Source organism: Duffyella gerundensis, assembly GCF_001517405.1.
In the GTDB taxonomy this organism is placed as follows: domain Bacteria; phylum Pseudomonadota; class Gammaproteobacteria; order Enterobacterales; family Enterobacteriaceae; genus Duffyella; species Duffyella gerundensis.
Genome location: NZ_LN907827.1, coordinates 1,894,581 through 1,950,232 on the forward strand (window position 1 = coordinate 1,894,581; position 55,652 = coordinate 1,950,232).

Annotated in this window: 58 protein-coding genes (2 of these 58 cut by a window edge); 21 read left to right on the forward strand and 37 right to left on the reverse strand. The window is 58.5% G+C overall.

The features are described from left to right. Window positions 1–92 carry the final stretch of a non-canonical purine NTP pyrophosphatase gene (locus tag EM595_RS08785; protein ID WP_067430506.1) on the forward strand. The gene continues 466 nt to the left of window position 1, outside the view, so only the last 92 of its 558 coding nucleotides appear in the window; its start codon lies beyond the left edge, outside the window; its stop codon occupies window positions 90–92. Then, on the forward strand, window positions 92–889 hold the full coding sequence (locus EM595_RS08790) for an SIR2 family protein (RefSeq protein ID WP_067430508.1): 798 nt from the start codon (window positions 92–94) through the stop codon (window positions 887–889). Before EM595_RS08785 ends, EM595_RS08790 begins: the two co-directional genes overlap by 1 nt. A 33-nt stretch (window positions 890–922) precedes the next feature. Here the strand turns inward: EM595_RS08790 and EM595_RS08795 are convergent, their stop codons facing one another. Genes EM595_RS08795 through EM595_RS21455 form a run of 3 tightly spaced genes read right to left on the reverse strand, consistent with a single transcriptional unit; the run spans window position 923 to window position 3,149 of the window. Continuing rightward, a complete protein-coding gene (locus EM595_RS08795; protein WP_067430511.1) occupies window positions 923–1,753 on the reverse strand; it encodes a class I SAM-dependent methyltransferase in 831 nt (276 codons plus the stop codon). A gap of 5 nt (window positions 1,754–1,758) precedes the next feature. Next, window positions 1,759–2,967, reverse strand: a complete 1,209-nt coding sequence (locus EM595_RS08800; protein ID WP_067430514.1) for a YcaO-like family protein — start codon at window positions 2,965–2,967, stop codon at window positions 1,759–1,761. 53 nt (window positions 2,968–3,020) lie between these two features. Continuing rightward, on the reverse strand, window positions 3,021–3,149 hold the full coding sequence (locus EM595_RS21455; protein ID WP_262385458.1) for a hypothetical protein: 129 nt from the start codon (window positions 3,147–3,149) through the stop codon (window positions 3,021–3,023). 339 nt (window positions 3,150–3,488) lie between these two features. Between EM595_RS21455 and parS the strand changes: the two genes are divergently transcribed. Then, entirely contained in the window at window positions 3,489–3,932 is a 444-nt protein-coding gene (gene parS / locus EM595_RS08805) for an Xre family toxin-antitoxin system antitoxin (protein WP_067430517.1), read from the forward strand. Next, on the forward strand, window positions 3,929–4,399 hold the full coding sequence (locus EM595_RS08810) for an RES family NAD+ phosphorylase (RefSeq protein WP_067430520.1): 471 nt from the start codon (window positions 3,929–3,931) through the stop codon (window positions 4,397–4,399). Before parS ends, EM595_RS08810 begins: the two co-directional genes overlap by 4 nt. A gap of 52 nt (window positions 4,400–4,451) precedes the next feature. Here EM595_RS08810 and gabP read toward each other — a convergent pair whose 3' ends face one another. Further along, entirely contained in the window at window positions 4,452–5,858 is a 1,407-nt protein-coding gene (gene gabP / locus EM595_RS08815; protein WP_067430523.1) for a GABA permease, read from the reverse strand. A gap of 78 nt (window positions 5,859–5,936) precedes the next feature. Continuing rightward, on the reverse strand, window positions 5,937–7,223 hold the full coding sequence (gene gabT, locus EM595_RS08820; RefSeq protein WP_067430526.1) for a 4-aminobutyrate--2-oxoglutarate transaminase: 1,287 nt from the start codon (window positions 7,221–7,223) through the stop codon (window positions 5,937–5,939). A gap of 108 nt (window positions 7,224–7,331) precedes the next feature. Here gabT and pdxR point away from each other — a divergent pair, with 108 nt between their 5' ends. The 6 genes from pdxR to EM595_RS08855 all read left to right on the forward strand — a co-directional run bounded on the left by pdxR (window position 7,332) and on the right by EM595_RS08855 (window position 15,605). Next, the gene (pdxR, locus tag EM595_RS08825; protein WP_187487664.1) at window positions 7,332–8,822 is read left to right on the forward strand and encodes a MocR-like pyridoxine biosynthesis transcription factor PdxR; all 1,491 of its coding nucleotides are present in this window, start codon (window positions 7,332–7,334) and stop codon (window positions 8,820–8,822) included. Window positions 8,823–9,971: 1,149 nt separating this feature from the next. After that, window positions 9,972–11,012, forward strand: coding sequence for a Gfo/Idh/MocA family protein (locus EM595_RS08835; RefSeq protein WP_067430531.1), 1,041 nt, complete (start codon window positions 9,972–9,974; stop codon window positions 11,010–11,012). 121 nt (window positions 11,013–11,133) lie between these two features. Beyond that, the gene (locus EM595_RS08840) at window positions 11,134–12,156 is read left to right on the forward strand and encodes a LacI family DNA-binding transcriptional regulator (protein ID WP_067430534.1); all 1,023 of its coding nucleotides are present in this window, start codon (window positions 11,134–11,136) and stop codon (window positions 12,154–12,156) included. 197 nt (window positions 12,157–12,353) lie between these two features. Beyond that, window positions 12,354–13,238: a sugar phosphate isomerase/epimerase family protein gene (locus tag EM595_RS08845; protein ID WP_067430536.1), complete on the forward strand. Its 885-nt coding sequence runs from the start codon at window positions 12,354–12,356 to the stop codon at window positions 13,236–13,238. Window positions 13,239–13,448: 210 nt separating this feature from the next. Further along, window positions 13,449–13,841: a DUF2946 domain-containing protein gene (locus EM595_RS08850; protein WP_231938701.1), complete on the forward strand. Its 393-nt coding sequence runs from the start codon at window positions 13,449–13,451 to the stop codon at window positions 13,839–13,841. A gap of 63 nt (window positions 13,842–13,904) precedes the next feature. Then, on the forward strand, window positions 13,905–15,605 hold the full coding sequence (locus EM595_RS08855; RefSeq protein ID WP_157883859.1) for a DUF2534 family protein: 1,701 nt from the start codon (window positions 13,905–13,907) through the stop codon (window positions 15,603–15,605). A gap of 54 nt (window positions 15,606–15,659) precedes the next feature. On the opposite strand, the gene EM595_RS08860 is transcribed toward EM595_RS08855, so the two are convergent. Continuing rightward, on the reverse strand, window positions 15,660–16,553 hold the full coding sequence (locus EM595_RS08860; RefSeq protein ID WP_067430548.1) for a LysR family transcriptional regulator: 894 nt from the start codon (window positions 16,551–16,553) through the stop codon (window positions 15,660–15,662). Between the two features lie 155 nt (window positions 16,554–16,708). Here EM595_RS08860 and EM595_RS08865 point away from each other — a divergent pair, with 155 nt between their 5' ends. Next, window positions 16,709–17,806, forward strand: coding sequence for an oxidoreductase (locus EM595_RS08865; RefSeq protein WP_067430551.1), 1,098 nt, complete (start codon window positions 16,709–16,711; stop codon window positions 17,804–17,806). Window positions 17,807–17,826: 20 nt separating this feature from the next. Here EM595_RS08865 and EM595_RS08870 read toward each other — a convergent pair whose 3' ends face one another. Genes EM595_RS08870 through EM595_RS08885 form a run of 4 tightly spaced genes read right to left on the reverse strand, consistent with a single transcriptional unit; the run spans window position 17,827 to window position 22,568 of the window. Beyond that, window positions 17,827–19,575: an ABC transporter permease subunit gene (locus EM595_RS08870; protein ID WP_067430554.1), complete on the reverse strand. Its 1,749-nt coding sequence runs from the start codon at window positions 19,573–19,575 to the stop codon at window positions 17,827–17,829. Further along, window positions 19,572–21,068 (reverse strand): ABC transporter substrate-binding protein, encoded by a 1,497-nt coding sequence (locus tag EM595_RS08875; RefSeq protein WP_082691655.1) that lies wholly within the window; start codon window positions 21,066–21,068, stop codon window positions 19,572–19,574. The genes EM595_RS08870 and EM595_RS08875 overlap by 4 nt, the downstream gene beginning before the upstream one ends. 10 nt (window positions 21,069–21,078) lie before the next feature. Beyond that, window positions 21,079–21,864 carry an ABC transporter ATP-binding protein gene (locus EM595_RS08880; RefSeq protein WP_067430557.1) on the reverse strand — a complete coding sequence of 262 codons (786 nt, stop codon included), beginning with the start codon at window positions 21,862–21,864 and terminating at the stop codon, window positions 21,079–21,081. Further along, window positions 21,861–22,568: an ATP-binding cassette domain-containing protein gene (locus tag EM595_RS08885; RefSeq protein ID WP_231938702.1), complete on the reverse strand. Its 708-nt coding sequence runs from the start codon at window positions 22,566–22,568 to the stop codon at window positions 21,861–21,863. The genes EM595_RS08880 and EM595_RS08885 overlap by 4 nt, the downstream gene beginning before the upstream one ends. A 281-nt stretch (window positions 22,569–22,849) precedes the next feature. Here EM595_RS08885 and EM595_RS08890 point away from each other — a divergent pair, with 281 nt between their 5' ends. From EM595_RS08890 to EM595_RS08910, 5 genes are all read left to right on the forward strand, one after another. Then, window positions 22,850–23,590 (forward strand): NADPH-dependent oxidoreductase, encoded by a 741-nt coding sequence (locus EM595_RS08890; RefSeq protein ID WP_067430563.1) that lies wholly within the window; start codon window positions 22,850–22,852, stop codon window positions 23,588–23,590. A 108-nt stretch (window positions 23,591–23,698) separates the two neighbouring features. Next, window positions 23,699–24,868 carry an MFS transporter gene (locus tag EM595_RS08895; RefSeq protein WP_067430565.1) on the forward strand — a complete coding sequence of 390 codons (1,170 nt, stop codon included), beginning with the start codon at window positions 23,699–23,701 and terminating at the stop codon, window positions 24,866–24,868. A 137-nt stretch (window positions 24,869–25,005) separates the two neighbouring features. Beyond that, entirely contained in the window at window positions 25,006–25,731 is a 726-nt protein-coding gene (locus EM595_RS08900) for a metallophosphoesterase (protein WP_067430568.1), read from the forward strand. A 58-nt stretch (window positions 25,732–25,789) separates the two neighbouring features. Then, window positions 25,790–26,536 (forward strand): SDR family oxidoreductase, encoded by a 747-nt coding sequence (locus EM595_RS08905; RefSeq protein ID WP_067430570.1) that lies wholly within the window; start codon window positions 25,790–25,792, stop codon window positions 26,534–26,536. A gap of 333 nt (window positions 26,537–26,869) precedes the next feature. Beyond that, entirely contained in the window at window positions 26,870–27,271 is a 402-nt protein-coding gene (locus tag EM595_RS08910) for a hypothetical protein (protein ID WP_067430575.1), read from the forward strand. Here the strand turns inward: EM595_RS08910 and EM595_RS08915 are convergent. The 10 genes from EM595_RS08915 to EM595_RS08960 form a co-directional block, all read right to left on the reverse strand. Then, complete coding sequence (locus tag EM595_RS08915) at window positions 27,234–27,764, reverse strand: isopentenyl transferase family protein (RefSeq protein ID WP_067430578.1); 531 nt, start codon at window positions 27,762–27,764, stop codon at window positions 27,234–27,236. The genes EM595_RS08910 and EM595_RS08915 overlap by 38 nt on opposite strands. Window positions 27,765–27,833: 69 nt before the next feature. Then, window positions 27,834–28,229, reverse strand: a complete 396-nt coding sequence (locus EM595_RS08920) for a YgiW/YdeI family stress tolerance OB fold protein (RefSeq protein WP_067430581.1) — start codon at window positions 28,227–28,229, stop codon at window positions 27,834–27,836. 157 nt (window positions 28,230–28,386) lie between these two features. Then, the gene (locus EM595_RS08925) at window positions 28,387–30,777 is read right to left on the reverse strand and encodes a membrane-bound PQQ-dependent dehydrogenase, glucose/quinate/shikimate family (protein WP_067430584.1); all 2,391 of its coding nucleotides are present in this window, start codon (window positions 30,775–30,777) and stop codon (window positions 28,387–28,389) included. Between the two features lie 332 nt (window positions 30,778–31,109). Then, complete coding sequence (locus tag EM595_RS08930; RefSeq protein WP_067430587.1) at window positions 31,110–31,892, reverse strand: ABC transporter ATP-binding protein; 783 nt, start codon at window positions 31,890–31,892, stop codon at window positions 31,110–31,112. Further along, window positions 31,892–32,575: an ABC transporter permease gene (locus EM595_RS08935; RefSeq protein ID WP_067430590.1), complete on the reverse strand. Its 684-nt coding sequence runs from the start codon at window positions 32,573–32,575 to the stop codon at window positions 31,892–31,894. The genes EM595_RS08930 and EM595_RS08935 overlap by 1 nt, the downstream gene beginning before the upstream one ends. Continuing rightward, window positions 32,568–33,305: an ABC transporter permease gene (locus EM595_RS08940; RefSeq protein ID WP_067430593.1), complete on the reverse strand. Its 738-nt coding sequence runs from the start codon at window positions 33,303–33,305 to the stop codon at window positions 32,568–32,570. Before EM595_RS08940 ends, EM595_RS08935 begins: the two co-directional genes overlap by 8 nt. Further along, complete coding sequence (locus EM595_RS08945) at window positions 33,305–34,159, reverse strand: transporter substrate-binding domain-containing protein (RefSeq protein ID WP_067430595.1); 855 nt, start codon at window positions 34,157–34,159, stop codon at window positions 33,305–33,307. Before EM595_RS08945 ends, EM595_RS08940 begins: the two co-directional genes overlap by 1 nt. Further along, window positions 34,156–35,352, reverse strand: coding sequence for a M20 metallopeptidase family protein (locus tag EM595_RS08950; protein ID WP_067435320.1), 1,197 nt, complete (start codon window positions 35,350–35,352; stop codon window positions 34,156–34,158). The genes EM595_RS08945 and EM595_RS08950 overlap by 4 nt, the downstream gene beginning before the upstream one ends. Before the next feature lie 498 nt (window positions 35,353–35,850). Then, a complete protein-coding gene (locus EM595_RS08955) occupies window positions 35,851–36,309 on the reverse strand; it encodes a DMT family transporter (protein WP_067430597.1) in 459 nt (152 codons plus the stop codon). After that, window positions 36,309–36,746 carry a DMT family transporter gene (locus EM595_RS08960; RefSeq protein ID WP_067430600.1) on the reverse strand — a complete coding sequence of 146 codons (438 nt, stop codon included), beginning with the start codon at window positions 36,744–36,746 and terminating at the stop codon, window positions 36,309–36,311. Before EM595_RS08960 ends, EM595_RS08955 begins: the two co-directional genes overlap by 1 nt. Before the next feature lie 96 nt (window positions 36,747–36,842). Between EM595_RS08960 and EM595_RS08965 the strand changes: the two genes are divergently transcribed. The 3 genes from EM595_RS08965 (at window position 36,843) to EM595_RS08975 (ending at window position 40,394) form a co-directional block, all read left to right on the forward strand. Beyond that, complete coding sequence (locus EM595_RS08965; protein WP_067430602.1) at window positions 36,843–37,775, forward strand: LysR family transcriptional regulator; 933 nt, start codon at window positions 36,843–36,845, stop codon at window positions 37,773–37,775. A gap of 77 nt (window positions 37,776–37,852) precedes the next feature. Further along, on the forward strand, window positions 37,853–39,181 hold the full coding sequence (locus EM595_RS08970; protein ID WP_067430604.1) for an MFS transporter: 1,329 nt from the start codon (window positions 37,853–37,855) through the stop codon (window positions 39,179–39,181). A 187-nt stretch (window positions 39,182–39,368) separates the two neighbouring features. Next, on the forward strand, window positions 39,369–40,394 hold the full coding sequence (locus tag EM595_RS08975) for an aldo/keto reductase (RefSeq protein WP_067430607.1): 1,026 nt from the start codon (window positions 39,369–39,371) through the stop codon (window positions 40,392–40,394). Window positions 40,395–40,474: 80 nt separating this feature from the next. On the opposite strand, the gene EM595_RS08980 is transcribed toward EM595_RS08975, so the two are convergent. From EM595_RS08980 to EM595_RS09020, 9 genes are all read right to left on the reverse strand, one after another. Then, window positions 40,475–40,771 carry a hypothetical protein gene (locus tag EM595_RS08980; RefSeq protein WP_157883860.1) on the reverse strand — a complete coding sequence of 99 codons (297 nt, stop codon included), beginning with the start codon at window positions 40,769–40,771 and terminating at the stop codon, window positions 40,475–40,477. A gap of 242 nt (window positions 40,772–41,013) precedes the next feature. Next, window positions 41,014–41,265: a regulatory protein YcgZ gene (gene ycgZ / locus EM595_RS08985; RefSeq protein WP_225701678.1), complete on the reverse strand. Its 252-nt coding sequence runs from the start codon at window positions 41,263–41,265 to the stop codon at window positions 41,014–41,016. A 325-nt stretch (window positions 41,266–41,590) separates the two neighbouring features. After that, window positions 41,591–42,505: an ABC transporter substrate-binding protein gene (locus EM595_RS08990; RefSeq protein WP_067430616.1), complete on the reverse strand. Its 915-nt coding sequence runs from the start codon at window positions 42,503–42,505 to the stop codon at window positions 41,591–41,593. Window position 42,506: 1 nt separating this feature from the next. Further along, a complete protein-coding gene (locus EM595_RS08995; RefSeq protein ID WP_067430618.1) occupies window positions 42,507–43,301 on the reverse strand; it encodes an amino acid ABC transporter ATP-binding protein in 795 nt (264 codons plus the stop codon). Next, window positions 43,285–44,211, reverse strand: a complete 927-nt coding sequence (locus tag EM595_RS09000) for an amino acid ABC transporter permease (protein ID WP_067430621.1) — start codon at window positions 44,209–44,211, stop codon at window positions 43,285–43,287. The genes EM595_RS08995 and EM595_RS09000 overlap by 17 nt, the downstream gene beginning before the upstream one ends. 15 nt (window positions 44,212–44,226) lie before the next feature. Beyond that, window positions 44,227–44,739 carry a GNAT family N-acetyltransferase gene (locus EM595_RS09005; RefSeq protein WP_067430624.1) on the reverse strand — a complete coding sequence of 171 codons (513 nt, stop codon included), beginning with the start codon at window positions 44,737–44,739 and terminating at the stop codon, window positions 44,227–44,229. A 10-nt stretch (window positions 44,740–44,749) separates the two neighbouring features. Further along, window positions 44,750–45,682, reverse strand: coding sequence for an ABC transporter substrate-binding protein (locus tag EM595_RS09010; protein WP_067430627.1), 933 nt, complete (start codon window positions 45,680–45,682; stop codon window positions 44,750–44,752). Continuing rightward, entirely contained in the window at window positions 45,679–47,010 is a 1,332-nt protein-coding gene (locus tag EM595_RS09015) for an LLM class flavin-dependent oxidoreductase (protein WP_067430630.1), read from the reverse strand. Before EM595_RS09015 ends, EM595_RS09010 begins: the two co-directional genes overlap by 4 nt. A gap of 21 nt (window positions 47,011–47,031) precedes the next feature. Next, a complete protein-coding gene (locus tag EM595_RS09020) occupies window positions 47,032–48,033 on the reverse strand; it encodes an MsnO8 family LLM class oxidoreductase (RefSeq protein WP_067430632.1) in 1,002 nt (333 codons plus the stop codon). 309 nt (window positions 48,034–48,342) lie between these two features. Between EM595_RS09020 and EM595_RS09025 the strand changes: the two genes are divergently transcribed. Further along, window positions 48,343–49,209: an aldo/keto reductase family oxidoreductase gene (locus tag EM595_RS09025; RefSeq protein ID WP_067430635.1), complete on the forward strand. Its 867-nt coding sequence runs from the start codon at window positions 48,343–48,345 to the stop codon at window positions 49,207–49,209. Here EM595_RS09025 and EM595_RS09030 read toward each other — a convergent pair. Then, window positions 49,206–49,985 (reverse strand): helix-turn-helix transcriptional regulator, encoded by a 780-nt coding sequence (locus EM595_RS09030; protein ID WP_067430638.1) that lies wholly within the window; start codon window positions 49,983–49,985, stop codon window positions 49,206–49,208. The genes EM595_RS09025 and EM595_RS09030 overlap by 4 nt on opposite strands. A 106-nt stretch (window positions 49,986–50,091) precedes the next feature. Between EM595_RS09030 and EM595_RS09035 the strand changes: the two genes are divergently transcribed. Continuing rightward, window positions 50,092–50,850: a class I SAM-dependent methyltransferase gene (locus tag EM595_RS09035; protein WP_067430641.1), complete on the forward strand. Its 759-nt coding sequence runs from the start codon at window positions 50,092–50,094 to the stop codon at window positions 50,848–50,850. A gap of 52 nt (window positions 50,851–50,902) precedes the next feature. On the opposite strand, the gene EM595_RS09040 is transcribed toward EM595_RS09035, so the two are convergent. The 7 genes from EM595_RS09040 to EM595_RS09070 all read right to left on the reverse strand — a co-directional run. Further along, on the reverse strand, window positions 50,903–52,201 hold the full coding sequence (locus EM595_RS09040) for a PQQ-dependent sugar dehydrogenase (RefSeq protein ID WP_067430644.1): 1,299 nt from the start codon (window positions 52,199–52,201) through the stop codon (window positions 50,903–50,905). Between the two features lie 12 nt (window positions 52,202–52,213). After that, window positions 52,214–52,642 (reverse strand): hypothetical protein, encoded by a 429-nt coding sequence (locus tag EM595_RS09045; RefSeq protein ID WP_067430647.1) that lies wholly within the window; start codon window positions 52,640–52,642, stop codon window positions 52,214–52,216. A gap of 167 nt (window positions 52,643–52,809) precedes the next feature. After that, on the reverse strand, window positions 52,810–53,412 hold the full coding sequence (locus tag EM595_RS09050) for a P-loop nucleotide/nucleoside kinase family protein (protein ID WP_067430651.1): 603 nt from the start codon (window positions 53,410–53,412) through the stop codon (window positions 52,810–52,812). After that, entirely contained in the window at window positions 53,409–53,846 is a 438-nt protein-coding gene (locus EM595_RS09055) for a PTS sugar transporter subunit IIA (protein ID WP_067430654.1), read from the reverse strand. Before EM595_RS09055 ends, EM595_RS09050 begins: the two co-directional genes overlap by 4 nt. Before the next feature lie 7 nt (window positions 53,847–53,853). Beyond that, window positions 53,854–54,123, reverse strand: a complete 270-nt coding sequence (locus EM595_RS09060) for a hypothetical protein (protein WP_067430657.1) — start codon at window positions 54,121–54,123, stop codon at window positions 53,854–53,856. Window positions 54,124–54,187: 64 nt separating this feature from the next. After that, window positions 54,188–55,030, reverse strand: coding sequence for a class II fructose-bisphosphate aldolase (locus EM595_RS09065; RefSeq protein WP_067430660.1), 843 nt, complete (start codon window positions 55,028–55,030; stop codon window positions 54,188–54,190). Continuing rightward, window positions 55,017–55,652: the end of a PTS sugar transporter subunit IIC gene (locus tag EM595_RS09070; RefSeq protein WP_067430662.1), read on the reverse strand. 732 nt of this gene lie beyond the right edge of the window; only the last 636 of its 1,368 coding nucleotides appear in the window; its start codon lies beyond the right edge, outside the window — the gene reads right to left on this strand; the stop codon is at window positions 55,017–55,019. The genes EM595_RS09065 and EM595_RS09070 overlap by 14 nt, the downstream gene beginning before the upstream one ends.

Sequence of the window (55,652 nt, forward strand, 5' to 3'; positions counted from 1 at the left end):
CCGAGATGGGCGAACACAAGCACGAAATTTCCATGCGTCGGCTGGCACTCAATAAGCTGGCGACGCATTTAAAACGCACGCGGGGAACCTGATGAAACCTGAACTGAAAAGGGCCTACAATTCCGGCAAGCTGATTCTGTTTGCCGGTGCCGGCCTTTCCCGCAACCTTGGGCTGCCGGAATGGCATGAGTTGATTGCTCATCTGGCGAAAGAGCTGGGCTACGATCCGCAAATCTTTAACTCCTACGGCAATCATCTGTCACTGGCGGAATACTATAAGCAGGTAAAAGGTTCACTGGGCCCGCTGCGCAGCTGGATGGACCGGGAATGGCATCGCCCCGATATCGATGTGCGGTCATCGGAAATTCATACGCTGATTACTCAGGGTGATTTTTCGCGCATCTACACCACCAACTACGATCGCTGGCTGGAAGTGGCGCATGATGCGCACAACGTGCCCTACAGCAAGGTGGCCAACGCGGCGGATCTGGTATCGCTCACCGAAGAGAAGCGCCATATCATCAAACTGCATGGCGATTTCGACGACGATACCTCTATCGTGCTCGATGAAAGCAGCTACTTCGAGCGGCTCTATTTTGACTCGCCGCTGGATATCAAGCTGACCCACGACGTCATGGGCAATTCGGTGCTGTTTATCGGCTACAGCATCAGCGATTTTAACATTCGCCTGCTGTTTTATCGTTTAACCAAGATGTGGGGCCGCACCGGTCTTGCCACCGCGCGGCCAAAATCCTATCTGTTTACCAACCGTAATAATCCGGTTGCCCAGGAAGTGCTGGGGCAATGGGGCATCGAGATGATCGTCTCCGAAGAGGATGACCCGCGTAAGGCGCTGAAGGATTTTCTCACTGAGCTGATCGACCGTTAAGGCCCGCATCCGTTTGTATGTCAGCCGTCGAGGCTACCTTGCCAGCCGATAATATTGAAACACGCCGTCGGGTTGGCTGCTGCGCCCGACGGTAGTTAAAAGCTGCAATCCCTGCCGGTGGCAGAAGTCGGGCACGTCACAGGCGACCGGCGTATGACCAAAAAGAATGATCTGGCCGGTTTCGCTGACGATCTCCACCATCCGACGTAGCACCTGTTGCGCCGCCAGGCTCGACATCACCTCATGATTGATAAAACGGCAAATCACGATGTCGTAAGGCTGCGCATGCGGCAATGTCATCACATCGCCAACCACCGCATCAGGAATAGTGCGCCGTGTCTCGGCCACCATCGCCGCGGAACGGTCAGAGGCGATGCAGCGGCTCTGCGGAAAATGGTGCTGCAGCGAACCGATGAATTCACCGGTGGAGCAGGCGGGATCGTAAATGCGGCAGCCGGGCGTCACGAGGGTTTTGAGCTGCTCCAGGGTGTGCGCACGAAAATGTGCCTCCTGATCGTTCAGCCGCTGTGGCGTCGCCGCCTGGGAATTCCAGTAGCTCTCCGGGCAGATAAACTCTTCTCCGCTGGCGTCTCGTGGCGGCCAGGGAAAGTGAATATCGTCGCCGTGAAAAAGCCCATCGCGCCACGTCGCATCGTCCGGTACGCGAACCACGCAGCGCAACTGTGCCGCCTGCTCTTCGCAGTGGATCAGTTCGCCCTTGAGCATCGCCTTTTCCAGAATGCTGTAACGGCTCTGTGCATGCAGCCGCTGGCGCAGGCCGAGCAGATGCTGATGTTTATTTCTGACCAGGAAAAGATTGTGCTGCTGCGCCGGGGCAACCAGCAGCTCCTTATAGAAAGCCATGGCGTTTACTCCCCGTAGCGTTGGGTAGGAATCACATAATTGCCCAGAGAGACAATAGAGAATCGCTCCATGGCGGGCATCACGGCGCAGGCGATGCTGATGCCTGCAGGATCGTCCTCAATGGCTTTCACCCACACCGGCAGATCCTGTTTGTCGCACAGCGTAATCAACAGGGAGAGCTGACCTTCCAGTGAAAGCCGATCGGGATCGGCGGGCAGCGCACGGCGGGTGACGATCTTGTCGCGAATATCCGCCACCAGACAGCGCAGCAGCTTCGGGTATTTTTCCAGATGACGATAGTGTCGCCGCCACTCGTTCTGCACGAAAGGTACGCCTTTCTCAATGGCATGCTGCTGCACCAGCTCTTTTATGGCGCGTGCGGCGGCATGGCTGGGATAAATGGAGCATCCGGCGCCAAACACATGCACGCCAGAGAGCGGGCGCGCAGGGCAGCTGGCAATACAGACCGTGGGTAAACCAGGCTGACTGATATTAAATACCCTGACCGCGTTCTCAAGGCAGGCTTCCGCATCGCGCAGAGTGGAAAAGAGATCCTCAGGTAACGAGTCCGGTTCAATTTCAATAAGCTGATAAGGCAGCTGGTGGAAGAATACCCTCGCCAGAAAAGTGCCTACGCAATGCCGCTCAATAACTTCGCTGATAGCATGAATAGCGGCTTCGGTATAACCCACGCCCGCAGCAAAACCGGTGCCGCAGGAATAACGGCGTGCCGAGCGATAATCGGCATCATCGCCAGCGGAGCGCCTCTTCACGTAATTATAATCAATTAAAAACGACGGCCATAACAGCGAGCCGCGATGTTCATAACCGTCTGGCGGCGAAAAAGGAATAACGGAAAGGGTGGTTGGCTGCCCGCTGCTTATTATTTTTAATGGCAGAAAGTCGCGCATATAAGGCTGATTCAGCACGGCAGAAAAGGGCGCCAGCGCGCGATGTTTGCGTAAACAAATTAATCCCTGATGATGCTCCCAGGCTTCAAACTTTGCGCCGACCCGCGCTTCCTGCTCATAGCCTTTGCCGCAGCCAACGCAGGGCGCTTCTGTTGTGCCGGTAAAATTCATAGTGGCCACTGTACTGGATAAGGGCGTGCCGAAGCGTTCAATATCCACAGCGATATTATTCCGGCGGAAATAGGCATCTATTTTATCTTCAGCAACTTTCAGAGACACTTTTCTTTCGATAATGGCTTTCATTACTCACCTCCCTGTTAAAAAAGCGGCATAAACTATGCCGCTTTTTTTACTGCTTATGCGTTAATTGCATCGATCTCGTCTTGCGACAATTTCGATTCAATTACGCCTTCCGTGGTTTTTTCTTCAGAAACCACTTCGTTTTCTTCATAATCATTTGTATACATACAGTTCATATAACCCATGATAATTCTCCATCTATCTATTCAATGCCGCCACATCATTGTGCCAGCAACAGCAGAATATAATAAAGCGTAACGCGACGTCGTATTTAATAACAAACCCAGGATCCAGATCACAATAAAATAATAACCACTGCGAGAGTTGATCTATATTTTATATAACCATTCATGTTGCTATATTTATATTTAATGTTGCGCTGGGCTGAATAGAATAAATAGTCATTACCTGTGAGATAGATGCACTTTTTTATTAATTAGCGATGATTCATTACTCCGCTTCGTATGCGGCGCTTGTTAAAGTCAACCATAAGGTTATAATCAAAATACCAAATGGAGGTTTCTATGAAGCAGTTTACCTTACCCGCCTCACATAACACGCCAGAACGCCTTTGGCAGGTCGCCGGGCTGAACAGCGCTGACGGCGTGATGCTAATGGGGCAGATCGATCGCGGGCTGGAAGGCGCGGTGGCCAACCGTATTATTTCGTGGGCGCTGATGACCCAGGCCGATTTGCGTCACGTGACCGGCATTCCTGCCACCACCTTTAACCGCGGCATGAAAGATCGCTTTACCGCCGAGCAGAGCGAGCGCCTGGTGCGCTTTATTCGCGTGATGGATCGCGCCGTTGAGCTGTTTGAAGGCGATAAACACAAGGCGCAGCAGTGGCTGAATGAGCCGGCAAGGGCGCTTGATAACAAAAAGCCTGCCGACCTGGTTTCATCGGAAACCGGCGCCTATGAGGTACTGAAGCTGATTACCCGGCTTGAGCACGGTGTCTATTCGTGAAGTTGTACCGCCTGACCAAAACGCGCTATCTGAGTTCTGCCTGGAGCGGTTACGGTGCCAGGGAAGGCGGCGGGCGCTGGAATAACGTGGGCGTGTCGATGGTCTATGCGTCGGAAACCGCATCGCTGACCATGCTGGAAATACTGGTTCATCTGCAAAGTGCCGCCACGCTGGATGCCTATACCTTGCTTTGTGTTGAGGTGCCCGATGGGCTGATTCAGTGGATTGATGTGACGCAGTTACCGGAAAACTGGCGGGCGGCCGAAGCCCCGGCGGCGCTGCGTGAGATTGGTGATGCCTGGATCAGTAGCGGCGAGTCGGTGGCGTTGCGCATACCCAGTGCGCTGTCGCCGGTGGAACATAACTTTTTGCTTAATCCGGATCATCCCGCCTTCACGGAGCTGGCCAGCCGCGCCAGCCATATTCCGTTTATGTTTGATTCACGCTTTGGTACGGCGCATTCCTGATGGTTCGCGTCAGCCAGACAGCCTGCGGCACACTTGCCGCAGGCTGAGAGGGTTAGCGGGAAGTGTGCGCGCGAATCAGTTTCACGCTTCTCTCCCTGTGGCTTTTACGGTGCAGCACCAGGCTGGTGGCAATAATCAGCAGCGTCAGGCCGCCGGTCGCCAGCAGTTCAACCCGATGCTGGGCATTGAACAGCATCACGACCAGAACGGTGACAATAAACAGCATGGTCAGCCAGGTCAGGCCGGGAAACAGCCACATACGGTAGGTCAGCACGTCGCCCGCCTTTTCCCGTTTTTTGCGCAACACCAGATGCGAAGCGGCGATTACCAGGTAAACCAGCAGCGCGATAGCGCCTGAGCTGGCCAGCAGAAACTCAAACACCACGCTGGGCGCCAGATAGTTGGCTATCACCGCGATAAAGGCGGCGGCGGTGGAGAGCAGCACCGCCACCCACGGCGTGCCGCTACGATTGGTGCGCGAAGCGGCGGCAGGCGCATCCTTGCGGCGCGACAGCGAGTAGAGCATGCGCGATGAGGTATAGAGCGCCGAGTTGAGACAGCTGCACACCGCCATCAAGACCACCGCATCAACAATCAGTTTCGCATGCGGAATGCCCATCGCCTGCAGCACGGTCTGATAGGAACCCTGTTGCACCAGTCCAGGCGAATTCCACGGCACCAGCGCCACCACGAAGAAAATCGACAACAGGTAGAACAGGGCGATACGCCAGATCACCGAGTTAGTTGCCTGGGTGATCTGCTTGCCCGGATTCTTCGATTCAGCGGCGGCGATGGTGACAATTTCCGTCCCCATGAATGAGAACATGGTAGTCAGGATGGCAGCCATCACCGCGCCCAGCCCGTTGGGCATAAAGCCGTGCGTATCATACAGGTGTGCCAGCCCGCTGGTGGTGCTGTTCGGCATAAACCCAAACACCGCAATACCGGCCGCGCACAGGAAGGCGATAATCGCCACTATTTTGATCAGCGCAAACCAGAATTCAAACTCGCCATAATTTTTCACACTCAACAGATTGGTCACGGTAAGAATAAGTGTGATGGCGAAAGTGAACTGCCAGATGGCGACCTGCGGAAACCAGGCGTGCAGAATAGTGCCCGCGGCGTTGGCTTCCAGCGGGATCACCAGCACCCAAAACCACCAGTAAAGCCAGCCGATGGTAAAGCCCGCCCAGCGACCCAGCGCCTTATCTGCATAGGTTGAGAAAGAGCCGGAATCGGGCGAGGCCACCGCCATTTCCGCCAGCATGCGCATAATCAACACCACCAGGGCACCGGCAGCAGCATAGGCGATCAGCACCGCCGGGCCCGCTTCAGAAATCGCGTGGCCGGAACCGACAAAGAGGCCAGCGCCAATCACGCCAGCAATCGAGAGCATGCGCACGTGGCGCGGTTTCAGGCCTTGAGCCAGAACATCATCATTGGTCTGTATGGGTGTCATGGGAACGCCTCCAGAACGACGCCCGGTCTCAGTTCACCGGGCGAATGGGGATCGGGCCCGCCGCAGCGAGCCCGGGCATCAGGCTGAGATCGTCTCTTGTTCCGCGCGCGTGGCGCAGCTCTCCAGCGTGGCGCTGAGAATCTCCAGCGCCTCAGCGAACTGCCCATCCGGGATGGTCAGCGGATAGAGGAAACGAATGACATTGCCTTTGGCACCACAGGTCAGCAGCAGCAGCCCGTTGGCCATTGCCATTTTTTGCACCGCCTGCGCGGTGCTGGCCCGATCGAATTCAACCGCCACCATCGAACCCAGGCCGCGTACGTCGGTAATCGCCGCATAACGCGCTTTCTGGCCCTGTAGAAAGGTGGTCAGCTGCGCGCCCAGTCCGGCCGCGCGTTCGCACAGCTGTTCCTCATCAATCACATCCAGCACCGCATGCGCCGCGGCGATAGCCAGCGGATTACCGGCATAGGTGCCACCAAGCCCGCCGGGGCCAGGCGCATCCATCACCTCGGCCCGTCCGGCCACAGCGGAGAGCGGCATACCGCCCGCCAGGCTTTTGGCCATGGTGATCAGATCGGCTTTTACCGGATAGTGATCCATAGCAAACAGCTTGCCGGTGCGGGCAAAGCCGCTCTGGATCTCATCGGCAATCAGCAGAATGCCGTGGCGGTCGGCCAGCGCACGCAGCGCAAGCAGAAACGCTTCCGGCACCACGTGAAAACCGCCTTCGCCCTGAACCGGCTCCAGCACAATTGCCGCCACGTCCTGCGCCGCAATATCCTGACTGAAAATGTCTTCAAGGCTGGCCAGCGCGGCTTCCACGCTGACGCCCTGAACCGCGCTCGGGTAGCGCGCATGAAACACCGAGGGTGGCATCGGGCCAAAATCACGCTTATAGGGGGCCACTTTGCCGGTCATCGCCAGGGTCATAAAGGTACGACCGTGAAAGGCGTTACCAAAGGTGATGATGCCGTGGCGGCGGGTCGCGGCACGGGCAATTTTCACGGCGTTTTCCACCGCTTCCGCGCCGGTGGTGAAGAAGGCGGTTTTCGCCGCGCCGGCAACGGGGACGCGCTGATTAATGCGTTCGGCCAGCGCCACGTAGCTTTCATACGGGGAGATCTGAAAGGCAGTATGCGTAAATTTTGTTAATTGATCGGCAATGGCCTGTTCCACGCGTGGATGGCGATGGCCGGTGTTCAGCACGGCGATACCGCCGGCGAAATCGATCCAGCTGTTACCCTCGGCATCCCACAGGGTTGCGTTTTCTGCCCGCGCCACGTACCAGTCGCACAGCGTACCGGTACCGCGGGGTAAAGCCTGCGCTTTGCGCTGCTGCAACAGGGTCTGTTTCTCGCTCATTTAACCACCTCACCGTTATCCGTATTTACAATTCTCAACAAACACCTTATTTATGCGTGAGGCGAAGCGAGTTGCCAGAGCCAATTGTTGAGAGAAAGGTGGAGCCAATTGCGGATGTTGTACGCGGATCATCTATTAGAGCGGTTGCAGTTTTTGCAGGAGGGGTCGTTACAGCAGCGTCTGCTGAACTGCATGCAGAGCGCAATAATTGACGGCATTTTTCCGCACGGTGGGCGGCTGCCGCCAACGCGTGACATGGCCCGCGAGCTCGGGGTGTCGCGCAATACCGTATTGCATGTTTATGAAAGTTTGATGGCACAGGGCTACGTCACCGCACGCACCGGCAGTGGCACCTGGATCGCCGAAACGCTGCCGGAAACCTGCCTGCACAGCCATGCCATTGAGGAGGCTCAGCCAGCGGCGGCGCAGCTGTCAGCCACCTTATCAAAACGCGGAGCGAGTCTGCTGGGCCATGCCACGGCATCACCGTATCAGTGGGGCGCCTTTGTGCCCGGCGCGCCGGACGTCACGGAATTTCCCCACAAACTGTTCAGCCAGATTCAGGCGCGGCTGAATCGCGAGCCGGACGTGCACCGGCTGGTCTACAGCAGCGGCGGTGGCTGTCCCGATCTGCGGCATGCGCTGGCGGCTTATTTGCGCGTAGCGCGATCGGTCAGAGCCGATGCCGATCAAATTTTGATCACCGAAGGGGTGCACCAGGCGGTGGATCTGGTTACTCGCGTGCTGTGCGATCAGGGCGACCGCGTCTGGATGGAAGAGCCAGGCTACTGGGGAACGCGTAATCTGCTACGCATGAATGGCCTCACTATCCGCGCCATGGCGGTGGATGAGCAGGGCATGGTACCGGAAGTCGGGCCGCCGCCGAAGATGATATTTGTGACACCGTCACACCAATATCCGCTGGGTGTGCATCTCAGTCTTGCACGACGTAAAGCGTTGTTAAGTCTCGCAAGAAAGCATAAAAGCTGGATTGTAGAGGACGATTACGACAGTGAATTTCGTTTCTCTGGCCAGCCTTATCCGTCGTTGCAGGGACTGGAGGCGGATGCCCCGGTGATCTACATGGGCACCTTCAGTAAAACGCTTTATCCGGCGCTGCGTATCGGCTATATGGTGGTGCCAAAACAGCTGGCTGAGCCACTGCGCATCGCCGCCGCCGAGCTCTATCGCGGCGGCCATCTGTTAATTCAGCGGGCACTGGCCGAGTTCATCCGTCAGGGCCATTATATGGAGCATATTCGTCGCATGCGGTTGCTTTATCGCCAGCGGCGGCAGTTTCTCTGTCGGCTGATTGAGCGCTATCTGGGGCCGGGATTTTTACCGCCGGTGAACCATGAAGCGGGCCTGCATCTGGTGGTGCATTTACCGGCCAATTGCGATGATGTGGCGATCGCCGCGCTGGCGCTGCGCCGTGGCGTAAAAGTGCGGCCGCTTTCGCAATATTATATGCATCAGCAGGAGGCGCGCGGTCTGCTGCTGGGCTACGCCTGCGTCAATGAGAAGCAGTGCCAGGATGCGTTTGGTACCCTGAAAGCCTGTTTGACTGAGTCGGGCATTGTGGTACAGCAGCAGGGATAACGCCGGACGGCGCGGTAAAAAGGAAAGAAAAGGGCGCGAGAATGGCGGGCGCCAGCCAAAGGCCATTTTATCGTGCCATGCACTGGGCACCGTTGACGCCATCGATTTTTGCTCTGGCTTTGGCAGGAACGATTTATCACGTGAAAAGGCTGCCGTTTGCGATCGAAGCCCCCAGCGAGGCGGAATGTGATAAGCGGGCACGGTTGACTGTTGGCGAGCGTGGTTCAGCAATCTGAAAACGCTGCGCTGCCCGCTGGAAATTGAAATGGGAGGTTTCAAAACTGCCGCCATTTTCTTTTCTGGAAAAATTGGCAGCGGCAGTCAATGAAATGCCATGTCATATCGATCGGGTTAAGCAGCAACGCTGAGCAAGAAAGCCATCGCAATACGTTCGGTGTCCGTACTTCGGTTTTACACAGCGGGCGACGATCTGCAAAACATCTCGATATGCCAAAGCCGGGCTATTCGATAACGCAGCAGCGTGGCAGCGCAAGATTGAACGACAGGTGAAACAGTTGGCCAGACGTGAAGGTGAAGCGCGTTATACAATTCATATCGGCACCAATGGGCCGGAAGCAGATTGGCCACCATTGATGAGTAAATCGACCTGGCCAGTCTGGGTCAAAAACCCCGGATTTCACGTAGCGCTATCAAGGTGCGCATAATGTATATTATGTTAAATTAGCTATGCGATCGCGTACCGACAACCGGCTGAACCCCTTTAACACGATGCTTCTCTGCCCTTGCCTCTTTTCTCACTGTGGTCGACGAATGCCAATCTTTTCCACGCTGCTGTGATTGCTTCTGTCAGCTAATGTCGATGCTCATCATCTTAATGATGCTTCACCCAACCTGGTGTTCTGCTGGCGCAACGCAACGCGGTGTTCATCTTGCGCATCCTTCTGTCAACTCTGTGGTTTTCTGATTTCGCGATCTTACAGCACCGCTATCAGCGCCGTTTGCACATGCGCCGTCGTCGTGTGAATCGTCTGCGCCATCCGTTCCCGTAGGCCGACGCATTTCATTGATGGTTTTCCATCATCGCCGCCTGTTTCTTCTGCCCGCTATCGTTTCTATAGTGAACCGACTTATTAGCCTGTCGCGGCGGCACATCACCGATCGCAGAATAAAAATACCCGGAGCATCGCTATGTTTCCCTCCGCTTTACCGCGCCCGCGCCTGTTGTCACCTGCTGCTGTTCCAGGTTTGCGCTGGGGTATCATCGGCCCCGGCTGGATTGCCGATCGTTTTGCTGAGGCGCTGCGGCACCATACTCATCAGCAACTGGTTGCCGTAGCCGGACGTAACGCTGAAAAGACCCAACGTTTTGCGGAAAAATGGGCCATTCCGCAACGTTTTGACAGCGCCAGCGCGCTACTGGAGATGAAACAGCTCGATATCGTCTACATTGCCACGCCGCACAACCACCACTTTCCCGACGGCCTGCAGGCGCTGCGTGCGGGCAAAAACGTGCTGATTGAAAAGCCGCTGGCGCTAAACGCCCATGAAGGCATGGCATTAAAGCAGGAAGCAGAATCGCGCAAGCTGCTCTGTATGGAGGGCATGTGGTGCGATTTTACACCGAAATATGACGTCATTACCCAGCTGCTGCTAAACGGTGACTTAGGCGACGTTCACACACTGTTGGCCGATCATGGCCAATATTTCCCTGCCGATCACCGTATTTTCAATGCCGATCTCGCCGGTGGCCCGCTGCTGGATCTCGGCAGCTATCCGATTGCGCTTAGCGTTAAGGTCGCGGGCGGCGTGCCGGAGCAGGTTTTCGCTCAGGGTCAGGCGGCGCCACAGGGCGTCAATGGCCAGGCTTCGATGCTCTTTACCCATAGCAACGGCACGCATTCGGTGCTGAATACCACGCTATTCAGCAACACGCCGGGCCGCGCGGTGATTGGCGGCAGCGAGGCGACGCTGACACTGGACGGCCCTTTCTACGCGCCGGGTAATTTTACCCTGAGCGCCAGCCAGGGCGCGCAAACGCTGGTGTGGCAGGATGCTGGTCAGCACTATGCCCAGCTGGCGCATGAAATCGAGCACGCCGCCTGGTGCATCGGCCAGGGAATCGGTGATTCGCCGGTGCGGCCGTTATCGACCGCGCTGATGACATTGATTACCATGGATGAAGTACGTCGCCAGTTGGGCATCGTGTTCAACGAAGAGCGGCCGCACTGATTGCATACCCGTCCGCCACAGCCTGGGTTGCGCCCTCGCCTGCGATCCGCACCGGATCCGGCAAACGTGACCCCAGGCTGCCGCGTCACCACGGGTTCGGCACAGGGAAACGGAGTAATACATGGCAAAAAAGTTGACCCTGGAAAGCCTGGCCAAACGGGCTGGCGTGGGCATCGCCACGGTCGATCGGGTGCTCAACGAGCGCGGCGGCGTGTCGCCCGATACCACACGCAAGGTATTGAAAGCCGCCCGCGAGCTGGGCATCAAACGCCTGCTGCCGGAGCCTTATAAACATCCGTGGCAGATTGAAGTCTTCCTCAGCAGCAATGACTCCTTCTTTTTTAAACAGCTGGCGCACCATTTTGCTGATATTGCCAGCGCGCTCGGCTATCAGCGCGTCACCCTGCACCGCACTTTTATTCCGGAATCACAGCCGGAGAAGCTGGCCCAGCGCATCATTGACAGCAGCAAAATCCGCGACGGCCTGATGGTGTTTGCCCACGATTATCCGTTTATTCACGATGCGCTGCGCCACTGCCAGCAAACCGGCACGCCGGTGATCACACTGGCCACCGATTTGCCTGCGGCGGCGCGCCTGTGCCACGTTGGCGTCGATCAGTGCCAGGCGGGACGCACCGCCGGTCTGCTGATGAGTAAAAGCGTTCATCAGCCCGGCGATATCATTATGGTCAGCGGACGCTTTGATTACCGCGCCCATCGCCAGCGTATCAGCGGCTTTCGGGACGTTGTCAGCCAGCGCGCGCCGCAGTCGCAGCTGCGCGAAGTGCTGGCGGGTATGGATCAACGCCACACTATCCGCGCCCTGCTCGACGATTTACTGGCTGAATCGAGCCATGTCGTTGGCATCTACAACACCGGCGTCGGCAACAGCGAGATCAAAGAGGTTCTGCTGCGTCATCAGCTGCTCGGCAAATGCGTCTGGATCACGCACGAACTCTATTCTGTTACCCGCCGCCTGCTGGAGCAGGATGCGGTCAGCTTTACCCTCGACCAAAATGCGCGTCAGCATGCCCGGCTGGCGATCGATATTCTGCTGCGCCACCTGGAGAGCGGTTTTCAGCCGGTTGAGTATCAGGACGGCAACGTGGCGCTGAAAATTATCACCGCCGAAAATCTCGACTAGCGGTGCAGCTTTTCGCCCTGAGCGCAAGGCGATCTGTTGGTTTTGCGACGGAGAAAACATTCCTCGCCAGTGAGTTTGACCGGCATCGCAAAATGAAATATTTAATCTGAAATTTCATTTTATGAAAATTTTGTTTGCTTATAATCCTGTGATGTTTCATTTACCGCCGTCGCCAACAAGCATCACAGGAGCCCAACATGAAAATCGCTTTTGACGTGGATGTCATCAAAGATTTAGGTATCACGCGCATGGTCCATCAGGTGGCCGATTGGGGGTACAAATATATTGAGCAGTCGCCTCATCCGCAGATCAACCCGTTCTATAAGCACCCAAAAGCCAGCCGTGAGGTGATCACCGAATACAAAAACGCCCTGCGCGCCACCGGTGTGGAAGTCTCCTCTTTTATCGTGGTCTATCGCTGGTCCGGCCCGGATGAGATGCGTCGTCAGGCGGCGGTGACCAACTGGAAGCGCATGATTGAGATTGCGGTAGAAATGGGCGTACAGGTGATCAATACCGAGCTTTCCGGCACGCCAAACGAACCGGAAATCTGTGAAGAGATGTTTTATCGTTCGATGGAAGAGCTGCTGCCCATCGTTGAACGTGAAGGCATCCGCATCGAAATTCAGTCACATCCCTGGGATTTCTGCGAAGAGAACAATGAAACCGCCGATCTGGTGAAATCGTTCCGCAGCGAGAACGTGAAATATCTCTACAGCGTGCCGCACACCTTCTTTTACGACAAGGGCAAGGGCGATGTGAAAAGCATGCTGAACTATGCCGGAGAAGATCTTTCCCACGTGCTTATCGCCGACACCATGAACCACACCAAACATTGCCGCTACATCGTCAACCCGCCGGGCGTGGATGCGGTGGTGCATCAGCATGTTGGCGTCGGCGAAGGCGAAGTCGATTTTGATACGTTGTTTGCCACCCTGCGCGAGATGAATTTTGCCAACCGCCAGTTTAAGGTCGGGGGTGAAGCGATCATCGCCTCGTCGCTGTTTGGCTACCCGGAAAAGATGAAGTATCAGGCAGTGGAAACCCGCGAGCTGATCGAACGTCAGCTGCTGGGACGCTAATCCCTGAACCGCCCTGCGGGGCGGATTATGCTGCCTGGCGTTATGAGCGCCTTGATGTTAACGTCTTGTTGTTATTATTGTTAACGGAAAAATCATCCACGCGCTTTTTCCCTTTTGCGGCGGAATTCTTTTAACCTGTCCGTCGCTTCACGTTACACTAGCGCCACAATTTCTTTGCAGCGCCAGGCCATGACCCTTTCCCGCTCGATAATGCAACGACTCACGGCCGCGATAGCAATCGTCGCCGTGCTGTTGCTGTTTGTCGCGCCGGTGATTTCAACCAGCCTTGCGCCGCAGATGATGATGGCGGACATGCCGGAAATGGCGATGGATCAGATGATGCCTTCCCATCACGGCGACGATCACGCGGCGGGCATGATGGACCATGCGGCCATGAACGACGCGGGCTTTGCCTGCGGCTATTGTGACCTGCTGATCCATGTGCCGCTGCTGCTCTGGCTGTTTATTCCTTTTATCTGGCTGGCGCTGCTGCTGTCACGCGCACCACCGCCCGCGCCCATCGCCGCGCCACTGCTGCGACCACGTCGGCAACTCTACCGTCCGCGTGCCCCGCCGCGTCCTGCCCGCATCCTTTTAGCCTAACCGCAACGTCAGCGTGCACCTGCCGCCGCCGACCTGCGTCCTGTTTATTCTGTTAAGAGTAAAATGATGACTTCTACTGGATCCGTGCATGGCGCGCTGTTCACCCTGATTCGCCGCCTTCATTTTTACATCGGCCTGTTTGTCGCGCCGTTTATTTTTGTCGCCGCCCTGACCGGCACGCTCTATGTCCTGACACCACAAATTGAAAACGCGCTCTATGCCGATGCGCTGACCACCCAACCGCAAGGCAAAGCGCAGCCGCTGTCGGCGCAGATTGCTGCCGCGCGCGCCCATACCGGCGAGCGGGCAAAAATCTATGCGGTTCGTCCCGCTCCCGGCGCAACCGACACCACGCGCGTGCAGTTTACCCGTGCCGACTTGGGCGCATCGGAATCGCGCTCGGTGTTTATCGATCCCTACACGCTGGCGGTGAAAGGCGATATGACGGTGTACGGCACCACCGGCGTGCTGCCGTTTCGTATGTGGCTCGATCAGCTGCATCGTGGTCTGCTGCTGGGCGACGTCGGTCGCCTGTACAGCGAACTGGCCGCGTCGTGGCTGTGGATCGCCGCGTTGGGCGGCCTGATATTGTGGCTCGGCACGCGTTCCCGTCGCGTGGTGAAAAAGTCGGGTGCCCGCCACTGGCACGTCACGCTGGGACTGGTGCTGGCGGCCGGCCTGCTGTTCTTCTCCGCCACCGGCCTGACCTGGTCGCAGTGGGCAGGCAGCAATGTCGACCGGATGCGCGCCGCGCTGAACTGGATGACGCCGCAGGTTAACACCGCGCTGGATGGACGTGCTCCCGACAGCGCACCCGATCCGCATGCCGATCATAACGGTTCTTCCAGCATGCCAGGCATGGATATGAGTATGCCGATGCCCGCGGCGCCAAAAGCGCCAGCGCAGCGCAATCGCCCTGACGCCGACTGGGATCGCGTGCTGAGCAGCGCGAAGGCGGCGGGTTTGCAGTCACCTCGTCTGGAGTTGCGTCAGCCAAAAAACAGCGCGTCGGCGTGGACGGTCACCGAAGTGGATCGCAGCTGGCCATCGCATGTTGACGCGGTCGCGGTAAATCCCGAGACCTTTAGCGTTATCGATCGCGTGCGCTTCGCCGATTTCCCGCTGGTGGCGAAACTGACCCGCTGGGGCGTAGATGCTCATATGGGCGTGCTGTTTGGCCTGCCGAACCAGCTGCTACTGGCGGCGTTTGGTCTCGGGCTGTGCACGATGATCGTGCTGGGCTATCGCATGTGGTGGCAGCGTCGCCCTAAACAGAGTGAAACCAGCCCGGCGCAGACGCTGGCTGAGGCCTGGCTGCCGCTGCCGGGCTACATCAAAGCGACCAGTTTGCTGATCGCCCTCGCGCTGGGCTACGCTTTGCCGGTGATGGGTGCCAGCCTGCTGCTGTTTGTGCTGTTCGATATTCTGCGCTGGCGCGACGATCATCGCGTGGTGGATGCGTCTGTGGTCTATCCCGATACGCCTGTTGGCATTATGCGCGCCCGCTTTGCGGTGAAACGCAAAGAGATGCGCTATTTTCTGCGCTCGCTGGTGCTGCTGATATTGGTGGTGGGCACGGTGATCACCAATGCGGTAATTGGCGGAGTGGTCGATCAATACCAGATCCCGTTCAGCGACTGGACCATCACCATGTACATCATGCAGGGCCTGATGGTCGGCGTGTACAGCCTGGTGATCACCGGACTGTTATCGATTCCGCTATGGTATTTCTTCCTCGGCGAGAGCGATAAACAGGGCGAATAGCCGTCGCGTGTCAGATGATTTTTCGTATGTTACAGGGCCTTTATGGCCCTTTTTTTATCTCTGATCTCCGCCGTCCGGTGCCAGTGCGGCCTTCAGGGCCTCAATAAACAGCGTCACCCGCTGCGGCAGAAAACGCACGCTCGGCAGCACCGCCCAGACCGACAGCGACTGCGGAGTGGCATCCTGCAACGTCACTTCTTGCAGCAGGCCTGCGGCGATCTCCTGCGCGACATCCCAGCGCGTCAGCTGCGCTACGCCCAAACCCTGCACGCATAAAGCACGCACCGCCTCAACGCTGGCCGAGCTGAAACGGCCATCAACGCTGGCGCTGCTTACTTGCCCGTCAATCTCGAATGACCAGTGCAACAGGCTGGAGAGGCGCAGGCAGTGATGATCGTCTAGCTCGCGCAGGGTACGCGGTGTGCCGTGCTGCGCCAGATACGCCGGTGAGGCGCAGAGTATGCGTGGATTAGCGGAGATACGCCGCGCAATCAGTGACGAATCTCGCAGCGGCGCGACGCGTACCGCCACATCAATGCCACGGCCAACGATATCGACCACCTCGTCTGCAAGCTGTAAATCGATGCGCAGTTCGGGGTTGGCGGTCAGTAAGGCAGGAATCAACGGCAACACATGACGTCGCCCGAGGCCCGACGGCGCGGTAATGCGTAACAGGCCGCCCGCGCCTTTGGCGTCGGGCAGAAAGCGGGCTTTGGCGCTCTCTTCCGCTTCCGTCATGGCGCGGGCATAGGGAATAAACTCAGCGCCTTCCTCGGTAAGCGAAATGGCGCGCGTGGTGCGTTGAATCAGCCGCCGGCCGATCTCCTGTTCCAGCGCTGCCAGGCGACGAGACACTTTCATCGGCGCCAAATTAAGCCGTCGTGCCGCCTGCGCAAAGCTGTGGCTTTCGGTCACGACCAGAAACAGCCTGACGTCATCAATGTTCATTGGGTATCGCCTAAGGGGAAGTGTTGAGCCTCTTACGGCTCTGATCAACGCTGATTATATCCAATTTTGATATTCTGGCTTATCAGCAGCCGGGATTTTATCGTCACTGCGGGCGGATTATATTGCTGAACGAGATAAACTAATCCGGAGCGAGCATGTCCACGTCCCCTCTTTTTCACGCAGCAAAGATCAACCAGCTACAACTGACCAACCGGCTGGTGGTGGCCCCGATGACGCGCGTAAGCGCCTCGGAAGATGGCATCGCCAGTGAGCGCATGGTGCGTTACTACGAAGATTTCGCGCGCGGTGGTTTCGGCCTGACGATCAGCGAAGGCATTTACATCGATGATCAGTGGTCACAAACTTACGCCTTTCAGGCTGGCATGATTAATGCTCGTCAGGCAGAAGCCTGGCGTAAGGTCACCGACGCCGTGCACCGCCAGGGCGGAAAGATCCTGGCGCAGATCCAACACGCCGGTGCGCTTTCTCAGGGCAATCATTACCAGCACGAGACCGTTGCCCCCTCAGCCATTCAGCCGCTGGGCGAACAGCTGCCGTTTTATCGTGGTGAAGGCGATTATCCGCAGCCTCGCGCCCTGAGTGACGCTGAAATTCATCAGATTATCGACAGCTTCGCCGATGCTGCCGAACGCGCGATAAAGGATGGCGGATTCGATGGCATCGAAATTCACGGCGCCAATGGCTATCTGCTGGATCAGTTTCTCACCCGCTACACCAATCAGCGCAGCGATAAATGGGGTGGCGATACCGCCGGGCGGATGACGTTAAACCTGGCGGTGATCGCCGCGGTACGCGCACGCATTGGTGATACGGTGCCGCTGGGCATTCGTATTTCGCAGGCTAAGGTCAACGATTTTCAGCATAAATGGCAGCATGGCGAGGCGGATTCGCGCACGGTATTCAGCCTATTGGGCGATTCAGCGATTGATTATATTCATGTCACCGAGCATGAAGCCTGGCAACCGGCATTTGCGGAGAGCCCACTTTCCCTGGCGGCGCTGGCACGGCAGTTTGCGCCGGGCAAAATCCTGATCGCTAACGGTGGCCTGCATCAGGTGGATAAAGCAGAGCGGCTGCTGGATCAGGGCGCCGATCTGATCGCCCTTGGCCGTGGCGCGCTGGCTAATCACGACTGGCCGCAGCGGGTTAAAAACCAGGCACCGCTGCGCGAATTCGATCGCACCCTTCTGGCGCCGATCGCCGATATCAAAGCCAGCGAACTGCCATCCTGATGCCGTTGCCGGGCGCCGTGCTATCGCAGTCGCCCGGCAGCGATCGCCAGTAAAGAGAGAACGATCAGCGCCCCGCCTGGCGCCAGCACCACCCAACAGGCACGCTCGACATAGGGCATGCCTTCGGCCAGTAGTCGTCCCCATTCCGGCAGCGGCGGCGCGGCGCCCAAGCCTAAAAACCCCAGTGACGCCAGCGCCAGCGCAATGCCCGGCACGCGCAGCATGGCGTGGCGAAACAGCGGTCCGACCACCGCAGGCAGCAGATAACATAGCCCGGCGCGCAGTGGGCCAACGCCCAGTATCGGCAGCATCTGAACCCATGCCCGCGCCCGCGCCTCACTTAATAACGCCGCGGTATGCGCCGCCAGCGGTGCCCAGCTCACCACGATCACCGCCAACACCGCGCCGCCTGCGCTCGGTCCGGTTAACGCCGCCACAATCAGCCCGGCCATTACCGGCGGCAGTGCGTTTGCCGCCTCAATCGGGCCGCTGCAAAAACGCGGAAAAAAACCGGCCAGCAGGCCGATCAGCAGGCAAATTAGCGCGGCCACAAACGCCATCACGCAGGTATGCAGCGTGCCGTGTGCCACCCGCGCCAGTAGATCGCGGCCCATGGCATCAGCACCAAACGGCAACGCCAGCGACGGTGGCTGCAAACGCGTAAAGCCTGACAGATAGGGATCGCGCGTTAACCCGGCCAACAGCAGCAGGCAAAATAGCGCCAGGCAGAGCGCGGTCAGCCAGATTGCGCCGTGGGAAGATGGAGTGCGGTTAATGGCGGGCGTTGGCATCGCGCCGCCGCGCAGCGCCCGTCCGAGCAGAAGCTGCCGCAGTGCGCTGGTTAACAGCCCTGCCACCGCGGCCAGCAACAGCATAATCAGCACGCCCGCCTGCAATGCGGGCAGATCCTGCGCCGCGGCAGCGCCGAGCGTGGCGCGACCGATGCCCGGAATGGCAAAGACTTTTTCCACCGCAATGGCGCCGCCGGTCATCGAAACCAACACCAGGCTCAGCAGCGGCAGCACGCCCGGCAAAGCCCGCGTTAGCAGCGCCAACAGCAGATGACGACGTGCAATGCCAGCCACGCTCCAGGTCAACAGCCATTTTTCGTTCAGCGATTCACTCAAGGCATCAGCAAAAATTCGTCCCAGATAGCCACCGGCCGGAATCCCCAGCGCCAGCGCAGGCAGGATCACATGCTGCACGCCCTGCCAGCCGTAAGGTGGCAGCCAGCGCAGCCATACCGCGCCGACGATCAGCAACACGGTGGCCAGCAGAAACTCCGGCAAGGTGGTCAGCGTCGCCGCCGCGATGCCTGAAGAGACCCGCGGTTTTCCATGCAGGCCGCGCCACAATACCGGCAGGCAGAGTGCCGCCGCCAGCACGGCGGCAACCAGCGCCGCCGCAGCCATCAGGGTTAACGAGACGCCGGCAGCCTGTAACATGCCGGGCAGCACAGGCCGACCGGAAACCCACGACACGCCCGCATCGCCCTGCAGCAGCTGCCACAGCCAGTGGCCAAACAGCGACAGCGGGCCACGATCGAGGCCCAACGACTGACGAATCGCCGTCAGGGTTTCCGCCGTCGCCTCCTGCTCGCCGGAACGGGCGCGCAGCAGCGCCAGTGCCGGGTCGCTGCCGGAAAGCCAGGGCAACATGCCCACGATCAGCAGAATGCCAAAGAAGGTCAGCAACCTGGAGAGCAAAGTTAGCCGGTGCGGCGTACGCACAAGCGTGGCGCAGGTACGGCAGTAAAGGGATTCACTCATGGCGCGGTGGGCACCAGAACGGTGGCTTCATCGATCAACATGCGCTCACGCGGATCGCGCAGCGCACCGTGCAGCTGCGGATTTTCGCCCTGAATTACCCGCTCATGCAGCAGCGGGATCGCCGCGTCGCTGGCCAGAATCAGCTGTTCAGCAGCCACGATCGCCTTACGACGCGCGGTGCCCGCTGGCAGAGCCGCAGCCTGCTCCAGCGCGCGGTCGATGGCCGGGCGGCAGAGCTGAGCAATGTTAAAGGATCCTTTGCAGCTGAAATCGCTGTAAAGATAGGCGACCGGATCGCCGGAATCGAGCACCGTGGCGCGCGAGAGAATAAAGGCATCAAACTTACCGGCCAGCGCATCCGCCTCAATTTGCGCATATTCACGCACCACCTGCTTAACGGTAAAACCGGCGGCGGTCAGCTGTTGTGCCAGATAGACCGCCACTTCAGGCAGCTCCGCGCGGTCACTGAAGGTGGCCAGCGTAATGGTCTGGCCCTGCGGCGCGCGCACGGGCGTCGGTTCGCTTACCGGCTGGCGTAATTCTGCTGCCCACGGCAGAGCCGGGCCAAGCAGACCCTGCGCCACATCGGCACGTTTTTCGTAGACGTTATCAACCAGCTGCTGGCGATTGACCGCATTACGCACCGCGGCACGCAGCCCGGCGTCGTGGAATGGCCCGGTTTTACTGTTCAGGTAGAGCGTATTGGTGCGCGGCATCGGGACTTCATGCACCATGGCGGGATCGAGCAGCGCCACCTGAGAAACCGGAATCGCCTCGACGATATCTGCCGTACCGGTGCGCAAGGCCGCCGCCCGTGCCGTGCCGTCGGGCACAAAGCTGACGTCAATGCCTGCGGCCTGCGCTTTGTTGCCCCAGTAATCGGCATTGCGATCGAGCGTGGCGCCGCTGGTGCCATTAATGCGTTTCAGCACAAAGGGTCCGCTGCCGGCGTTAAGCGGATTGATGATCCCTTTCTCACCGTAGGCCGCCTGCGACAGGATCGCCAGCTGCGGGCTGGAGAGCCGCTGCGGCAACAGCGGATCCGCCGTTGCGGTGGAAACGATCACCGCGTTATCACCGTCGGCGCGCACCTGCAGATCCACGCCGTCCAGAATGCGTGGCTTTGGCGCATACGCCGCGGCGGTACTCAGCGCGTTGACGACTGCCGCCGCATTCAACGGCGTGCCATCATGAAAACGCACCCCCTGACGCAGCGTCAGCCGCCAGGCATGGTTCTTAAGCGGTTCCCATCGCGTTGCCAGCCCCGGCTGCGCATCGCCCGCCGCATCAAGTACGATCAGGGTTTCCGCCGTACGCCAGCGTGACAGTTTAAACGCGTCGTCACTGAGCGGCGTCAGCCCGGAACGCGGCGGCTGCAGCATAGCGAGATGAATTCGCCCTTGCCGATCCTGTGATGAATCAGACTCATTAAAGCAGCCCGCCAGCAGCGTGCCGAGCGTCAGTATCAGGGCCGGGCGCAGAAGCGATGTCATGGAAATATCCTTATAGTGAAATAACGGGGATCGCCTGCAGAAGCTGGCAGGTTTGTGGATGGTGCGGTGCAGCAAGCAGATCGTTGGTAGCACGATCTTCGACGATCTCACCGGCGTGCATCACCAACAGGCGATCGCACAGCCCGGCCAGCGCCGAGAAATCATGTGACACCATCAGCAGGCCCATGCCCTGTTCGCGCGTCAGCCGCTGCAACAGACCTTTCATTTGCTCACGCAACGGCAGGTCGAGGCCACTAACCGGTTCATCAGCCAGTAAAAAACGCGGCTCTGGTGCCAGCGCCCGGGCAATCGCCACCCGTTGCGCCTGGCCGCCGGAGAGCTGCCCCGCCGGTACATGCAACAGCGTGCGCGGCAGCTGCACCCGATCGCACAGTTCCGCGACCCGCTGGTGCACGTTTTGCAGGCCGAGCAAATGATGCAGCGGTTCGGCAATCAGCTGCGCCACGCTGTGATGTGGTGCCAGCGCACTGGCGGGATCCTGCGGAATGTATTGCACGCGGCGTCGATACCAGGCAAGTGACGCCACCGAGGCCGGGGCGATCGCCCTGCCTTCACAGCTCATCGCGCCGCGGTCGGCTGCGTCCAGCGCCAGCATCACTTTTAACAACGAGGTTTTTCCGCTGCCGGAGGCGCCTACCAGGCCAACGGTTTCCTGGGATTGCAGACGGAGCGATATCTGATTGAGGATCGGCGCGGCTGGTAAATGGCGCTGCCAGAAAGATCGCGGCGCAAAGCGGCTGATATTATCCAGATGAATAAAATCGTTGATGATCATCCGGCCAGCGCCTGCCGCGCGGTGAGGATCAGATCGCTGTTCTGACGCGCCGCGGCGATCAGCGTGCGGGTAAAGGGCTGTTGCGGCGACCGTAAGATGCGCTGCATGCTGCCGTTTTCGATCGCCACGCCCTGCTCCAGGATCACTACCCGCTGGCAGAGCCGCGCGGCCACGGCAATATCGTGCGTAATAAACAGCAGCGCCTGCTTGCCTTGCTGCAACAACGTGGTCACCTGCTGTTGTGCCACGACGTCCAGCGCGGTGGTCGGCTCATCGGCGACCAACACATTACTGCTGCTCAGCAGCGCCATCAGCGCACAGATACGCTGACGCTGACCGCCTGATAGCTCGCCAGGATAGCGATCGCCCAGACCATGCAGGCCTGCGGCATCAAGCAGCGTGCTCAGGCTGCCCTGCTGCGCGCTGCCCGCCACCCATTTCAGCTGTTTAGCCACCGTAAAAAGAGGATGCAGCGCCGAAGCAGAATCCTGAAAGATCGCTGCTACCCGGCCCGCGGTACTGCGCTGTAACGCAGGCTGGTGGGCAACATCGATGCCATTAACCAGAATCTCACCGCTAACCGTGATGCCTGGCGGCAGCGTGCCGGTTAATGCCTGCGCCGTCAGCGATTTCCCACTGCCTGACGCACCCAACAGGCAGAGCCGTTCTCCGGCGTACAGCAGAAAACTGAGATCGTCGATCAAGATTTTTTGCCCTGCGTGGAGGGTCAGATTGTTAACCTGTAAAACAGGCTGCTCAGAAAGGATCATGGTTACGGTGACGAAAGGTTACGATTATTATGTTATAACATAACATATCAAGACATTACCAGCTGATGCAAAACATTTCTCGCTGCGCCTGTTTGCCTTGATTAGCTGAAAAGTCACTGAACTGCGAAGATTTTTAGCGTTAGCCCGGCACAGAGTGCGAAGTTATTTAGGCGGTAAAATTTAGAATGTCCGTTTTCCCTGTAAACGGAATAACCATGAACGACGTTATCAACACTTTTGTCACGCACCGCAGCGAACGCAGCTATCTCGACAAAGCGATCCCGGAAGATATCCTCACTAATATTATCGAATCCGCTTATCACGCACCCACCTCCGTGCACTCGCAGCAGATCTCGTTGATCGTCACCCGCGATAAAGCCACCAAAGAGAAACTGGCGGCACTGTGCGGTGGCCAGCCGTGGATTGCGCAGGCGCCAGTATTTATTACCTTTGTGATCGACCTGCATAAATCAGCGGAAGGCATCAAGCTGACTGGCGAACAGCAAATTGCCCATGAAAGCATCGAAAGCATCGTTTCCGGTAGCCTCGACGCCGGTATCGCCTTGGGTACCGCCATGGCGGCAGCCCGGGCGCAGGGTCTGGGCATTGTGCCGATTGGCGGCCTGCGTCGCGATCCGCAGGCGGTTGCCGAACTGCTGAACCTGCCGCCGCTGACCTTCCCGGTGAATGGTCTGGTGCTGGGTTACGTGGATGAACCGGCTGAGCTTAAGCCGCGTCTGCCGATGGCCACTTTCCGCCATGAAGAGCGCTACAGCAGCGAAAACCTGCTGGAGAACATTCAGGCGCACAATCAGCAGCTGACCGATCACTGGCAGGCGATTGGCCGTGACGGCGGTGAGGACTGGAGCCACACCGTTGCCAACTACTACAAAAATATCTACTTCCCGGCGGTGCGTCCTGCTCTGCTGAAGCAAGGTTTTGGCATCGATAAGTAATCTCCACGGGCGGTGCCGAGTGCCGCCCGTTTTGTTGTCATCTTTTTCAGGCAGGCTGTGCCTGTTTTCCGGCGGGATATTCCCGCCGCTTTGTTATGGGAATAATCTATGGTGCATTCTGATCAACCGGTGCAAAAGCCTGCATGGGGCGCCGTGTTCGCCATGTCGTTTGGCGTTTTTGGCCTGATTACCGCCGAGTTTCTGCCGGTGAGCCTGCTGACGCCCATTGCCGACAGCCTACAGGTCACCGAAGGCCAGGCGGGACAGACCGTCACGGTTACCGCCCTGATGGCGCTGTTTACCAGTTTGGTGATTTCGCTGGCGACGCGCCGCATCGATCGCCGCTGGGTGCTGCTGGGTTTCTCGTTGATTCTGGTGGCCTCGAACCTGCTGGTGGCCTTTGCCGACAATCTGCATGTGATTCTGGCCGGACGCCTGCTGCTGGGTATCGCCATTGGCGGCTTCTGGACGCTTTCGACCGCGACAGCCATGCGGCTGGTGCCTGCCGATCAGGTGCCGAAAGCGCTGTCGATCATCTTCAGCGGCGTGTCGCTGGCAACGATCATCGCCACGCCGTTGGGCAGTTTCCTCGGCGATATCATCGGCTGGCGCAATATCTTCCTGCTGACCGCGCTGCTGGGCGGCCTGGCGTTTATCTGGCAGTTTTTCTCGCTGCCAGCGATGCCCGCCGATCGCGAAAAACGGCATGGCAGCATGCTGTCGGTGCTGATGCGTCCCGGTATGCGCTGGGGCATGGTGGCGATCATTATGCTGTTCACCGGCCACTTCGCCTTTTTCACCTACCTGCGCCCTTTTCTTGAAACCGTGGCGCAGGTCAATGTGCACGCCCTGTCGCTGATCCTGCTGGCCTTTGGCGTGGCAAACTTTGTTGGCACTTCGCTGGCCGGTTATCTGCTGATGCGTAATCTGCATCTGACGCTGGGCGGCACCACGCTGCTGATGGGCATCATGGCGATTTTGCTGGCGGTGTTTGGGCATAATTCACTGCTGGATGGCCTGTGCATTGCACTGTGGGGCATGGCGTTTGGCGCGATTCCGGTTGGCTGGTCAACCTGGATCACCCGTACCGTGCCTGACGAAGCGGAAACCGGCGGCGGCCTGTTGGTTGCCACTATTCAGCTCGCCATTACGGTGGGTGCTGCGGCCGGAGGCTGGGTATTTGATGCCAACGGCGCACGCGGCGTGTTCTTTGCCAGCAGCGTGCTGATCCTGCTCGCCTCGATGACCATTTTTACCCGCTTACGCCAGCGCGCCTGAGCATTGTGCGGCCTCTTTCGGGGCCGCGTGAAAGAAATTGATATAAAGACGATGTTGTTGAATGGTTGAAAGCGGCGTTAACTGAGTCAGTGATCGTTAACACGGGCAAGGCTGTTGCCCCGTTTACCGGAGGCAAAATGATTATTGCCCAGATTTCAGATATCCATGCAGCCGCTGACAACGACAACCTGCAGCGTCTTGAGCGGGCTCTCGCCTGGCTGGCAACGCTGGCGCCCGATGCGCTGGTGCTCACCGGCGATCTGGCGGATAACCGCCACTGCGGGCACGACCTGCTCGCCACCTGCCTTAACGCCGTGCCCTGGCCGCTGTTTATCCTGCCCGGCAATGCCGATAACCGCGATCGGCTGCGCGCCACGTGGCCCGAGCGATTCGCTGACAAGCGGCCTGCGCTGCACTTCACCGCGAACATCGGCGGCATCCGTCTGATTGGCCTGGATTCCACGCTGGAAAACAGCGATGCGGGCAGCGTTGCCGCGCATCTCGGCTGGCTTGACCAGGCGCTGAACGCGTCGCCTGCTCTGCCATCCATCCTGTTTTTACACCATCACCTTTTTCTTTGTGGCATTCCGGGCATCGATAATAGCATCTGTCACGATCGGCGGCAGCTTGAAACGCTGCTGCGTAACAGTATGCGACCGCCGTTGGCTATCGCCTGCGGGCATGTTCATCGCCCAATGATGAGCCTGTTTGCCGGGATTCCCGCTTACGTCTGCGGATCGGTTTGTGCGGCCAACCCGCTGTGGTTTGGCGCCGATACGGTGCCGCCGGTTAACGATCCGGTTTATCTGCTGATTCATCGCTTCAATGATGGCGAGCTGGTGAGTTACCACGTTGCGGTTTAACGCCGCGGCAGCCAGCTTGCTCTTTCTGTCCGACATCTACGTTTCATGAGGATAAAGAATGAAAAGCACGGGCAATACGTTTTTGATTACCGGCGGCGGTACCGGCATTGGACTGGCACTGGCCCAGCGCTGGCACGATATGGGTAACCACGTCATTATCACCGGTCGACGCCAGCAGGTATTGCAGGATGCCGTTGCCGGTCGCGAACGCATGACGGCGTATGCGCTGGACGTTACCGCGCCGGACGCGGTTGACCGCTTTGTACAGCAGGTGATTGCTGATCATCCCGACATCAATATTCTGGTTAACAATGCCGGTATTTTCAGTGCGGAAAAGGTCACTACCCGGCGTGATATCAGTGATGCAGAGCGGATGATCGAAACCAATATTGTTGGGCCAATGCGCCTCACCAACGCCATGATCGATCATCTCAGCGGTCAACCCAATGCGGCGCTGATCAACGTCTCTTCCGGCCTGGCATTTGTACCCTTTCCTGCTGCGCCAACCTACAGTGCCACCAAAGCGGCCCTGCACGCCTGGACAGCGGCCATTCGTCCACTGCTGAAAGACAAGGTGGAAGTGATTGAAATTGTACCGCCGCAGGTACAAACCGAACTGACACCGGGTCAGTCGCAGGATGCCAACAGCATGCCGCTGGATGCGTTTGCCGACGAGGTGATTGCGCTGCTGCATGCCACGCCAACGCCTGCTGAAGTGTGTGTCGAGCGCGTGCGCTATTTCCGTGAGGCGGAAGCTAAAGGCCAGTTTGACGAAGCGCTACAGATGTTGGCGCAGTACAGCTAAGATTGCGGGAAATCCAGGGCGAAAAGCATGCTTCATGCCGATCGCCCTTTTTTCTGTTTGACGCTCTTTTTCACCTAAGCCAATGGAATCGGATTAAGAATTACATACGTATGTTGTAACTATAAAGGATCGCTACACGTGCTCTGTTTCAGAGTATGCCACGTCTGTCTGCTTTCGCATTCAGGCTGGTTAAGTCATCCCGCCCGGTTAAGTGACGTTGTCACGCCTGCGTATAAGACCGGTCGCAATTTACCTCGCGCGAATAGCCGTGTGCAAGCTGGCTCGCTATGATGCTATCGCCTTCCCTTTCGCGCTCACTTCAAGGATTCCACTATGCGCTATCTGCTGCTTATCCTCACCTGCCTGCTGCCCTCGCTGACGCTGGCAAAATCGGTGGCGGTGAACCTGCAAGCCGCCTGTGATATTGAACAGCTTGAGCTGAAACTGATCGATCGCCAGCGAGCGCCCTACGACATTTTCATGTTCGAAGTGCAGATGACCCTCACCGAAGCGGCTGCACAGCGTCTCTCGACCGTGACACGAGAAAATATGCGGCAGGTGCTGGCGCTGTCACTCAATCACGTTCCTCTCACCTCGGCCACGATTCAGGGCGTGCTGGGTGCAAACATGCGTGTTGTCATCACAGCAGAGATTGCACAACGGCTGCTCCCTGCCCTGCAGGATAAGCGCTGCCCGCTTAACGCAGCAGCTGCCACTGCTGATACGCCTGATTGATCTGCCGTGGTGACGTGAGCCACACCGCTGGCCCCTGCCAGCTCCTGCACCACTGTGCATTACGCCGGGTTTTTGCCGGCATCACGCGCGTAATATAATTCAGCATTTCCCACGTCACCCTGTCATTGTCATCATTAACCCCGCCGTAGCGGTGCTTTTGCCACAGCGTACGCGCCAGATAGCGCCGCAGGCTGGTTAACGTAGAAACCTCCAGCACAATTAATCCGGTCGCCCGAGCCAGCCGGGCCGACAGCAGTCCGGTGTAATTTCCCTCCATTACCCAACGCGGTTCAGCAATCGCCTCAGCGTGCAGCGCATGAAACGCTTCTGTGGGCCGCATTTGCCAGGCGGTGTCGGGATAATGATACAGCCTGTCGAGATACACCACCGGTAGCGCGTGCTGTCGACCAATAGCCGCGGCAAGCGTTGATTTGCCGCTGTTCGACGGGCCGATGATCACGATACGCTCACCCAGTTCTGCTAACGACCGCATAAACACCTTTCTCCATGACAAAAAAAAGAGGCCGCAATCATGCGACCTCTTTTTATGCTAATGCAACTATCACGGCTCTTCGATGCGTTCCGCATTCAGCGTGGTGCCAGGGCCTTTGCCCTTCACGTAGCCGCTGACGCGTACTTTATCTTCCGCGGTGTACTCTTTGCCATCAAACACCTTTTTCGGTGCCATGATCACCATGGTGCCGGTCTGATCGCGGAAATCGTAACGGTTATTACCGTGATCTTTGATGATGTAGCCTTCCAGCGTAACCCACGCATCTTTGCGCATATCACGGGACGCTTTTACCGTGCCCTGACCGGTATCTTCAGAACCTTTATAACCGGCATCCTGCTTGTGCTGCGGCGGTGGCGTTTCGCCCGCTTTGAATCCACCCTCTTCGGCGTTAACCGACAAACTCACCACGGCCATCAGTGCCGCCAGGGTAATTTTCTTGTACATGCTGTCTCCTTTCTGTACGCCGGAACGCCCGGCATCAAACTCACTGACTTAAGCCTGGCACAAATTTCTATAAGTTGTGGATTGAACAGGTTAAAAGCTGCTGACTGGCTAAAAAAAGCCCCGCGTTTCGGCGGGGCTGATAGTAACTTAACGCATTTTATTTCAGGCGGAACGCCATCACCGCATCACCCGGTGTGGTGCCCATCGAACCGTGACCACCGGCGGCGATAACAACGTATTGTTTATTGTCATTGCCCATGTAGGTGGCTGGCGTTGCCTGGCCACCGGCTGGCAGCTCGGTTTGCCAAAGGATCTCGCCGGTATTGATGTCATAGGCGCGGAAGAAGTTATCTGCCGTTGCGCCGTGGAATACCACGTCACCTGCGGTCACCAGCGGTCCACCGTGTGCCACCATGCCCATTGGGAAACCAATCGGGAAGCGGCCAGGCATGAAGCTGGTTTTCAGGTTTTTAGTGGTGCCCACGCGGCGCAGCCATTCGGTTTTACCGGTTTTCAGATCGACACCTACCATACGGCCCCACGGTGGCGCGATACACGGAATGCCCAGATCGGAAGTGAACTGCTGAATCTGAATGGCATAGTCGCCCTGGAAGTTTTCATTCCAGTAAGGCGTACCATCTTTGCCCAGCAGACGCTTATCCGCGGTTTCCGGCGTACGCTTCAGCAGGTGATATTTATAAGCCAGACGCACCGGAGCGGCGATCAGAATCTGACGCTCCGGATCGATAGCCACTGAACCCCAGTTGAATACGCCAATGTTACCCGGGAAAACAATCGAGCCTTTCTCGGTGGCTGGCGTCCATGGGTTACCGTCGTAGCGCATGGCGTGGAACTGCGTGCGGCAGGACATCTGATCAAACGGCGTAATGCCCCACATCGATTTCTCGTTGATCGGCGCCGGAATGAAGTTCAGGCGCGATACCGGCTGCGTTGGCGAGAAGGTTTCGCCCGCTACGCCGCCGGTGGTGGAAACATCGACCTGATTAATCGGATAGATCGCCTGACCGGTCAAACGGTTCAGCACAAACAGGTTGCCGGTTTTGGTCGGCAGAATCACCGCTGGCGCACGCGTGCCCTGATAATCGATATCCATCAGCGAAGGCTGCGACGGATTATCACGGTCCCACAGGTCATTTTTCGATGACTGGAAGCGCCATTTAAAGGTACCGGTATGCAGATCCAGCGCCACCAGCGTATCGCGGAACTTCTCCACGTTGCTGTTGGCATCACGACCACGGCTCAGCTCATCCGGCGAGGCGTTGCCAAACGGCACGTACACCAGACCATTTTTCACATCGGCGCTCAGCGTTGCCCAGGCAACCGGCGTGTCATACGGATAGTTTTCACCCGCGGCAATCGGCTGAGTTTTTTCCGGATTAGCCGGATCAAAGTTCCATACCAGACGACCGCTTTGCGCGTCATAGGCGCGGATCACGCCAGAAGGGTTGCCGGAATGGAAACCGTTGTCCATTACTGAGCCGCCGACGATCACCAGATCGCCCGCCACCAGCGGTGCCGACGTCTGCATCAGTGCATGTGGGCGCACCGTGCCCATATTGGCGCTCAGGTCGATCATGCCGTTGTTACCAAAATCGGCACACAGCTTGCCGGTATCCGCATCCAGCGCAATCAGCTTCGCGTCGGTGGTAGCATTGAAAATGCGCTTACGGCACATTGCGGGTGCCGCACTGACGGTGGCATCCGGGGTGGTCGCCGCAGGTTTCGCTGCCGCTGCCGCATCGTAATAGCTCACGCCACGACAGGTTTGGTGCTGTTGCAGGTAAGAGCGGTTTTTCTCAGGCTGGTATTTCCATTTCAGCGCGCCGGTTTCCGGGTTCAGCGCATGCACTTCATTGTGCGGCGTACAGAAATAGAGGCTGTTATTGACCTTCAGCGGCGTCGCTTCAAAGGTATATTCGCCCGCATCTTTATCGGCATCACGCAGATCGCCGGTGTGATAGGTCCACGCCAGTTCCAGGTTGCTGGCGTTGTCTTTACCAATCTGCTTCAGGCTGGAGAAACGCAAGCCGTTATCGCTGCCGCCGTAAGCGGTCCAGTCGTTAGCGGCGCCCTGGCTTTCACTGGCCGTACGCGGATTCGTGATATTGCCCGCCTGCGGATAGGGATCGTAAAACATCATGCCGATCACGATAGCGACCATCACCAGCACGGTAGTGCCGAGGAACGGATGGAAACGACGCGGTGAAGAGGATTTATAGAGCGGCGCAACCACCCACGGCATCGCCAGCCAGACACCGATCAGGCCAATCAGATCGCCGCGTGGGATCCACTGCCATTTGTCGAAGCCGACTTCATAGATAATCCAGAACAGTACGATCCACATCAGCAGCGCATAAAGCGACAGCGCGATGCGTTTGTTGCGGAATAGCGTCCAGGCGGTAATTAACAGCCCGAGCGCCATAATGGCATAGAATGGCGACCCGCCGGCAAGCAGCAGTTTTCCGCCCATATACAGCATGGCCACGCCGAGAATGGCGATGACAATACTGGTAATTTTGTTAAGCATTCAAATCCCTCGATGATCGCGAAGCGCGTGTCGGTGTCTTACGAAATCTTACATTTCGCCTACAGAAGTTTAACGCCGATCACAAGTTTGTTAAATAATATTAAATTAATGTTAGCAACGTGATGATTGCTATTGAAAACTACTATTTCTTAGCGATTCCAGTTGGGGATATTTGGCACTATCTGGGGCGGCATCAGGCAGCTTTCAGGCGGTAACGCGGAGAGGTAACGGCGGTGGCGAGGCGGGACAGCACACGCTCCAGGAACCCGGGCCCGCAGTGGATAGCGGGCCAGTCAGCGTAAAATTGATTAGCGGTGTAACAGCATCAGATTTTAGCCGGTGGGATTGCGTTGTAAATGACTGTGCACAAACGCCCGACAACGATCGGAATGGGGATCGAGAAATACCTGCTCCGGCGGTCCCTGCTCTTCAATCATCCCCTGATGCAGGAAGATCGCCTTGTTTGCCACTTCGCGGGCAAAGCCCATTTCATGAGTCACGATAATCATCGTGCGCCCCTCTTCTGCCAGCTCGCGGATGACCCGCAGCACTTCACCCACCAGCTCGGGATCGAGCGCCGAGGTTGGCTCATCAAACAGCAATGCCTTAGGTTGCTGCGCCAGTGCGCGGGCGATCGCTACCCGCTGCTGTTGGCCGCCGGAGAGCTGCGACGGCCAGGCGTCACGTTTTTGATAAAGCCCCACCTTTTGCAGCAGCCTCTCCGCCTCTTCTGTCGCCTCTTTATGGCTGCGTCCCTGCACATGCACCGGCGCTTCGATAATGTTCTGCAGCACGGTGCGATGCGGCCACAGGTTAAAGCTCTGAAACACAAAGCCAAGCTGCATACGCATCTGCTTGATGGTGCGCTGCTGAGCAGCACTGAGCTTTTCATCGACGTTGTCGATAACAATGCGGTTATCTCCTACGGCAATCTCTCCCGCCTGCGGCACTTCAAGAAACGGAATACAGCGCAGTAACGTACTTTTACCCGACCCACTGGAGCCAATCAGCGAAATCACGTCGCCATCCTGTGCGGTGAGGCTGATATCGTGCAGTACCTCATGGCCGCCATAACGCTTTTTGATGTTGCTGAGCAAAATGGTGGGTGTGTTCATTAACGCGCTCCAAATTGATACGGTGACAGCCGGTGTTCCAGCAGAGTCAGCAACCTGCTGACGATAAGCGACAGGATCAGATAGATAACCGCCGCGGTGAGAAACACCTCCAGCGCACGAAAGGTGGACGAGACGATAGCATCGGCAATGCCGGTCATCTCCATCAGGCTGATGGTACTGACCAGCGAGGTCGCTTTGAGCATGGAGATCACCTCGTTGCTCCACGCGGGCAAAGCCTGACGCACCGCTATCGGCAGCGTGATGCGGGTGAAAATCTTACGCGATGACATACCGCTGACCTTTGCTGCTTCAATCGACTGTGGGCTAACCGCATTCAGGCCGCCGCGCAGGATTTCGCTGGTATAGGCGGCATCGTTGAGAATCAGGGCGATCAGGCCGCACCAGTACGGCTCACGCAGCACCGGCCACAGCACGCTGTCGCGCACCAGTTCAAAACTTCCCAATCCGTAATAGATCATAAAAATCTGAATCAGCAGCGGCGTGCCGCGAAACAGCCAGATATAAAAGCGTACCGGATAGTGCCCGAGCCGCGTCAGTCGCAGCAGGTTAAAGCAGACCGCCAGCAGCGCGCCGCCGATCAATGCCAGCAGCGTCAGATTCAGCGTCAGCGGCAGGCCTCCCAACAGCGCCAGCAGCGTCTGGCTAAAGAAAGCGTTATCCACGCGAACCGTTCCTTGTGGGTGAAGTTGCCTGACCGCGTAGCGCTACCTTCTCGGCGCCACGAAAAACCATATCGGAGAGCGAAGTAATGATCAGGTAGATCACCGCGCCCACCGCATAGAAGAAAAAGGGTTCCTGCGTCGAGCCCGAAGCGGTGGCCACCTGATTCAGCGTTTCCACCAGCCCGGTTACCGACACTAACGCCGACTCCTTGATCACGCTCTGCCACTGATTGCCCATGCCCGGCAGCGCGGTGCGCAGCGCCTGCGGCACAATCATCCGGCGAAACAGCATCAGCCGGCCCATGCCGGTGACCCGTGCTGCTTCCAGCGTGCCCAGCGGAATGGCATAAAACGCGCCGCGAAAGACACCGCTCTGGGAGGCGGCGGAGATCAGGCCAATCGCCAGCGCCCCGGCCACAAAGCCGCTGACGTCAAACGGACCGTGAAACCCCAGCGCCTTGCCAAAAAACGCCACCACTTCTCGCCCGCCAAAATAGAACAGGTAGATCACCAGCAGCTCGGGCACGCCGCGAAATACCACCACGTAACTGCCCGCCAGCCGTTTCTGCCAGCGGCTACCGGCCACCTGCATCCAGCAAAGCAGGCTACCCAGCAGCGCACCGATTGCAAAGGCGGTGAGTGAGACCGAAAGCGTAATCCAGGCCGCCTGCAGCAGCGCAGGCCCCCAGCCTTCGTCGCCAAAGCCGATCAGTTGCCAGTCGATGTTCATTACGCTTTCGGCGTCACATCAAGACCGAACCACTTCAGCGACAAGGCCTTCAGCGTGCCGTCGTTGATCATCTCCACCAGCGCCTTATCCAGCGCCGCCTTGAGTTCGGTCTGATCTTTACGCAGGCCGATTGCCGTTCCCTTGCCGAGCAGGCCACCGGTAAAACCGTAGCCGCTGGAGGTCAGGCGATCCGGATGCTTCTTCACATAGGCGGCGAAGTTAGTGCGCGACGCCATTACCGCATCCACGCGCTGATTCATCAGGTCAGCAAAGGTTTCCGGGCCCGCCTGATAGGTACGAATGGTGGCAACATCAGCAAAATATTTATTCAGGAAGTCCGCCTGAATGGTCGCGACCTGAACGGCGATGGTTTTGCCCTTAAAACTGGCGCGCAGTGTCTCAATCGCGCTGGCGGTTGCCGCCTCATCGCTGGCGACAATCACTTTGTCATCGCCAGGCAGCACCGCCAGCGGTCCCTTTTTCAGGGTGACGAAGCCAGAGATGCTCTGCGTATAGGGATGGGAAAAGGCGATCGCCTGTTCACGGGCAGGCGTAATCGACACGCCATCAATCACCGCATCATATTTCTCATCCAGCAAGCCGGGAATCATGCCGGACCACTTCTGCGCGCTGATCTCATATTTGAAGCCAACGCGCTTCGCCAGTTCCGCCACCATATCGGGTTCAAAGCCGATGATTTTGCCGCTCGGCGTGCTCTGATTAAACGGTGGGAAGGCGGCTTCGGTAGCGAAATGCAGGGTGCCAAAATCTTTTGCCAGTGCCATAACCGGCGTCGCAAGCAGCAGCACGGCGCCAAAGGTAGCGGTAAACAGGGTCTTACGCAGCGTGGTCATAGGTTTTCCTGAGGTTGAGAAGGAGAAAGCAGATCAAACGCGAGGCGCGCCAGCGCTTCGGTACCAATGGCAATGCTCTGTTCGTCGGGCTGATAGTCGGAATTATGCAGATGATCGTCTCGCCCCGGCGTGGCTGAACCGATGTGGATCTGGCAGCCCGGCACGCGCTCGGTAAACAGTGAGAAGTCCTCGGCACCAAAGCTGCTGCTGGGCGCCGCCACAATCGTTTTGCCAAACTGGCTGGAGAGAATGGTTTCCAGCTGGCTCACCAGGTGGTCATCGTTCATCAGCGGTGGAACGCCCCGCTGGAAGTGAATCTCCACCTGCACGTTCATCGCCATCGCGCAGCCCTGACAAATGCGGTGAAACGCCTGCTCCATATGCTGGCGAGTCAGCGGCGATTTCGCGCGCAGGGTGCCGCGAAACAGGCAGCTGTCGGGAATAATATTGTGGGTGGTGCCGCCCTGAATATGACCAATGGTCAGCACCGCTGAGTTGGCCGGATCCAGCTCGCGCGCAACGATGGTTTGCAGCTGCGCAATCATCTGAACCGCGGCAATAATCGGATCGCTACCCATATGTGGTCGCGCGGCGTGGGTCGAGCGGCCGCGCACGATGACATCAAACTCATCGCTGGAGGCGGTGCTGGCGCCATGCGTCAGCCCAATCTCGCCGGTAGCCAGCTCTGGCTTGTTATGCAGGGTGATCGCCATCGCAATGCCATCGGCGGCCCCGTCGGCAATCATCGCTTCCGCCCCGCTCTCCGGCGTCTCTTCGGCGGGCTGGAATATCAACCGCACCGTGCCGCACAGCCGCTGGCGTTCACGGCTGAGGATATCGGCCACGCCAAGCAGCGTCGCGGTATGCATATCATGTCCGCAGGCGTGCATTTTGCCGGCATAACGACTGCTGAACGGCAGCCCGGTCTGTTCGTGAATCGGTAAGGCATCCATATCAGCGCGCAGCAGCAGCGTTTTGCCGGGCTGCGCACCCTGAATGTCCACCAGCACGCCGCTGCGTCCCACGCCACAACGTGGGCTGAGGCCAAGCCGTTCCAGTTCATCCCTGACCAGCGCCGCGGTGCGCAGCGTATCGAAACCAAGTTCAGGATGGGCGTGAATATCACGGCGGATCGCCACCAGCGACGGCGCAATCGCGTTAACCCGCTGTTTAATGGCAAGGGAGAGTTCCATGTCGCTTTTTACACTCACAGGTGGCTGAAAATTATTACGGGCTGATATCGCGCGGCACATTCATCACTGGCTGAGCCATCATGCCGGGCACGATTCAAGCGCAGCGGCGCAGAGCAATCATTAACAAACTATAGGAATATCCGCAGGATGGAAACAGGAATGTACGGCGAAAAGCGGGTGAAAAGTGAAAAAACAGCGGCGAACGTCGGAGAACCTGGCTGTTATCGCGCAGGGAAATTAATAAATACGATGACAGAGAAATAATTATTCATATCGCTACTGATTTACCCAGGCAGCAGGCGAAACAGAGAGTCTTCCCGTGCTTGACCGCGCGGCGTTCTACGTCGGCTATGAAAGCGCCTCACAGTTTAGTCGCGAATACCGTCGGGAGTTTGGCGACTCGCCGCGGCGTGACATCCGGCGATTACGCGTCTCCGCCGGGTAAAGGCGCTGCCTGAAGGCCTTAAAAACGTGGCGCCACTCAGGCGCCACAGACCATCAGGCTTTGGCTTCCGGCTGGCGGTTACTCTGGTAGATCAGCACCAGCGCACCGGCCAGCAGCGCCATCGCCAGCCAGCGACTGCCGGAGACCGGGATGGCGTGATTTCCCAGCCAGCCGTAGTTATCGATGATGATGCTCATCAGCAGCTGACCGAAAATCACCGACACGGTGGCGATCGCCGCACCGATGCGCTGCACCGCCAGCACCATGATAATGATGTATGGCACACCGCACAGCGCGCCCATCACCTGCCAGCGCGGCACCTCCAGCAGGGTTTGCGGCCCCAGCGGCTCAACAAAGAAAATCAGCAGGCCGGTGACCAGCGCACCAAGCGAAAAGGTTAAGAACGCACACTTCAGAATGCCGACCTGTCCGCCGAGACGACCATTAATCGCCGCCTGCACGCTGAGCAGCGCACCCCCCACAATCGCCAGTAAAACCATCACAATAAGCATTATTCCCCCTTCGCAATCAGCAGCAGTGCGGCCACGATCAATAACAGCGCCAGCAGGCGGCGTTTATCGATGCGGCGATGTTCCATACCAAACAGGCCGTAGTGATCGATGATCACGCTCTTGCCCACCTGACCCGCCAGAATACCGGTCATGGTCATGGCGATGCCGATCGCTGGCGTGGTCAGCGTCAGGATAATCACGTACATCGGTCCCAGCACGCCGCCGAGCAGCGTCCAGCCCGGCTGACGGAAAAAGGATGGCGTATCGCGCGGGCTGAAAAACAGCATCAGCAAAAAGGTCAGCGCCGCGCCGATGCCGAAGATGCTCATGGTAGCCCACAGCTCGCCCACCTCATGCCCCAGCGGTCCCAACAGGCCAGCTTCCACCGACAGCCCCATGCCGCCGACGATCACTAACAGAATTAACAGGATTTTCATTATGTTTCCCCAGCTTCCAAAGGCGGGGAGATTACGGCAGGCTTTAATGCAGAAAAATGCCATAATCAGCGAAACAGTTTTGCGGAATATGCATTAATGAACGATTTACATACCATCAGCCTGCGTTCGCTGGCGCTGTTTGTCGCCGTGGTGGACAGCGGCAGCTTCTCTGAGGTGGCGCGGCGCGAAGGGGTGGCCGCGTCGACCATTTCCCGCATGGTGCAGCAGATGGAAGCCACGCTTGGCAGCCAGCTGCTGTTTCGTAACACCCGCAACGTATCGCCCACCGAGGCGGGCATGCAGTTTGCCGGGGCAGCACGCACCATGCTGGCGCAGTTCAATACCGCGCAGGCGCAGCTGATCGACCAGCAGCAGCAGCCCGCGGGCTTGGTGCGTATCAACGCGCCGGTGAGCTTTGGCCAGCGTCATCTGGCGCCGTGGCTGGGAGAACTGCTGTTGCGGCATCCGGCGCTGAAGGTAGAGATGGTGCAAACCGATGATTTTATCGATCCGCTGCAGGAAGGCACCGACCTGCTGCTGCGCATCGGTGAACTCAAGGATTCCCGCTGTCACGCCCGCGTGCTCGCCCATGAGCACTATATGCTGGTGGCCAGCCCGGCTTACCTGCAGCGCTGCGGCTTTCCCGCGACGCCGGACGATCTGCTGCGCCATCAGTGCCTGCTCTATCGCGGCGTGCACGGCCTGCAGCGCTGGTATTTCCGCGACGACCGCGGCCAGTGGCAGAATCCACCAGTGGCGGGTGCGCTGGTGGCCAACAACGCCGAAACGCTGATTATCGCCGCGGAGAACGGCCTTGGCATGGTGCTGTTCCCGGACTGGCTGGTCGGCGATCGTCTGCAGCAGGGCAAGCTGGTGCGCGTGCTGCCCGCCTGTGAAGCCGCCACCAAAACCGCGCCACAGGCGATCTCGCTGATCTGGCCGCGCGCCCACCCGCTGCCGCTGAAAACGCGGGCGGTGATCGACTTCTTCGTGGAGAAAGTCGGCCAACCCGCCTACTGGACACGTTGATGCGCTATCGCGGCAACGGCTGAGCTGGCATTAATATTGCTTACCTTTCCTCACAATGGAAATTCAGGAGAAGCCGTATGAATGCCCAACAACCTGCCAGCCGCTATCGTTACCGTATTTTTAGCCTGCTGTTTTTTATCGCCTTAATTAACTATATCGATCGCGGCGCGCTGTCGTTCGCCGCCAACGCCATTTCTCACGAGTACCATTTCAGTAAAGTCGAGCTGGGCGCCGTGCTCAGTTACTTCGGCTTTGGTTATCTGTTTGGGTCGCTGTGCGGCGGTTTTCTGGCCGATCGGCTCGGCAGTCGTAAGGTTTGGCTGCTGGCGGGCGTGCTCTGGTCCCTGCTGGAGATCGCCACCGCCTGGGCGGGCGATCTGGGTATGGCGCTGTTTGGCGGCTCGGCGATCATGGGCTTTGCCGCGTTGCGCATCCTGTTTGGCTTTGCCGAGGGCCCGGCCTATGCGCTAATGAACAAAGCGATCGCCCACTGGGCGCCAGATAACGAGCGCGGTATGGCGCTGGGCATCGGCCTGCTCAGCACCCAGGTCGGCGCTCTGCTGACCGCGCCGGTGGCGGTGGGTCTGCTGCTGTTAACCCACGACTGGCGCACCATGTTTATCGTGCTCGGCCTGGGCTCACTGCTGGCGATGGCGCTGTTTGCTCGCACCTTTCGGGACGATCCCGAGCAGCATCCGCACGCTAATGAGGCAGAGCGCGCCCTGATCCGCAACGGCCAGGCGGCACAGCGCTCAGAAGCGACGCTGCCGTGGTGGCATTTTTTCACCAGCCGCACGCTGGTGTGCAATGCACTGGGCTACTTCTCCTTTCTCTATATCACCTTTACGCTGATCACCTGGGGACCGAAATACCTGCAGGATAATTTCCATTACGATCTGCATTCGCTGTGGTACGTGGCGATGATCCCGTGGAGCGGCGCCTGCATCACCGTGCTGCTCGGTGGCCGCATCGCCGACACGCTGCTGCGGCGCTACCGAAACCTGCGCCTGGCGCGCAATCTGTTTGCCGCCGTTACCCTGCTGTTCACCGCCTGCTGCTTTCTGGCGATTCCGCTGGTCTCTTCAGCGGCGGCCATTATTGCGCTGATGACGCTGGGCAACGCGCTTAACGCGCTGGTCAACAATGTCTACTGGTCAGTGGTGATTGACGTTACGCCGAAAGGCAACGTCGGCACGTACAGCGGGATGACGCTGGCGATCGCCAATCTCGCTTCGATTATCTCGCCGCTGCTCAGCGGCTGGCTGGCGGAATATTATGGCTATAACGCCATGTTCACCGCGACCGCTGCCATTGCCTTTGGCAGCATGCTGGCGATGACGCTGCTGCAGCCGGAAAAACGACTGCAGGCACAGCCTTCTGCCACGCTGCGCGAACAGCAGGCGTAACCGTCTTACCGGCCGCCTGTTCGGGCGGCCCTTTTTCCCTTTTTCCCTTCTTCCTCTGCACGCTTTTCATCACCGGCGAGGTAGAAACCCCGCTTTGCTGATACCTTTTTTGTATAACAAACAGAGCAATTCCACTGTCTCTGCCAATGGCGTTTACTGGCTACCTCAACCGCAACAGGAGTCAGAAATGAAAACGTATTCACTTGCCAATACCCACCGCGCTATCGAACTGCCTGCCATCGGTTTTGGCGCCATGGGCATTTCAGAATTCTACGGCGAGACCGATCAGGCCAGCGCGCAGGCGGCGGTCAGCCACGCGCTGCAACATGGCATCTCTCATTTTGATACCGCCGACAGCTACGCCTTCGGCGATAACGAACGCTGGCTACGGCAGGCGCTGGCGCTGGACAACGACGATCTGCGCGCCAGCCGGATTATCGGCAGCAAGGCCGCGCTGGTTCGCGATGCCAGCCACCCCGAGCGACGTGACATCTGCATTGCGCCAGGCTGGCTGCGCGGTCAGTTACAGCGTTCGCTGGAGAATCTTGGCACCGGTTATCTCGATATCTTTACCGTGCACCGCTTGCCGTCCGCGGCCAGCGAGGCAGAATTATTAACGCTGGCCGATCATCTCAACCGCTGGCGCGATGAGGGCCTGATGCATGCCGTGGGCATCAGCGAGCCGAGCCTCGCGCAGCTTCGCCTGCTGCATGCCCACTGCCCGCTTAGTGTGGTGCAATCTGAATACAGCCTGCTGGAGCGCAGCGTTGAGCGTAACGGTATCCTCGATTTTTGCCGTGCGGAAGGTATCAGGTTTATCGCCTACAGCCCGCTGTCGCGCGGATTACTCAGCGACGGCTTTCATCCCGACAGCCTCACCGAAACGGATTTTCGCCGCGGCTTACCGCGTTTCAGCGGTGATAATTTTGCTCATAACAATCGGCTACTGACCGCGCTGCGCCAGCTGGCGGCAGAGAAGCAGCTATCACTGTCGACTTTTGCGCTGGCGTGGCTGCTGGCGCAGCAGGTAGCGGTGATTCCCGGCATGCGCAAGCCGCAACGGGTCGATGATGCGCTGGCGGCGCTGGCGGTGAGTTTTACTTCTGAAGAGCTGGCGGCGATTGAGGCGATTGCGCCGCCGGATGCGGCACGGGGCGAACGCTACAGTCGGGCAGCGAGCGAGGTATACGGTTTCAGTGGGAGTCAGCGCTAAACGCGTTGGCTGATGCGATAAAGAGAGGAGCATAAACCGGTAGCACGCGGCAAAGGCGCGCTACCGGTTTAACACAGCGCTCAGTCTTCGCGACTGCCGGTCGGTAATTTTCTTACTCTGAACCGGTTGTGCGGAAGCCTGACGCTTTTTTTATCCGCCGGACCGTTTTCTGTTGAACCCGGCGCGGCCATCGGACGGAAGAGTTTTCTTGCCTGCCAGTACGACATGATTTTACTTTCATCGGTCGCACCGTCGGCAAACTGCTCAAGCTTACTGAGGATCGCCTGATTGCTCACCGTCTCCTCAGCATCAAGCAGGCTCAGCACAGCTTCGCCCAGGGCGTTATACATCTCTCTTATTTCATCGTCGTTATTCAAATACTCTCCTCTGCCGGGAATAAAAGGAGCCAGCCAGACACGGGATATTACTGACCACCGACGATGCGGTGTGAAAGCGGGAATGGCGTCGGGACAACTGGCGGTGTTTTAGCAAGCACTGAATAAGAGAAGTCAGGCCAGCCAAATATAGAAGAGTGTTGCAGAGGGTATTCATGCGCTTTACTGATTTGCAGGTGTTAAAAAAGCTGGCCGAAGCCAGCGTTTATTAGACAGTTATTCTTTTATTCGCGCCCGAGCAGCAACGCAATTAATTCGTGGTACTGTTTTTCCAGCTCAGGATCCTGATTGTCGGACAGTCTGGCTAACAACTTTGCGCAAATCGCCTTGCGACTTACCGTCTCCCCGGCACGAATAATGTCCGTCACAATGTGGCCCAGCGTCTCTTGCGACGAAGGGAACGCGTCGTTGCTGGACTGCATATAGTCGGAAACCGTATGCTCTGCCTCTGGGGTCCGTCGTTGCTGAAGCATCATTTGCTCCTTCAGGAAAATGGTTGAAAATAAAGCTGCATCTGTTGTTAGCTAAGTTATACAAAAAAGCAAAAGCTGTACAGAAAATTCTGTACAAAATATTTTGTAAGGCCAGGAATTTTCATATTGCTTTTGTATACTGCCTTGCGTATGCACCGCCCTTTTATTTTCTCTTTGCGTTACCTGAAAAATAAAATCCGCATCATTTTTAGACTATTTAACAAAAAAAGCGCCGCTGAGAAGTACCAGGGCGCCATTTTTATTGCCTGCAGTTATTATTTATTACCGCAGGCCGTCAGTCAAAATGCTTATTTGACGTAGCTGAAGGTTAATAATGAATGCCCTCGGGATTGATCACCGACGTTTTAACCGCCTCATCCTGTTCGCCCCAGCGCGCCAAAACCTGTGCGTAGCGCCCGCTGTCGATGGCACTGTTCAGCGAGGCGGAAAGCGCCGCCGCCAGCCCGTTGCCCTTTTTGGTGGTCACTGCTACCCACGCGCGAAACGGCCCGCTGCCCACCAGCCGCGTCTGGCCGTTAAGCGCTGCTTTATATGCCGCGATTGAATGGGGGCCAAACTGCGCATCAGCCCGCCCGGAGAGCAGGCTCAGGGTGGCGGAGGCGTCGTCGGTTAAGTAGATCGGCTCAACCGGCGGCAGCCCTTTTGCCCGATTCTCTTCATCCCACTTCAGCAAAATGCGCTCCTGGTTGGTGCCGGAAGCCACGATGATGCGCTTGCCCGCAATCTCAGCGGGCTGGTTAATGCGCGTGATGGCGCTGCTTTTCTTCACCACAAAGGCGTGGTTATCGGCACGATAAACGGCAAAATCAAAACGTTGCTTACGTTCTTCAGTGACGGCGATATTAAACATCGCCACGTCGTAGCGCCGTGAGGTCAGGCCCAGCGGCCACTCCTCCCACGAGGCGGGCACCAGCTTAAGTTTGAGGCCAAGGCCGTCGGCGATCAGGCGGGCAATATCCGGATCGCTGCCGATGCGGGTCTGGTTATCGCTGGCCAGCAGCGCCAGCGGCGGCGAGTTAGTTGACGAGGTTGCCACGGTCAGGGTTCCCGGCGTCACTAACACGTTGGGACTTGGCAGCAGCGCCACCGCCGCCGCGCTGACCGGTGCGTTGACTGGCCGTTCGTTGGCCAGCAGATCGATGGCGGATGCCTGCGCGGCCAGCGAGAACAGCGCGCTGGCGATCGCTACCCCTGTTAGGTTTATTCCTGAATATCTCAGCATTTCACAGCACCTTATCAAGAAAACGCCGCGTGCGATGATGCTGCGGATTGTGCAGCACCTGCGCGGCGCTGCCCTGCTCAACGATCTTGCCATCCACCATAAACACCACGTTATCCGCCACCTCACGCGCAAAGCCGATTTCATGGGTGACAATCACCAGCGTGGTGCCCGAGCGCGCCAGCTTTTTGATCACGTCGAGCACCTCGCCCACCAGCTCGGGGTCCAGCGCCGAGGTCGGCTCATCAAACAACATCACGCGCGGTGACAGCGCCAGCGCGCGGGCGATGGCGATACGCTGCTGCTGACCGCCCGACAGATGGCGCGGCCAGGCATCAGCCTTGTGGCGCAGCCCCACGGTTTCCAGCAGCTGCCACGCCAGCTCCACCGCCTGCGCGCGGCTGCATTTTTTATGGGCGATCGGCGCTTCAATCAGGTTATCCAGCACCGTCATATGGGGAAACAGGTTGAAGTTCTGGAACACATAGCCGACGTTGATGCGCTGACGCAAAATCGCCTTCTCCTTCAGTTCATACAGGCGGTCGCCGCGCCGCTGGTAGCCGATGTAATCGCCGTCGATCTGAATAAAGCCCTCGTCGACCCGCTCCAGATGGTTGATGGCGCGCAGCAGGGTCGATTTGCCCGATCCCGACGGCCCGAGGATCACCGTTACCGAACCCGGTGGCAGCTGCAGCGACACGCCATCCAGCGCCTTGTGTTTGCCAAACCACTTGCTGACGCCGGTAATGACGATCTCTCCCTGCGCCGGCTGCAGGCGGTAATCAATGGCTTCGGACATGATCGGGCTCCTGTTTATCAGTGAATGAACGGATGCGACCGCGCCATTGCCGCCAGATTGACGGCGCGGGCTGGCGATCGACGCTGCGAGCCAGCCAGCGCTCAACGCCATATTGCAGCAGCGACAGCACGCTGGTAATTGCCAGATACCAGGCCGCGCCCACCATCAGCAGCGGAATCACCTGCTGGGTGCGGTTGTAGATCATCTGAATGGTGTAGAACAGCTCCGGCATGGCCAGCACATAGACAATGGCGGTGCCTTTGGTCAGGCTGATGATTTCGTTAAACGCGGTGGGAATAATGGCGCGCAGCGCCTGCGGCAGCACGATGCGCCAGGTGCGCCGCCAGGATGAAAGCCCGAGCGCGGAGGCCGCTTCAAACTGGCCGTGATCGACGCCGAGAAAGCCGCCGCGAATGATCTCAGCGGTATAGGCGCTCTGCACCAGCGTCAGGCCAATCACCGCCGCCGGAAACTGCCCGAGCACGTTGATGGTCTGAAACGATCCCCAACTCAGTGCGGTAAACGGAATGCCCAGCGACAGCGTCTCGTAAAGATAGGAGAAGTTGTAGAGGATAATCAGCACCACGATCAGCGGCAGTGACCGAAACAGCCAGATATAGCCCCAGGCCAGGCTGCTCAGCAGCCACGAGGGCGACAGGCGGGCCAGCGCCAGCAGACCGCCAAACAGCAGGCTGAGCACCGTGCCGCACAGCGTCAGCAGCAGCGTCTGATACAGGCCGTTGAGGATTACCGGATCGAAGAACCAGCGGGCAAACACCGCCCACTCCCAGCGCGGATTCAGCGCCACCGACTGAACCACCGTGGCCAGTATCAGCAGCGCCACACCGGCGCCGAGCAGGCGCAGCGGATAACGTGCCGGTATGACGCGCAGTCCTGGCGTATGTTTCATGATCGTTCTCCTCTGTCAGCTCGCCTGCGCCACGGCGTGGGCATCAATGATTTTGCTAAAGCGCAGTCGGCCATCGTAAGGCGGCTGGCTGTACTCCTCCGGATCGCGGGTGATATCGAACTGCGGCAGATAACCGTGGCCCAGATAGAGTTTCACCGCCTCCGGCTGGCGAAAACCGGTGGTGAGCCACAGGCGCTGATAGCCCGCCCGCAACGCGCGCCGCTCCAGCTCCTGCAGGATCACCAGCGCAATGCCCTGACGCCGCCAGTCGCGGCGCGTCCAGATACGTTTCAGTTCCGCAGTCTGCGGGTCGTAAGGCTTATAGGCGCCGGTGGCGATGATCTCCCCCGCCTGCTCCAGCACCAGAAACAGCCCGTGCGGTGGCAGATACCATTCGGTCAGCTCCTCTTCCGCATCGCGCGAAAAGTAATCCTGATAGCGCTCGGCGTACTCACCAAACAGGCCGTTGAGGATCGGCGCCAGTTCAGGCGCATCGGGTGAAAGTTCACGAAAACGTCGGGTGGTCATGGCTCTCTCCTTAATCGCCCAGTCCGGCGGGGTTAATTTCAGAGCGATCGATGCGCTCGACATTTTCTCCCCAGCGGCTGAGCACCTTGTCATAGTCGCCGTTAGCCATCACGCCGTTCAGCGCGGTGCTGATCGGCTGCGCCAGGCCGCCTGCTTTTTTCAGGGTGACGGCGATGTGCGCCGCTTTCGGCCAGCCACCGTCAACGCTGCCGACCAACCGCGTTTTACCGGTCAGCGCCGCTTTCCACGCGCCGGTGACGTTCGGACCAAACCAGGCGTCGGCGCGTCCGGCCTGCAGCGCCAGCGTCTGTGCGGCATCATCTTTGGTGTAGACCGGCACAAACGGCTTCAGCCCTTTCGCCTGATTCTGTTGATCCCACGCCAGCAAAATCGCCTCCTGATTAGTGCCGGAGCCGACGATGATGCGCAGCCCGGCGATATCTTCCGCTTTGGTGATGGCGTGCAGCGGACCGCTGGCTTTGACATAGAAGCCCAGCGAATCCTTGCGGTAGGTAGCGAAATCAAACCGCGCCTTGCGATCTTTGGTCACGGTGATGTTACTGATCGCCGCGTCATACTTGCCGGAGGCGACGCCCAGCGGCCAGTCTTCCCATGAGGTGGGCACCACGTTGAGCTGTAATCCGAGGCTGTCGGCCACCAGCCGGGCAATGTCCACCTCGCTGCCCATCAGCGTTTTGTTGTCCTCGCTGAACACCGTCAGCGGCGGCGAGTTCAGGGCCGCCACCGCCACGGTGAACTGGCCGGGATGGGCAAAGCGATAGCCCGCCGGTAGCTGGGCGATCGCCTGGCTGTTTTTTGCGGTGTGAATTGGCGTCTGGTTCGCCTCAAGGCTGACGCTGTGGCCATTCAGCGAGACGCTTTCCGCCATAGCGCCGCCGTTAAGCAGCGCCAGCAGGGTCAGCGCGGCGGCGGTTTTTCTCATAATGGTGCTCCTGTGACGGCGTGGCGATAGCGGTTCAGCGGCGTATCCAGTGCAAAACTGGCGCGCAGCGTGGCGCCGGGATAGTCACGGCGGCTCAGTCCGCGCTGCTGCAACAGCGGCACGACGCGATCGACAAAGCGCGGGAAGGTATCCGGCGTGCCGCCCTGAATAATAAAGCCGTCGGCGGCGCGGCCATGAAACCAGGCCTCCAGCCCGTCCGCCACCTGCTCCGGCGTACCGTGAAACAGCGGGCGTGGCGTGGCGGCTTCCAGCGCCGCCTGACGCAGCGACTGGCCCTGCGCCTGCGCCCGCCGTTTGATCTCGTCGGTGGTGCTGCGGAAGCTGTTTTGACCGAGTTCGCCCAGCGCCGGGAATGGCGCATCCAGCGCGTACTGGCTGAAATCGTGATGATCAAAGAAGCGGCCAAGATAATTCAGCGCATCCTCAATCGAGACCAGCGCTGCGGTCTGCTGATACTGACGCTCAACGTCCTCGGCATCGTCACCCACGATCACGCTGACGCCCTGAAAGATGTGCAGTGAATCGGGCCGACGGCACTGCTTTTCCAGCTGTTGCTTCACGTCGCGATAAAAATCTGCGGCTTCTGCCTGACTGGCGTGATGGGTAAAGATCGCATCGGCATGCTTTGCCGCCAGCGCGCGGCCATCCTCCGAGGCGCCCGCCTGAAAAATCACCGGACGGCCCTGCGGCGTGCGGCCAATGTTCAGCGGTCCCTGCACCTGAAAGAAATCGCCGTGGTGATGCAGCGCATGCATTTTGCTGGCGTCAAAAAAGGTACCGCTGGCTTTGTCGCGCACAAACGCATCCTCTTCCCAGGAATCCCACAGCCCTTTCACCACCTGCAGATACTCATCGGCGATGCGATAGCGCAGCGCGTGCTCCGGGTGCTGCTGACGGGAGAAGTTTTTCGCCGATCCTTCCAGCGGTGAGGTCACCACGTTCCAGCCTGCACGCCCGCCGCTGAGGTGATCGAGGCTGGCAAACTGGCGGGCAACGGTAAACGGCTCGCTATAAGAGGTCGAAACGGTGCCTACCAGGCCAATATGCTGCGTGACGCCCGCCAGCGCGCTGAGCAGCGTCAGCGGCTCAAAGCGGTTGAGAAAATGAGGAATCGATTTTTCATTGATAAACAGCCCGTCGGCCACAAACAGGAAGTCGAGCTTTCCCTGCTCGGCCTTTTGCGCCACCTCGATGGCGTAGTTGAGATTAATGCTGGCATCCGCCACCGCCGCCGGATGGCGCCAGGCGGACATATTTCCGGCAGCGCCGTGCAGCATGGTGCCGAGACGCAGAACGCGTTGAGTCATGATCTTCTCCGTGGGGTGAAATCAGGCTGCGACCAGCAGAGGGCTGGCCAGCTGTTCGATCGACCAGAGCCGTGCGGTGGCGTCGACGATGGGGGTATCGATGATGAACTCATCAATGTCATAGCGCTGATGCAGCGCGTGCAGCTGGGCATGAACCTGCGCCGCGGTGCCTTTCAGCGCGGGAACCTCACGCGGCGTGATGCGGTGTGGCGGATTGCCCGCCTGACGCACCCACGCCTGCGCCTGTTCCTCGCTGCCCACGGTGACCGGCGCGCTGCCTTCCGCCTCCACGCGCCAGAGTTGCAGCGAGGCGGCCAGCGCGGATGCCGCCGCCGGAGAGTCAGCCACAATCGCCTGGACTGCCACCAGCGCCTTTTCGCCGCCGCTGCGCGCGCTATAGAGCGTCAACGCACGTGCCATCAGCTCCCGATCGCCGTTGAGATGCGCAGCAAAAACAAACTGCCAGCCGAGCTGCGCCGCCAGCGCGGCGCTCTCTTCACTGGCACCGAGTAAAAAGCGCGTGGCGGGCTGTGCTGGCAGCGGCGTCGCCTGTAACCGATCCTCCGCCGCGACCTCGGCGCTACGGTTACGCAGCCAGCCGTCAAGCTGGGTCAGCTGCGTGGCGAAATCGCCTTTTAGCGCGGCGTCGCTGCCCGCCTGTAGCGCGCGAGTAGCCAGCGGTAAGCCACCCGGCGCTTTGCCTACGCCGAGATCGACGCGGCCCGGCGCCAGCGACGCCAGCAGGTTAAAGTTTTCAGCCACTTTGAACGGGCTGTAATGCTGCAGCATCACGCCGCCGGATCCCACGCGGATCGACGTGGTATGCGCCAGGATCCAGGCGATTAAGATCTCCGGCGCTACGCTGGCCAGCTGCGGCGCATTGTGGTGCTCCGCCAGCCAGAAGCGATGATAGCCCCAGCGTTCAGCGCTTCGCGCCAGCTGCAGGGTGCGGCTCAGCGCCGCGCTGGCGCTCTCGCCATCAGCCAGCGGGCTTTTATCTAACAGACTCAAACGGTATGGCATCGGCCACCTCTTCTCTTCACCAGCAATGGCTCGATAGTGAGACGGGCAACGGATGCAGTAAAACAACAAATCCGGGCAAGTCCATGAGGAAAACAGAAAAGCGGCGAACGACGCGATTTTTTGGCCGGTTTAGGCCGTTACGCGCTAACTAAAGCAGAAATTGTGCTTATTCACCGGCAAACAGCCGCCAGCGCAGCGGCTGAATCTGCTGCAAATTCAATCAACTGGTAAATAGCGGTTGCCGCTGCATACAAAATACGCGGTTTCCTTCTTATTATTAATTTTCATCCTACTAAAAGAGAAATCACTATGTCTGAGGTCAGCCGTGCAGGAACCTGGTTACTGGGCGAGAAAAGCGTCTCCCGGATGGGATATGGCACCATGCAGCTTGCCGGGCCACAGGTCTTTGGCCCGCCGCGCGATCGTAATGCCGCGATAAGCGTGCTGCGGGCGGCGCTGGAGAGCGGCATCACCCACTTTGATACCAGTGATTTTTACGGGCCGCACATCACCAATCAGATCGTGCGGGAAGCGCTGAGCCCTTATCGTGATGACGTGACCCTGGTGACCAAAATCGGCGTTAAACGCGGGGAAAAAGGCCAGTGGAATCGGGCGCTGACCCCCGAGGCGATTAACGAGGCGGTGCACGACAACCTGCGCAATCTTGGGCTGGAGGTGCTGGACGTGGTAAACCTGCGGCTGATGTTTAATCCGGCAAAACCGGTTGAGGGAGACATTACCGAGCCGCTGGAGGCGTTGATCGCCCTGAAGGAGCAGGGGCTGATTCGCGAGCTAGGCATCAGCAACGCGACGCTGCAACAGGTGACACAGGCGCGCAGCATGACTGAGATTGTCTGCGTGCAGAATATGTATAACCTGGCGAACCGTCAGGATGACGCGATGATCGACCTGCTGGCCGCGGAAAATATCGCCTATGTGCCCTTTTTCCCGTTGGGCGGTTTCACGCCGTTGCAGTCCGCCGAGCTGGATCGCGTGGCGGCAGAGCATGATGCCACGCCTAAGCAGGTGGCGCTGGCCTGGCTGCTGCAACGTTCGCCTAATATTTTGCTGATCCCCGGTACCTCTTCGCTGGCGCACCTGCGTGAAAATATCGCCAGCGTCAACGTTGAGCTGAGCGACGACGCCGTGGCAGAACTCGACGGCATCGCCGGTTAATCCACCGGCATCAGCAGGATCATTTTCAGCGTGCGGTTGCTGGCCAGCTGCCAGCTCTGCTGATGAAAATGACGTTCACCCTGCTGATGCCGGAATACCCGCTCGCCGCCTTCCCGCGCCACCACCTGCTGGCGCGCCCAGAACAGCCGAAACGCCTCACTCTTCTCAGCCATCTGCTCAACAAAGCGGTTCAGAGTCGCGTCGTGCTGATAATGCGTAGCATCGGCGCGTAACTCTGCCACCACCCGACCGGCACGCGTCTCCCAGTCCGCCACCAGCGTGCGCGCCAGCGGGTGCAGAAACAGAAAACGCATCATATTGGGCGCGGCGTCACGATCGAGCCAGCCGCGGAACAACGTCGCCGCCGCCGCGTTCCACGCCAGCATATTCCAGGTAAGATCCAGCAAATAGCACGGTACGATCACCTGCTGCACCGCGTCGATCGCCATGCGATCCACCTGCGGCACCAGATCCTGCTGCGGATCGTTCTGCTGCGCCAGCGCAAAAAGATAGCGTCTTGCCGCCACGGGCAGCCGCAGGGCATCGGCGATACTGGCAAGCGTCTGCGCCGACACCACAATATCTCTGCCCTGCTCAATCCACGTATACCAGGTCGCGCTGATGCCGCTGAGCTGCGCCACCTCTTCGCGACGGAGCCCCTGCGTGCGGCGACGGCGGCCCGGCGTAATACCCACGCGTTCGGGTGCGGTGTTTTCTCGCTGACGACGCAGAAATGCGCCCAGCGTTTTCGGGCCTGACAACAGTGAATCCGCCATCCGGGTACTCCTGATACCAGTATAACCAGCCATATTGTACCCGTATCAATACGCCGTATAGTCATGCTGAACAACCCCGACCTGATGCATTCGCGAGGAAACCCTGATGAAAAATACGCACGAAGAGAAGATTGAGAAACAGTTTGGCGATCGCGCTGCGGCCTACCTGCAAAGCGAAGTGCATGCCAGCGGCGACGATCTGCAGCGGCTGACGCGCTGGCTGGCCGACGACCGTGCCGCATCGCTGCTCGATCTCGGCTGTGGTGCCGGACACGCCAGTTTTGTTGCCGCCGCGCAGGTGGCGCAGGTCACCGCTTACGATTTGTCGGCAAAGATGTTGACGGTGGTCGATGCCGCGGCAGCCGAACGCGGCCTGCACAATCTGACCACCCGTCAGGGCGTGGCGGAGCAGTTACCCTTTGCTGACCACAGCTTTGAGGTGGTGATTAGCCGTTATTCGGCGCACCACTGGCGTGACGTCGGCATGGCGCTGCGCGAAGTCAGGCGCGTGCTGAAGCCGGGCGGCAAATTTATCCTGATGGATATCGCCTCGCCGGGCTATCCGGTTCTGGATATCTGGCTGCAAACCCTCGAGATGCTGCGTGATCCTTCCCACGTGCGTAACTATTCACAGGGAGAATGGCTGCGGCTGATCAACGAGTGCGGTTTTAATGCCCGCGAGCTGGTGGCCGGTAAGCTGACGCTGGCGTTTGCGCCGTGGATAGCGCGGATGCAAACCTCACCAACGCTGGCCAGCGCCATTCGCGAGCTGCAAGGTCATGCCGCCGATGAGGTTAAAACCTATTTCGCCTTTGCCGACGATGGCTCTTTTTGCAGTGACACGCTGATGTTTGTCGCCTGCTGACGCGCATAAAAAAACCGGGCGCGCGGGCCCGGTTGTCATGCTCAGCGATCACTTAGCGCGTGGTGACGCGCCAGACGGTATTGCTGGCGTCATCGGCAATCAGCAGGCCGCCCTGCTGATCCTGCGCCAGGCCAACCGGCAGGCCGCGAACCTGCTTCTGATCCTCGGTCAGGAAACCAGAAACCACGGTTTTTGGTTCGCCCACCGGCTTGCCGTTCTCAAACTTCACCCACGCCACGCGATAGCCATTGAGCGGCTTGCGGTTCCAGCTGCCGTGCTCACTGACAAACGCGCCGCCACGGTATTCTGCGGGCAAACCGTTGCCGGTGTAGAACCACAGTCCCAGCGGCGCCACGTGCGAGCTCAGCGCATAATCTGGCTTGATCGCTTTCTCCACCATATCCGGACGTGCTGGCTTCACGCGCTCATCGACATGCTGACCATAGTAGCTCCACGGCCAGCCATAGAAGCCGTTTTCCTGCACTGAGGTCATGTAATCCGGCACCAGATCGGCACCAATTTCATCACGTTCGTTAACGATGGCCCACAGTTTGCCGGTTTGCGGCTCCCACTGCAGCCCGGTTGGGTTGCGCAGGCCGCTGGCGTAAATACGGCTGGCCCCGCTGGCAGCATCCACTTCCAGCACCGCCGCACGGCGATACTCGGCACCAATGCCATTTTCGGTGATGTTACTGTTCGAGCCGACGCCAACGTAGAGTTTGGTGCCGTCCGGGCTGGCGAGCAGCGATTTGGTCCAGTGATGGTTGATCGGGCCGCCTGGCAGCTCGGTCAGCTCTTTACCGGCGGCGGTGATTTCAGTCTGTCCCGGCTGATAGGGAAAGGTCATCAGGCTGTCGGCGTTGGCCACGTACAGCGTATTGCCAATCAGCTGGACGCCAAAAGGCGAGCTAAGCCCTTTGATAAACGGATGCTTCTCCCAGTTGCCGTTGGTGTTGCGCAGCAGCGTAATGCTGTTGCCGCCTTCGCCGCCTTTACCAGAGGCCTTCTGTACGATGCCCATGATCATCTGCTTAGGCCGCGTGGTCGGCTTCGCCGGACCGTTGCCCTCGACCACCAGCACGTCATTATTCGGCAGCACGTAGAGCTGGCGCGGATGCTTAAAGCCATCGGCCAGCTTCTCAATTTTCAGCCCTTCGGCCACGGTGGGCATTTCGCCCGCTTTCCATGCCACGCCTTCCGGCACCTGCATCGGCGGCAGCAGGAAGTTTTTCGCTTCCGGCAGCTGTGGATTAGCCCCGATCTGCTTCGCAGGATCGAGCGTGGAGCCGTTGTCACAGGCGGTCAGCAGCAGTGCGCTGCTCAGGGAAAAGGCGATCAGTTTAATTTTCATTATGCGCGCTCCTTATGCCACACGACGTTCGCGCAGGGCGAGTTGAACATTGGCGATAGCGAGCAGCAACACCACAAGCGTGGAAAGAATAACGCCGGCCGGCACCACCGCGTAGCTGTCACGGCTGTGAATAAAGGCGTTCACAATGGCGAGAATAATGGCCAGCAGATTAGCCCAGAAGGAGAATGTCACGCCCGGCCCACGCAGACGCGCCTTGCCGAACCAGACCTGCACCAGGTTAATCAGGCGCGGAATAATCGCCAGAAAGAGACCAAAGGTGATCAGCCAGCTGGCGGCTTCGGTCCAGAGGATTTCATAGCTGCTGATATAGATGATGTCGAACAGCCAGGCCGCGACAAAAAAACCAAAGGGTATCGGATTCAGCAGTTCAAACAGCCCCACCGCCAGCGCGGAATTTCCCGAGGTATATCGATATGACATTAACAGGCTCCTTATCAGAAAAAAGCAGGGCAAGCGCCACCGCTATGCTCTAAAAGGGTAGTCAATAAACGGTGGCCGGGCGGATTAAACGCAGCAGATAAGTAAAATCAGTGCGCTAAAGTGGCTGAGCAGCAAGGAAAAAACGCAGGGTGAGGCAAAAGCGGGCGTTATCCGGCGGCCTGATTAGCCGCCTGTAGCCGAACGCGCGCGTTGGCAGGCTGGCTGAGTGTGAGCTGCGCTTCCAGCCACTCAAACAGCGCCGGATAATCCAGCGGAGAGTTTTGATCGCACTGCCAGAGTGGCCCTAATCCCAGCGGCGTGGCGCGCTCGGCCAGTGCCCGCAGCTCCGGCAGATACTCTTCACCGGGATGGCCCGCCGGCCGCTGCGGAATACGCGCCTTGTAGCGCGCCGCCACCCGTTCACCGTCGATCTGGTTCCACACTTCCAGCACGTTGCTGACACCCGCCTGGCGCAGATGCTCCTGCAGCAGCGTCAGCGGTTGAAAGCCAAACCAGGCATCGATGACGTAAACACAGCGCAGCGGCGCCTGCGCCACCGCCGACCAGATTGCCGCATAGGCCGCCTTGCCCAGCTGGCGATTGGTGGCACGATCCACCGGCGCCAGCATCGCCATAAACGGCTCTTTCACCTCATCCAGCGTCAGATAAGGCAGCTGAAAACGATTGGCGATCTCGCGGGCCACGCTGCTTTTTCCCGATGCCGGGACGCCATTAACCAGAATGACCGTTTTTCCCGTAATGGTGTTCATAGGATGTCGATAACCTCCATGCGGTGCTGCGCCTGACGCAGGCGGCGCAGCGTCTCATCATCTTCCAGCATTGAGACAATGGCACGAATGCCCTCTTCAATGTGGGCGTTGCTGTCGCGGGCGCCGAACATAATGACGATATCCGCCATGTCGCTGCCCTGAAATGAGATCGGCTCCGCCAGCAGCAGCAGGCTGAAACAATCTTTGATCACCCCGCTTTCCGGTCGCGCATGGGGAATAGCGATGCCCTCTTCAAAGACATAATAGGCGCCATGTTCTTCCGTGTTGGCGATCACCGCCTGATAATAGGATTCGTGAATATAGCCCTTCGCCACCAGCGGCTGGGCCGCCAGCGCAATCACCGCTTTCCAGTCGCGCTCGGTGACGCCAACCTGAATCGCATCTGCCTCAATCAACAGCTGTTTAATTGACATCGCTACCTCAGAGTGTTGTACGAATGATATTGCGTAACTCATCCATTTTGACAAACAGCGGATCGATGCGGTCACGATGGCTGCGGCTTTTGGCGAACACTTTTATCGCCTGGTTATAGTGCACCAGCAGCTTTTTCTGCGTCTCGCCGTCGCGCGGCGTTTGCGCCAGCTTTTGTTCCAGCAGCGAGAGCTGCTGCGCCAGGGTTTCCGCCTGCGCATCGTAATCCGATGTGTCGCTGGCCTCTTTTTGCCACAGTTTTTTCACGGCATTAAACATGCGATCCTCCAGCCCCGACCCGCGCCGGGGCGCCAGGGTAATCAACAGATAATGAAGAAAGGGTTCAGCGGAACAGCGCGATTTTTTCCATCAGCACGTTGCGCACCGCGTCATTGGCGGGCACGAGGAAGTTGCGCACGCTGTCGTTGACCTTGCCTTTAGAGAAGGTGTTCTGACACTCGCCAACCCACTGCACGTTCATTTCAGTACCGACGTTGACCTTTTCAATGCCGCCCTGCACCGCCTGACGCATATCCTCGTCGCTGACGCCGGTGCCGCCGTGCAGAACCAGTGGCGTTTGCGTCGCAGCGTAGATCTCGGCCAGCCGCTGATGCTGAATTTCCGCTTTGCCGGTGTAGAGGCCATGCACGGTGCCCACCGAGACCGCCAGCATGTCAGGATGCGTTTCTTCCACGAAGCGTTTCGCCTCTTCCACCGTGGTAAAGGCCATGTCGCTCATCGCCAAGCATTTACCATCTTCTGAGCCGCCGATAGCGCCCAGTTCCGCCTCCACGGTGATATTGCGCGGCCGCGCCATGCCGATCACTTCCCGGGTATTGGCGATGTTCTCTTCAAACGGCAGGTGCGAGCCGTCATACATCACCGAGCTGAAACCGGCATCCATGGCGAACTTGATCGCCGCAAGGTCAGAACAGTGGTCGAGGTGCAGACAGGTCGGCACATCTTCGCTCTCAGAGAGCGAGCGGATGGAATCGACCAGCAGTTTGTGTCCGAGATATTTCGCCGTACCGGTAGAGATCTGAATCATCAGCGGGCTGTTGGTTGCTTTCGCCGCTTTAAAATAGGCGGGCAGCATCTCCAGACAGTGCAGATTAAAGGATCCCAGCGCTTTGAAATCACGCTGCTTGGCCACCTGTAACAGCTCGGTGAAATTATAAAGTTTCATGGACTTTTTCCTCATGGGGACGCGTGGATTTACCGTTAACAAACCAGGCAATCAGGGTAATAAAGGCAACAAACAGGGCGACGAACAGCCAGTTGTTCTGGAACGCATGGCCGAGCAGCAGGCCGGTACTGATGACGTCGGAGTCACTGAAGGTGACGCCGGTAAAGCCGTAGCCCTCAAGCATTGGCACCAGAATCGACGGCAACAGGGTGATAAACAGACCGTGCACCACGCCGCCAATCATCGCGCCACGCCGACCGCCGAGCGCGTTACCAAATACCCCTGCCGTGCCGCCAGCAAAGAAGTTGGTCAGCAGGCCGGGCAGAATCATCGCCATACCGAACATCGGGAACACCAGCATGCCAATCACCGACCCGAGCGTGGTGGCCAGAAAGCCGACGATCACCGCGTTAGGGGCATAGGGAAACAGCACCGGACAGTCGAGCGCCGGTTTGGCATCCGGCACGATGCGCATGGCGATACCGCGGAAGGCAGGCACCAGCTCGTTAAGCAGCAGACGTACACCGCTGTAGAGCACAAAGACACCGGCAACAAACTGAATACCCTGCATAAAGGCGTACATCAGGTAATTCATGCCGTTGGAGAACTGGGCGATGTAGGC

What these genes read in the sequence shown, in the direction of transcription:
- EM595_RS08795 (WP_067430511.1), bottom strand. Translation starts at nt 1,753, where the DNA reads ATGGCTTTCTATAAGGAGCTGCTGGTTGCCCCGGCGCAGCAGCACAAT.
- EM595_RS08835 (WP_067430531.1), top strand. Translation starts at nt 9,972, where the DNA reads ATGTTTCCCTCCGCTTTACCGCGCCCGCGCCTGTTGTCACCTGCTGCT.
- gabT (WP_067430526.1), bottom strand. Translation starts at nt 7,223, where the DNA reads ATGAGCGAGAAACAGACCCTGTTGCAGCAGCGCAAAGCGCAGGCTTTA.
- EM595_RS08965 (WP_067430602.1), top strand. Translation starts at nt 36,843, where the DNA reads ATGAACGATTTACATACCATCAGCCTGCGTTCGCTGGCGCTGTTTGTC.
- EM595_RS08800 (WP_067430514.1), bottom strand. Translation starts at nt 2,967, where the DNA reads ATGAAAGCCATTATCGAAAGAAAAGTGTCTCTGAAAGTTGCTGAAGAT.
- EM595_RS09005 (WP_067430624.1), bottom strand. Translation starts at nt 44,739, where the DNA reads ATGACCACCCGACGTTTTCGTGAACTTTCACCCGATGCGCCTGAACTG.
- EM595_RS09060 (WP_067430657.1), bottom strand. Translation starts at nt 54,123, where the DNA reads ATGTTTAATGCCGTGAAAAAACTGTGGCAAAAAGAGGCCAGCGACACA.
- EM595_RS08870 (WP_067430554.1), bottom strand. Translation starts at nt 19,575, where the DNA reads ATGAGTGAATCCCTTTACTGCCGTACCTGCGCCACGCTTGTGCGTACG.
- EM595_RS08850 (WP_231938701.1), top strand. Translation starts at nt 13,449, where the DNA reads ATGCAACGACTCACGGCCGCGATAGCAATCGTCGCCGTGCTGTTGCTG.
- EM595_RS08940 (WP_067430593.1), bottom strand. Translation starts at nt 33,305, where the DNA reads ATGAACATCGACTGGCAACTGATCGGCTTTGGCGACGAAGGCTGGGGG.
- EM595_RS08950 (WP_067435320.1), bottom strand. Translation starts at nt 35,352, where the DNA reads ATGGAACTCTCCCTTGCCATTAAACAGCGGGTTAACGCGATTGCGCCG.
- EM595_RS09065 (WP_067430660.1), bottom strand. Translation starts at nt 55,030, where the DNA reads ATGAAACTTTATAATTTCACCGAGCTGTTACAGGTGGCCAAGCAGCGT.
- EM595_RS08905 (WP_067430570.1), top strand. Translation starts at nt 25,790, where the DNA reads ATGAAAAGCACGGGCAATACGTTTTTGATTACCGGCGGCGGTACCGGC.
- EM595_RS08910 (WP_067430575.1), top strand. Translation starts at nt 26,870, where the DNA reads ATGCGCTATCTGCTGCTTATCCTCACCTGCCTGCTGCCCTCGCTGACG.
- EM595_RS08945 (WP_067430595.1), bottom strand. Translation starts at nt 34,159, where the DNA reads ATGACCACGCTGCGTAAGACCCTGTTTACCGCTACCTTTGGCGCCGTG.
- EM595_RS09045 (WP_067430647.1), bottom strand. Translation starts at nt 52,642, where the DNA reads ATGTCATATCGATATACCTCGGGAAATTCCGCGCTGGCGGTGGGGCTG.
- EM595_RS09030 (WP_067430638.1), bottom strand. Translation starts at nt 49,985, where the DNA reads ATGGCGGATTCACTGTTGTCAGGCCCGAAAACGCTGGGCGCATTTCTG.
- EM595_RS08920 (WP_067430581.1), bottom strand. Translation starts at nt 28,229, where the DNA reads ATGTACAAGAAAATTACCCTGGCGGCACTGATGGCCGTGGTGAGTTTG.
- EM595_RS21455 (WP_262385458.1), bottom strand. Translation starts at nt 3,149, where the DNA reads ATGGGTTATATGAACTGTATGTATACAAATGATTATGAAGAAAACGAA.
- EM595_RS09050 (WP_067430651.1), bottom strand. Translation starts at nt 53,412, where the DNA reads ATGAACACCATTACGGGAAAAACGGTCATTCTGGTTAATGGCGTCCCG.
- EM595_RS09025 (WP_067430635.1), top strand. Translation starts at nt 48,343, where the DNA reads ATGTCTGAGGTCAGCCGTGCAGGAACCTGGTTACTGGGCGAGAAAAGC.
- EM595_RS09000 (WP_067430621.1), bottom strand. Translation starts at nt 44,211, where the DNA reads ATGAAACATACGCCAGGACTGCGCGTCATACCGGCACGTTATCCGCTG.
- EM595_RS08860 (WP_067430548.1), bottom strand. Translation starts at nt 16,553, where the DNA reads ATGAACATTGATGACGTCAGGCTGTTTCTGGTCGTGACCGAAAGCCAC.
- EM595_RS09035 (WP_067430641.1), top strand. Translation starts at nt 50,092, where the DNA reads ATGAAAAATACGCACGAAGAGAAGATTGAGAAACAGTTTGGCGATCGC.
- EM595_RS08855 (WP_157883859.1), top strand. Translation starts at nt 13,905, where the DNA reads ATGATGACTTCTACTGGATCCGTGCATGGCGCGCTGTTCACCCTGATT.
- parS (WP_067430517.1), top strand. Translation starts at nt 3,489, where the DNA reads ATGAAGCAGTTTACCTTACCCGCCTCACATAACACGCCAGAACGCCTT.
- EM595_RS08880 (WP_067430557.1), bottom strand. Translation starts at nt 21,864, where the DNA reads ATGATCATCAACGATTTTATTCATCTGGATAATATCAGCCGCTTTGCG.
- EM595_RS08930 (WP_067430587.1), bottom strand. Translation starts at nt 31,892, where the DNA reads ATGAACACACCCACCATTTTGCTCAGCAACATCAAAAAGCGTTATGGC.
- EM595_RS08790 (WP_067430508.1), top strand. Translation starts at nt 92, where the DNA reads ATGAAACCTGAACTGAAAAGGGCCTACAATTCCGGCAAGCTGATTCTG.
- EM595_RS09015 (WP_067430630.1), bottom strand. Translation starts at nt 47,010, where the DNA reads ATGACTCAACGCGTTCTGCGTCTCGGCACCATGCTGCACGGCGCTGCC.
- EM595_RS09040 (WP_067430644.1), bottom strand. Translation starts at nt 52,201, where the DNA reads ATGAAAATTAAACTGATCGCCTTTTCCCTGAGCAGCGCACTGCTGCTG.
- EM595_RS09020 (WP_067430632.1), bottom strand. Translation starts at nt 48,033, where the DNA reads ATGCCATACCGTTTGAGTCTGTTAGATAAAAGCCCGCTGGCTGATGGC.
- EM595_RS08865 (WP_067430551.1), top strand. Translation starts at nt 16,709, where the DNA reads ATGTCCACGTCCCCTCTTTTTCACGCAGCAAAGATCAACCAGCTACAA.
- EM595_RS08895 (WP_067430565.1), top strand. Translation starts at nt 23,699, where the DNA reads ATGGTGCATTCTGATCAACCGGTGCAAAAGCCTGCATGGGGCGCCGTG.
- EM595_RS09010 (WP_067430627.1), bottom strand. Translation starts at nt 45,682, where the DNA reads ATGAGAAAAACCGCCGCCGCGCTGACCCTGCTGGCGCTGCTTAACGGC.
- EM595_RS08960 (WP_067430600.1), bottom strand. Translation starts at nt 36,746, where the DNA reads ATGAAAATCCTGTTAATTCTGTTAGTGATCGTCGGCGGCATGGGGCTG.
- EM595_RS08975 (WP_067430607.1), top strand. Translation starts at nt 39,369, where the DNA reads ATGAAAACGTATTCACTTGCCAATACCCACCGCGCTATCGAACTGCCT.
- EM595_RS08970 (WP_067430604.1), top strand. Translation starts at nt 37,853, where the DNA reads ATGAATGCCCAACAACCTGCCAGCCGCTATCGTTACCGTATTTTTAGC.
- ycgZ (WP_225701678.1), bottom strand. Translation starts at nt 41,265, where the DNA reads ATGATGCTTCAGCAACGACGGACCCCAGAGGCAGAGCATACGGTTTCC.
- EM595_RS08900 (WP_067430568.1), top strand. Translation starts at nt 25,006, where the DNA reads ATGATTATTGCCCAGATTTCAGATATCCATGCAGCCGCTGACAACGAC.
- EM595_RS08990 (WP_067430616.1), bottom strand. Translation starts at nt 42,505, where the DNA reads ATGCTGAGATATTCAGGAATAAACCTAACAGGGGTAGCGATCGCCAGC.
- EM595_RS08890 (WP_067430563.1), top strand. Translation starts at nt 22,850, where the DNA reads ATGAACGACGTTATCAACACTTTTGTCACGCACCGCAGCGAACGCAGC.
- EM595_RS08845 (WP_067430536.1), top strand. Translation starts at nt 12,354, where the DNA reads ATGAAAATCGCTTTTGACGTGGATGTCATCAAAGATTTAGGTATCACG.
- EM595_RS08840 (WP_067430534.1), top strand. Translation starts at nt 11,134, where the DNA reads ATGGCAAAAAAGTTGACCCTGGAAAGCCTGGCCAAACGGGCTGGCGTG.
- gabP (WP_067430523.1), bottom strand. Translation starts at nt 5,858, where the DNA reads ATGACACCCATACAGACCAATGATGATGTTCTGGCTCAAGGCCTGAAA.
- EM595_RS08925 (WP_067430584.1), bottom strand. Translation starts at nt 30,777, where the DNA reads ATGCTTAACAAAATTACCAGTATTGTCATCGCCATTCTCGGCGTGGCC.
- EM595_RS08955 (WP_067430597.1), bottom strand. Translation starts at nt 36,309, where the DNA reads ATGCTTATTGTGATGGTTTTACTGGCGATTGTGGGGGGTGCGCTGCTC.
- EM595_RS08915 (WP_067430578.1), bottom strand. Translation starts at nt 27,764, where the DNA reads ATGCGGTCGTTAGCAGAACTGGGTGAGCGTATCGTGATCATCGGCCCG.
- EM595_RS08995 (WP_067430618.1), bottom strand. Translation starts at nt 43,301, where the DNA reads ATGTCCGAAGCCATTGATTACCGCCTGCAGCCGGCGCAGGGAGAGATC.
- EM595_RS09055 (WP_067430654.1), bottom strand. Translation starts at nt 53,846, where the DNA reads ATGTCAATTAAACAGCTGTTGATTGAGGCAGATGCGATTCAGGTTGGC.
- EM595_RS08875 (WP_082691655.1), bottom strand. Translation starts at nt 21,068, where the DNA reads ATGACATCGCTTCTGCGCCCGGCCCTGATACTGACGCTCGGCACGCTG.